This is a genomic window from Mesorhizobium sp. M7A.F.Ca.MR.176.00.0.0, assembly GCF_004023165.1.
Lineage (GTDB): Bacteria > Pseudomonadota > Alphaproteobacteria > Rhizobiales > Rhizobiaceae > Mesorhizobium.
This window is the reverse complement of the sequence record NZ_RZTC01000046.1, coordinates 2,776-49,898: the sequence shown is the minus strand read 5'-3', so window position 1 is coordinate 49,898 and position 47,123 is coordinate 2,776. Positions and strand designations below refer to the sequence as shown.

Here is a 47,123-nt window from a genome sequence, read left to right as displayed (position 1 = left end):
CTTTCGGCCTCGGCCAGCGCATTGCGGGCAGCGTCCAGCCGATGCTGGGCGTCACGACCGGCCTGGCGCGTGTTGCGCTCGGCCTCGCTTGCCAGGCGGAGCGCCTGTTCAGCCTCTCCCAGCGCATCCTCGACCTGGCGCAGGACGAGCGTCGCTTGTATCGCCTCGGCATCGAGCTCAGCCAGCCGGTTCTTCTGCGCCAGCCGTTGTGCTGCGGCGGTCGGCGCATCGGCGCTTGCGGTAAAGCCATCCCAGCGCCAGAGCGCGCCTTCACGGCTGACCAGCCGCTGGCCGGGAGCAAGCAGCGACTGCAACCGGCGGCCGTCGCCGGCGGCATCGACGATACCGATCTGCGCCAGGCGGCGGGCGAGCTGTGCCGGCGCGTGGACCACGCTGGCCAGGCTTTTAACGCCTTCCGGCAGAGCCGCGTCGCCGGGCTGGATCGCGCTTTCGCCCCAATGCACCGGCGCGCTGCGGTCAAGCGGCACGTCGAGGTCTTCGCCAAGGGCCGCACCCAGCGCCGTTTCGAAACCGCGATCGACGCTGATCTGCTCCAGCACGGCCGGGAAGAGATCGCCGCTGGCTGCATTCAGGATTTTGGCCAGCGTGCGCGCTTCGGTTTCGATCCGCGCCAGCTCGGCCCTGGCATCCTGAAGCGGTGGCCGGGCAGAACTTTCCGTGGCGCGGGCATCGATGACAGACTGCTCGGCCTCGGACACGGCAGCCTCGGCCTCCTCCAGCAGCGCCATGGCCTGTTCGACCAGCACCCGCTTCTCGGCCGGATCGGGCAGGCCAGCGACCTTGGAGAGTATCTCAGACAATTCCCGGTCGACATCGGCAAGCTGGCGCGCGAAGCGGTCGCGGCGTTCGGCGGTGTCGCGCAGCGTCCGTTCGATCTGGTTGCGCGAGGCGGCAGCCTCGGCCCGTTCGGCTGTCAGCGCGGCGAGCTTGGCTTCGCTTTGCGAAAGCGTCGACGCCGCCTGTTCGAACGCCGCACGGGTGGTGGCTTCGCGTTCGGCGGCGCCGGCATTTTCCGAATTGAGTGCTGCCTCTTCGGTGCGAAGGCGCTCGAGAATGTCCGCATTGTCGCGGACCATGCGCTCTTCACGCGCGATATCGCCGTCGAGCTGCTGTAGCCGGCGCTCGAGTTCGCTCTGGCGGGCGCGGATACGGCCGGCTTCCTCCTCGATCTGCGACTTGGCGATCGACAAGCGCTGGAAGGCAGCGGCGGCGGCGGCTTCCGCGTCGCGCAAATCCGGCAACCGGTGAGCGCCGATACCTTGCTCCCTGGCGGCGGCCATCTGGGCCGCGGCGCGGTCGCCGACAAGGGCTGTCGCAACCGCCAGCGCCGAACGCGCCTCGCCTTCCTGGGTCTTGGCCAGTGTCCAGCGCAGATGCAACAGCGTCGCTTCGGCCTTGCGAATATCGGCCGACAGGTTCTTGAAGCGGGAGGCCTGGCGCGCCTGGCGCTTCAGGCTTTCGATCTGGCTTTCCAGCTCGCCGACGACGTCGTCCAGTCGTTCGAGGTTCTGCTCGGCCGCCTTCAGCCGCAGTTCTGCCTCGTGGCGGCGGGTGTGCAGGCCGGAAATGCCTGCTGCCTCTTCGAGCAGCGCGCGGCGTGCCTGCGGCTTGGCCTGGATCAGTTCGCCGATGCGGCCCTGACCGACCATCGACGGCGAACGCGCGCCGGTCGACTGGTCGGCGAACAGAAGCTGCACGTCCTTGGCGCGGGCCTCCTTGCCGTTGATACGGTAAAGCGAGCCGGCCTCACGCTCGATGCGGCGCGACACCTGCAGTTCGTCGGCATCGTTGAACGCAGCGGGCGCCGAGCGGTCACTGTTGTCGAGGAAAAGCGTGACTTCGGCGGTGTTGCGTGCCGGGCGCGTGCCCGAGCCGGAAAAGATGACGTCGTCCATGCCGGACGCGCGCATGTTCTTGTAGGAGCTTTCGCCCATCACCCAGCGCAGCGCCTCGACAAGGTTCGACTTCCCGCAGCCGTTCGGCCCGACAATGCCGGTCAGTCCGCGTTCGATGACGAACTCGCCGGGCTCGACGAAGGACTTGAAACCGAGGAGGCGAAGGCGCGAAAACTTCATTCGCGCCGCCCACTAAGCGGATTACCGTGGTTTTGCGATGAGAATTCGCGGCACGACCGGAAGCCGCGCACGCCGAAGCGCCGCCGCCTCAGGGCTGACTGGACGTCAGAGCAGAGGGTCGATGATGGCCGACATTTCCTCAATCGACATCGCCCCCTTGTAGGTCTTACCGTTGATGAAGAAGGTCGGTGTCGAGTCGACCTTGAATTCATTGGCGCCACGCTTCTGGACCGATCTCACATCGTCCAGAAGTTTCTGGTCCGTCAAGCAGGCCTCGAAGGACTCCTGTGTAAAACCGGCGAGCTTCGAGATTTGCAGCAGTGCATCCTTGGTGTTCTGAACGCCAGCCCAGTTCGCCTGCTGCCTGAACAGGACGTCGACCATAGGGTAGTAGTTGTCCTTGGCGCAGCGCGCCAGCATAAAACCGGCTTCGGCACTCGGATCGAACGGGAATTCGCGCAGGATGTAGCGCGCCTTGCCCGTGTCGATGTACTTGGTCTTCAGGTCCGGAAAGGTGGTCTCGGCGAAATGCGCGCAGTGCGGGCAGGTCATCGAGGCGTATTCGACGATGGTGACCTTGGCGTCGTCCTTGCCAAGCTGTTTGTCGGGCAGCGCACCCGGCTTCATCAGTTCCGCCATGTCCACGGTGCCCTGGGCTTCCGGCGCGGTGGCGGCGGCCGGCGTGGCCGGCGTCGCGGGGGCGGCCGGGGCCGCAGGCTTCACATCCGCGGCCTTCGCCTCCTCGCCAGAGTCGCTGCAGGCGGCGAGCAGGGCCACCGCCGGAATGGCGGCCAGCGAAGACAGGACGTTTCTGCGAGACAAGCTTTGGCCAAACGGGGGACGGTTCATACGAATCACCTGACAAGGGTTGGATTTTGCAATGCAAAGACACGAAAAGGCGAGAGTTGGCGCGAATTAAGGCATCTCGATCCCCAATCCAATCGGGAAACCTGACAAGGGCGATCACGAATGCGAGATATTGACGACGAATCCATGACTTTCTTCAAGACGCCTATGATTTTCTCTCCCCGATAATGGTCGCGCCAAGTTTCTCCAGCGAGGCGCGCAGTTCATCATTGTCGACGAGGCCGACAGTTCCCGACAATTTCGTCTTCTCAGCCGCCGTCAGCGGCCTCAGGGCCGGTTTGCGCCTTCCTTTGTCGGTTGTCACCGGCTTCTGCAGGATCCTGATGCGATTGATGGCGGTGAAGCCGAGGAAGGCGTTGACCCGGTTGATGATCTCGCCCGTCTCGTGCTGCAGATGAAGTGCCGCCATGCCTTCGCAGGCAATGACCAGCACGGCCGGCTCGAACGGATCGTCCTCATGCATACGGCGCGGCCATTGGATTTTTTCGGGGCGCGAATGGCTGGCCAGCCGCGGGCCGGCGATCTCGTCCCATGACTGGACGAGGCCGATCGAAATGCCAGCCCGCTTGCGCAGCACCGGATCGAGGATCCTGGTCGCGAGATCGCTGACCGGGACGGGATTGCCGTAGGGCGTTCTGCCTGCCATGTACGTCCTCCAGCCAAGACCCCAGCAGATACCGGCCAGGCCGATACAGATCAATGGCACCAGCAGACCAGACCCGCAAGACCGTATCCTGGGATAGTGGCAAAGCCGCATCCGGGGATAGCAGCAGAGCTGCATCCGGGCATATCGCGTCCCGCCTGCTAGGCTGGTACGACGCGCATCACCGTGAATTGCCGTGGCGCATCACGCCTCGTGAGCATGCGCGCGGCGTGCGGCCTGATCCCTACCGTATCTGGCTCTCCGAGGTCATGCTGCAGCAGACCACCGTCGAAGCGGTGAAGGCCTATTTCCGGATTTTCGTCGAGAAATGGCCCGATGTCGGGGCGCTGGCCGCGGCGCCGGCGGAGGATGTGATGAAGGCCTGGGCCGGGCTCGGCTATTACTCCCGCGCCCGCAATCTCAAGGCCTGTGCCGATCTTGTGGCCGCGCGTGGCGGCCGGTTTCCCGACACGGAAACGGCTTTGAGAGAACTGCCAGGCATCGGCGCCTATACGTCGGCGGCCATCACGGCGATTGCCTTCGACCGTCCCGCCGCCGTTGTCGACGGCAATGTCGAACGCGTCATTTCCCGGCTGTTTTCGATCGCAACCCCGCTGAGCGAAGCCAAGCCCGAAATCCGTGCCCATGTCGATCGCATGGTGCCCGGGACAAGGCCTGGCGACTTCGCCCAGGCGATGATGGATCTCGGCGCCACCATCTGCACGCCACGCCGGCCGCGCTGCATGCTGTGCCCGCTGCGCGAAGACTGCAGCGCGGTCGTTTCAGGCGATCCCGAGCACTTCCCGGTGCGCCTGCCCAAGGCCGACAAGCCGCAGCGGCACGGCGCGGCCTTTGTCGCCGTGCGGGCCGACGGCGCCATCCTTCTGCGCAAACGGGCGGAGAAGGGTTTGCTCGGCGGCATGACCGAGGTGCCGACGACGGGTTGGACCGCGCGGATCGATGGGGCAACCACGGAAGCGGCCGCGCCGTTTCCCGCCGACTGGCGGCATGCGGGCCGCATTGCGCATGTCTTCACGCATTTCGCTCTCGAACTCGAAGTCTTTCACGCTCACATCAAAGGTGATGCGCCAGACGGGCATTTCTGGTCGCTCGCTCACGAGATTTCCGGCGAGGCGCTGCCGACTGTCATGAAAAAGGCAATCGAGGCTGCGATACCCGGCGCGACGAAAAAGCCGTCGCCACACAGTGCAAAGAGGCCCCATGACTGAAATACGCCACATCGTTTTCGACATCGGCAGAGTGCTGATCCACTACGATCCCAACATTCCGTTCAGCCGCCTCATTCCGGATGCCGAAGAGAGAAAGTGGTTTTTCGACAATGTCTGCACGCATGATTGGAACATCGAGCAGGATCGCGGCCGGACCTGGGAAGAGGCCGAGGCGCTGCTGATCGCGGACCATCCCGATCACGCGGAAAACATCCGCGGGTTCCGCCGCCACTGGCACGAGATGGTTCCACATGCCTATGACGACAGTGTCGCCATCATGGTCGGTCTGATCGAGAGCGGCCACGACGTGACCATGCTGACCAACTTCGCCAGCGACACGCTGGCCGAAGCCCGCGAGCGCTTCGATTTCCTCAATCGTCCACGCGGCGTCACCATCTCGGGCGAAATCGGCATGATCAAGCCGGATCGCGGCATCTACGATCACCACGTCGCCGCGTTCGACCTCGAACCGTCAGCCACACTGTTCATCGACGACAGCCAGAAGAATGTCGACGGCGCCAAGGCGGCCGGCTGGCAGTCGGTGCTGTTCACCGATGCAGAGACGCTTCAAGCAGACCTCGAACGTCTCGGAATCAAGGCTTGATTTGAATCACTTCGCGCGATCCGTTGAGCTTTGAATCAACGGCATTCGAAGCAATTGGCAGGGGTTCAGGCCCCTGCCCGCTCCATGCCGAGCCGCGCGATGCGGCGAAGCTCGTCGATCGGGGTCAGGCCACCGCTGCGCTCATAATGCCAGAAGGTCCAGCCGTTGCAGGCATCCAGCCCCTGCACTTCGGCGCCGATCTTGTGGATCGAACCGGCGCTGTCGCCGATCGCCACCGTACCGTCGGCGCGCACCTTGGCGGCCCAGCGCTTCTTGGCGTCGTAGAGCGTCGCACCCGGCATCATCAGGCCGGTGTCGATCAGGCTGACGAAAGCAACGCGCGGTTCGGCCCGCTTGCCGGTCAGCACGGTGAGATCGGCGCCATCCAGTGGCCGCACCGCGTCGATGCGCTCGTTGGCGGCGTCGATATAGGCCTGCTCGCGTTCGATGCCGACGAAATGGCGGCCGAGACGCTTGGCCACCGCGCCCGTGGTGCCTGAGCCGAAAAAGGGATCAAGCACGATGTCGCCAGGTTTGGTCGAGGCCATCATGATGCGGGCAAGCAGCGCTTCCGGCTTCTGCGTCGGATGCAGCTTGTCGCCATTGTCGTTCTTCAGCCGCTCGCCGCCGGTGCAGATCGGAAACAGCCAGTCGGAGCGCATCTGGATGTCGTCGTTGGACGCCTTCATCGCTTCGTAGTTGAAAGTGTACCCCTTGCCCTTCTGGTCGCGCGTAGCCCAGATCATCGTCTCATGCGCGTTCTGGAAGCGGCGGCCGCGGAAATTCGGCATCGGGTTGGTCTTGCGCCAGACGACGTCGTTGAGGATCCAGAAGCCGAGATCCTGCATCTTGGCGCCGACACGGAAGATGTTGTGATAGGAGCCGATGACCCAGATGGTGCCGTTGGGTTTCAGCACCCGGCGCGCCGCCAGCAGCCAGGCCCGCGTGAAAGCGTCATAGGCCTCGAAACTCTCGAACTGGTCCCATTCGTCATCGACGGCGTCGACCTTCGACTGGTCGGGGCGGTGCAGGTCGCCGTCGAGCTGCAGATTGTAGGGCGGATCGGCGAAGATGACGTCGATCGATTTTTCGGGCAGCCGGTCGAGCGCGGCGACGCAGTCGCCCTTGAGGATCGTGTCCAGCCATTCGGATTGCTGGGGGGCGTGGGATAGCTCGTCGAGAAGACGCACGGCAGACATTCTGACACCCAGGGCACGCGTTACTGTTTACTCCTGGTTATGGTTACCGATCAGCGTAAATATTCCGTGAAGGCCAAGGCACGGGTGGGGCGAATTTGCGAAGGCGGCCCTGTTGGTGTATGCCGCGCCGCCTGAGCCTTCCGAGGCCGCTTCGCCCTCCCATTGTCCGGATCACCATGCCCCAGCCAGACCTTGTCATCTTCGATTGCGACGGCGTGCTCGTCGATTCCGAGATCATCGCCGCCCGTGTCGACGCCGAGCTTTTGACCTTGGCAGGATACGAGATATCGGCTGAGGAGATTTCGGAGAGCTATGCCGGCCTGACCTTCAAGGACATCATGCTGCGGGTCGAGGAAAAGTCCCGCATCCCCTTCCAGGCCTCTCTGATCGACAGGGAGGAACAATTGGTCGACCGCAAACTGCGCAGCGACGTCCGCGCCATCGATGGCGCGCGCGAGGCCGTTGCCGCGGTAACCGTGCCGCGCTGCGTCTGCTCGAATTCACGCTCCGAGCGGATCGAATTCATGCTGGAGAAGGTGCATCTTTTGCCGTTTTTCGCCGACCGGATTTTTTCGGCGATGGAAACACCGACCGGGAAAACGAAACCGGCGCCGGACGTGTTCCTGTTCGCGGCGGAGAAACTCAACGCCAACCCGGCGAACACTTTCGTCATCGAGGATTCCGTGCACGGCGTCCACGGCGCAAGGGCGGCGGGCATGCGGGTGATCGGCTTCACCGGAGCCGCCCACAGCTATCCCGGCCATGCCGACGCGCTCACCGAGGCCGGCGCCGAAACGGTGATCCGCCGCTGGGCGGAGCTGAAAAGCGTGATCGCAGCGCTGTCGGAGTGGTCGGACGCCTGAGAAGCGTGCGCCGCGACGCACGCCTCATGCAACTGCCGAGACCTAGTTCGTCGCGGCAGCCCTCTTGCGGCGGGTCTTCTTCGGCTTGTCGGTCGTTGCCTGATGCGCGGTTTCGTCATAGCCGGCAAAGGCCTGATAGTCCTGCGCCGTCGGCTCGGGCACGACGACATTGGAATCGGTGAAGACGAACTGCGTGGCGACCGAAGGATCGGTGACCTGGACCTGATACTGGTGGAGCTGCGAGTAGAGGACCTCGGTGCCATGCATCACAGCGGTTCGGATCGGCATGGTGATGGTGCCTGGAGAAAACTTCGGTCCGGGGACAATCTTGCCGGCGACCGCGATCTTCATCGTCAACTGGCCGTTGGCACGGCTGCAGTCGCGTGTCACGTCGCTGACCGATGCCTGGTAGATGATGTTGGCCGATTCGTCGGGCGGAGTTGCAGCAGCGGCGTCAGCGTCGGCCTGGGCCGCGGCATCCTGCGCGGCGTCGCCGGTCTTCTTGATCCTGGGCTTGGGCTTCTGAGCTTCCTTGGAATAGGTATTGAAGAAAGCCGTGCCGTCGCGCACCGTCACCCGAGGGCAATAGGCCTGCAACTGGCTGGCCAGTATCTTGGGATCCTGGGGCGGCGGTGGCGCCGTCGGGTCCTCCTTCTTGCCTATGCCGAGGTTCAGGATGCCATTGTCGCCCGATTGGCAGCCGGCGGCGGCAAGCATAAAGCCGGTGAGCGCAAGACCCGCCAAAAAGCGACCACTGAATGTACGAAACGCCATGAAACTGCACTTCCCTCTCGCAAAGCTGGTGACGTATATCAACCGCGCGGCAAAAATGCGACTGAGCCAGCGCAGAAATTAACCACCTTGCGGTGGATGGAAAAGCCAAGCAGTAACGGAATTGTGACATGCACTATGTGAGTACCCGCGGGGAAGCCCCCGTTCTTGGATTTTCCGACGCCGTGCTGGCCGGGCTGGCGCGCGACGGCGGGCTCTACGTGCCGCGCGAGTGGCCACAGTTTTCCGCCGCCGAGATCCGCGCCATGCGCGGCCTTGCCTATCCCGACCTTGCGATCCGCGTGCTGTCGCCGTTCCTTGGCGACGAAATTCCGGCCCCTGTTTTCGAGCGGCTGGTGCGCGAAGCCTATGCCACCTTCCGCCACGAGGCCGTCTGCCCGCTGGTGCAGACAGGCCCCAACACCTTCATCCTGGAACTCTTCCACGGGCCGACGCTCGCCTTCAAGGACGTGGCAATGCAGCTTCTGGCCCGGCTGATGGACCATGTGCTTACCGAACGCGACCAGCACGCCACCATCGTCGGGGCGACCTCGGGCGATACCGGCGGGGCGGCCATCGATGCCTTTGCCGGTCGCAGCCGGACCGACATCTTCATCCTTTTCCCGCATGGCCGCGTCTCGCCGGTGCAGCAGCGGCAGATGACGACGTCGACGGCTGCAAACGTCCATGCGTTGGCGATCGAAGGCAATTTCGACGATTGCCAGGGCCTGCTCAAGGACATGTTCAACGATCACGGCTTTCGCGACCGGGTTGCGCTTTCGGGCGTCAATTCGATCAATTGGGCCCGCATCATGGCCCAGATCGTCTATTATTTCTCCTCGGCGCTGTCGCTCGGCGCACCGGACAGGCCGGTCTCCTTCACCGTGCCGACCGGCAATTTCGGCGATATCTTCGCCGGCTACGCCGCCAAGAAGATGGGACTGCCGATCGAGCGGCTGGTCATCGCCACCAATGACAACGACATTCTGGCGCGCACCTTTTCGACCGGCGAATACCGCACCAAGGGCGTCTTTGCGACCACGTCGCCGTCGATGGATATCCAGGTGTCGTCCAATTTCGAACGCCTGCTGTTCGAAGCCTCCGGCCGTGACGCGGCGACCGTGCGGCGCTACATGGACGGTCTGAAGCAGTCCGGCGCTTTCACCATCGAACCCCAGCAAATCGCCGGGATGCGGTCGGAATTCGACGCCGGCCGGGCTGATATGGACGAGGTCGCCGCCACCATCCGCTCGACGCTCGCGGCCAGCAACTATCTGCTCGATCCGCACACCGCGGCAGCTGTGCATGTCGCTGCGGGCAAGGCGTCAGGCGCCGTCCCGATGGTGGTGCTGGGTACCGCACACCCGGCAAAATTCCCGGCCGCCGTCGAAGCCGCCAGCGGCGTGTCGCCCGCACTGCCCGCGTGGCTAGGTGGGTTGATGACATCGGAGGAAAAATACACGGTACTTCCCTCCGACCTGAAAATGGTGGAAGATTATGTCGGCCGCCGCGCGCGGGCGGCGCGTTAAGGAGTACTAGCCATATGGGTGTTGAGGTAAGCCGTCTGTCGAACGGCCTGACAGTCGCCACCGAAACCCTTCAAAGCATCGAATCGGTTGCCCTTGGTGCCTGGGTCAAGTCGGGTGCCCGCAATGAACGTGAGGACGAGCATGGCATGGCCCATCTGCTCGAGCACATGGCGTTCAAGGGCACGAAAAGGCGGAGCGCCTTCGAAATCGCCTCGGAGATCGAGGACGTCGGCGGCGAGATCAACGCCGCCACCAGCGTCGAAACCACTTCCTACTATGCCAGGGTGCTCTCCGACGACGTGCCGCTGGCCGTCGACATTCTTGCCGACATCCTGCAGGAGTCCGAATTCGACCCGCAGGAACTCGAGCGCGAACAGCATGTGATCCTGCAGGAGATCGGCGCCGCGCACGACACCCCCGACGACATCGTCTTCGACCGCTTCACGGAAACCGCCTATCGCCATCAGACGATTGGGCGCTCCATTCTCGGCACGCCCGAAACGGTCAAATCCTTCACCTCCAAGCAACTCCACGACTTCATCGAGCGGCAATATGGCGCCGAGCGCATGGTGATTGTCGCCGCCGGCGACATCAAGCATGACAATTTCGTGCGCGAGGTCGAAAAGCAACTCGGCGGCTTCCGCAGCAAGGCCGACAGCACCATCCCGCAATATGCGCAATATGTCGGCGGCGATTTTCGCGAGGACCGCGACCTGATGGACGCGCAGATCGTGCTGGGGTTCGAAGGCCGGGCCTATCATGTGCGCGACTTCTATGCCTCGCAGGTGCTCTCGATGATCCTCGGCGGTGGCATGTCGTCGCGCCTGTTCCAGGAGGTCCGCGAGAAGCGCGGCCTGTGTTATTCGGTCTATGCCTTCCATTGGGGCTTTTCCGACACCGGCGTCTTCGGCGTCCATGCCGCGACCGGCCAGAGCGACATCGCCGAACTGGTGCCTGTCATCATCGACGAACTGCAGAAGGCCGGCGAGAAAATCCTGCAGGAAGAACTCGACCGGGCGCGCGCCCAATATCGCGCCGGACTGATCATGTCAGCCGAAAGCCCGGCCAGCCGCGCTTCGCAGATCGCACGGCAGTTGCTTCTGTTCGGCCGGCCGATCGCCAAGGAGGAACTGATGGAACGGCTGTCGGCGCTGACGATCGAGCGGCTGACCGACCTGTCGTCGCGATTGTTCTCGACCAAGCCGACGCTTACCGCTGTCGGGCCTGTGGGTACGCTGGCGCCATACGAGGCGATCCTCGAATCGCTCGCAGGCACGCAGACCACGGCCCGTAAGCTCGCCGTCTAAGCCCCTCGAAGCGTCGTGTTCGCGCTCCCTTTCTTTCGCCGCGACCTGCCGGCGCTGAAAGGCGACCGCGTCACGCTGCGCGTGCCGTTCACCAACGACTACCGCGAGTGGGCGGTGGTGCGCGGCGAAAGCCGCGCCTTCCTCGAACCCTGGGAGCCACGCTGGACTCCCGATGAACTCGACCGCAACGCATGGCGGCTGCGCATCAGCCGCTACCGCGAAGATTATGCGCAAGGAACCGCAATCGCCTTCTTCATCTTCGAGAAGAGCAGCGGCAAGCTTGCTGGCGGCATCACGCTCGGCAACATACGCCATGGCGTCTCGCAAAGCGGCCATGTCGGCTACTGGATCGGCGAGCGCTTCGGCGGCCGCGGCCTGATGACCGACGCGGTCAAGGTGGTGGCCCGCTTCGCCTTCGATACGCTGAGGTTGCACCGGATCGAAGCGGCCTGTATTCCCGACAATATCAGGTCGATCCGCGTGCTTGAAAAAGCCGGATTTCGGCGCGAAGGACTGCTGCGATCCTATCTCAGGATCAACGGCATCTGGCAGGACCACTACCTCTACGCCCGGATCGCGGACGATCCGCCGGGCGTTGGAACGAAGGACTGATTTTTGACGAATTTCCTGCGAAACGGGCCGCTGTTCGCCTTTGTCCTCGCGACACTCCTGACGCTGTGGGCGGCATCGTCGGCCTTCGCCGTGGAGCCGATCAAGATCGCCCGCGACGACGTCGCGCTCGACCTTTCCGGCGCCGTCGAGATCTACCGGAACCAGGGTGAGAATTTCCAGGTGTCGACCGCGCCGGGTCCGGACGGTATCGTGCGGCGCATCGAGGTCGAGGCCAATGATGCACGTTCGACCGGCGACTGGGCGGTGTTCGCGCTCGCCAACACCACCGACCAGCAACTCGACCGGCTGATCGTCGCACCGCATTTCCGCCTGGTAAACTCCGGCATCTTCTGGCCGGATCTCGGCTCGACCCGCATCGCCGCCATCACGCCCAGCGAAGGCTTCGCGCTCGACCGCCAGACCAGCCCCGATGCCGACGTTTTCCGGGTGACGCTGAACCCCGGCACGGTGATCACCTTCATCGCCGAACTGGCCTCGCCTAAGCTGCCGCAGGTCTACCTCTGGGATCCGGAATCCTACAAGGACTCGGTCAATTCCTACACGCTGTTTCGCGGCATCGTCATCGGTATCGCAGGCTTGCTGGCGCTGTTCCTCACCATTCTTTTCGTGGTCAAGGGGACCTCGATGTTCCCCGCGACCGCCGCCCTTGCCTGGGCGGTACTGGCCTATATCTGTGTCGATTTCGGCTTCCTCAACAAGGTCATCGAGATCTCGCCCGGCAATGAGCAGATGTGGCGGGCGGGAACGGAGGTGGCGCTGGCTGGAACCTTCGTGGTGTTCCTGTTCGCCTATCTCAACCTCAACCGATGGCACGGCCATTTCAGTTACGGCGCGCTGGTCTGGATTCTCGGACTGGTGCTGATCGCCGGGGTCGCGATCGTCGATCCGGCGGTTGCCGCCGGCATCGCCAGGCTGTCCTTCGCCGCAACCGCACTGACCGGGCTTGGCCTGATCATCTTCCTCGGCATACGCGGCTACGACCGTGCCATCATGCTGGTGCCCAGTTGGGTCATGGTGCTGTTGTGGCTATGCGGATCGTGGATGGCGATCACCGGCATGCTCGACAACGACATTGCCCAGCCGGCCCTGGGCGGCGGGCTGATCCTGATCATCCTTCTGATCGGCTTCACAGTGATGCAGCACGCCTTTGCCGGCGGCGCCCTGCACCAGGGCCTGTTCTCCGACCTTGAGCGGCAGGCGCTGGCGGTGGCCGGATCGGGCGACACGGTCTGGGACTGGGATGTGCTGCGCGACCGCGTCGTCACCAAGCCCGATGTCAGCATCCAGCTCGGCCTGGCACCGAACAGCCTTGGCGGCGCGGCCCGCAACTGGCTGCCGGTGCTGCATGCCGACGACCGCGACACGTTCCGCACGACGCTCGACGTGGTGCTCGAACACCGGCGCGGCCGGGTGTCGCAGAATTTCCGCCTGCGCGGCGCCGACGGCCACTATCACTGGTTTTCACTGCGCGCACGCCCGGTCATCGGCTCGGACGGCGAAGTCATCCGCTGCGTCGGCACCATGGTCGACGTGACCGAGCAGAAAAAGTCCGAGGAAAGGCTGCTGCACGACGCCGTGCACGACAATCTGACCGGCCTGCCAAACCGCGAACTTTTGATGAACCGGCTGGAAGCGATCATCTCGATCGCGCGCACCGAAGAGAAGGTGCGGCCGACCGTCTTCGTCATCGACATCGACCGTTTCAAACAGGTCAATGACGGGCTCGGCATCTCGGCCGGCGACACCATCCTCTTGACCATCGCGCGCCGCCTGCACCGGTTGCTCAAGCCGAAGGATTCGCTGTCGCGCTTTGCCGGCGATCAGTTCGCTTTGATGCTGCTGTCCGAACAGGACCCGGCCCGCATCGCTGCGGTCGCTGATGCAATCAAGCATGCCATCAACAACCCGATCACCTTTGCCAAGCGCGAGATCGTGCTGACCGCGTCGATCGGACTGATCACCTGGAATTCGCCGCAGATGTCGGCCGAGGACATGGTCAAGGATGCCGAGCTTGCCATGCACCAGGCCAAGCGCTTCGGCGGCGACAGGATCGAGCCGTTCCGTCCGGCTTTCCGCACTGTCGGCACCGACAGGCTGCAGTTCGAATCCGACCTGCGCCGCGCCATCGAACGGCGCGAATTCACGCTTGCCTACCAGCCGATCGTGCGCCTCGAGGACGGCAGCGTCGCCGGCTTCGAGGCGCTGCTGCGCTGGGACCACCCGCGCCGCGGCATGATCCCGCCGGCGGATTTCATCCCGGTCGCCGAAAGCTGCGGGCTTATCGTGCAGCTCGGCCTGTTTGCCATGCAGCAGGCGGCGGAAGATCTCGCCAGCTGGCAAAAACAGATCGGTGACGCGCCGCTGTCGGTCTCGGTCAATTTGTCCAGCCGCCAGCTGATCCGCCGCGACTTGGTCAGCGACGTCCGCTCGGTCATCGCGCGGGCCAATCTGAAGCCGCGCTGCTTCCGGCTGGAGCTCACCGAATCGCTTGTCATGGACAATCCCGAGCAGACCGCGCATGTGCTGACCAAGCTGAAGCAACTCGGCATCGGCCTGTCGCTGGACGATTTCGGCACCGGCTACTCCTCACTGGCCTACCTGACGCGTTTCCCCTTCGACACCATCAAGATCGACAAGAGCTTCGTCGACGACAACACGCCCAAGCGCGCGGTGCTGCTGAAGTCGATGGTCAACATGGCGCATGAGCTCGGTCTGTCCGTCGTCGCCGAAGGCATTTCGGACGAGAGCGATGCGCTGGAATTGCGTCAGATGGGCTGCGAATATGTGCAGAGCTTCATGTTCGGCGCCCCGATGCCGGGCGACCAGGTGCTGAAGACGCTAAAAGAGCAGTATCCGCTGACGCAAGCGTGAGAGCCCGTTTGGAAACTCTACTCTGGCGGCCATCTGACGGCGTTTTCTGCGCTTCCGGTGCACGGACCCGAATGTCCGCTGCGCTCCGGTTCTCGAAAACACCACCATATGACTCTCCAGAGCGAGTTTCGAAACGGGCTCCGCGATGAGGCTGATGGGGTTTAGGCGTGTCCGGCCGCCAGGCTGAGATGCGCAAGGTCGATACCGATCGAGGCGAGGATCCGGTCGTATTTGCGCTCGATATCGGTGTCGAACAGAAGCTCGGCATTGGCCGGACAGGTCAGCCAGCCATTTTCGGCGATCTCGGTCTCCAGCTGGCCGGCGCCCCAGCCGGAATAGCCGAGCGCCATCAGCGCATGACGAGGCCCGCGGCCGGACGATATGGCGCGCAATATGTCGACGGTCGCCGTCAGGCAGATGTCGTCGGAAACGGTCAGCGACGATTCCACCCGATAGTCTCCCGAATGCAGGACGAAGCCCCGGCTGCGATCCACGGGTCCGCCATTGCGCACGACGAAATCGCGGGCCTGCGCCGGCAATCGGATCGCCTCCTGCTCGTTCATGATGCCCAGTTGCACGAGCAGATCCGGAAACAGCATCTGCTGCGTCTGGTTGATGATCAGCCCCATGGCGCCTTCATCGGAATGTGCGCAGACATAGATGACCGAGCGCGTGAAACGGTCGTCCTTCATGCCGGGCATGGCAATCAGGAACTGATCGTCGAGAAAGCCGCGGCTGGCGACCGTCTTCTTGTGGCGCAACAAGTCCATGAAGGGAGCGTAACGCGTTTCCAAAGCGCCGAAAAGATGCGCCGTGCTGGATTCGACCAAAGCCTGTGGCGGCGGCTCGAACATTCTTCTCCCTCGAAGTCACGCAAATATGATACCGGCAAGGCCATGAAATCATTGCGCGGCCACGAACGGACGATCAAATCACCGCCATGCGAAGCTTGAAAATCCTGCTGCTCGGCGCCGCCATCGGATCGGCAACCGCTCTTCCCGCCGCCGCCTCCTCATCGGCGTGGTACAACAGCGAAGGCGGCAAGGTCCGGCTGGTGACATCAGGCAAAGCCGACGACACCGGCCGCATCCAGGGCGTTCTCGACATAGCGCTCAAGCCCGGCTGGAAGACATATTGGCGCGATCCGGGCGACGCGGGCGTGCCGCCGCAGCTCGACATTTCAGCCAGCACCAACATCGCCGACGCAGCGCTATCGTTTCCGGCGCCGCAGCGCCATGACGACGGCTATGGCAAATGGGCAGGCTACAACTATCCGGTTTCTCTGCCGGTGACATTCACGCTGGCGGCGCCGAACCAGCCGGCGTTGATCGATGCCGACATCTTTCTCGGCATCTGCGAAACGATCTGCATTCCGGTGCAGACGCGGCTGACCGTCGACCCCGCCTCCGATCCGGACAATGCCGAGGACGCAGCGCTGGTGAAGGCGAGTTTCGCGGCGCTACCAGCGCCCGCGAGGTCCGATTTCGGCATCAATGTGCTGCCGGGCGACCACGAGACGCTGATTGTCGAGGCGAGCTTTCCCGGCGATCCGGAGGCGGCGGATTTCTTCGTGGCCGGCGAGCGGGACTACATGTTCGGTACCCCTGCGCGCCGCGAAAAAGACGGCAAGCTGATTTTCACCGTGCCGATCCTCGATCGCCCCTCGACGACGCCGACCGATGGCGGGCTTCACTATACGCTGACGAGTTCGGCGGGCGCGGTCGAAGGGGTTCTGCCTTTCCCTTGATCCAGCCCACCCCAACGGTTGCAGGAAGCCGTTGGGTTCGCTAGGCAAAGACACGTCCTTCCCCATTTTCCCAAGCGAGGAATCCATGACCATTTCCGTTGGCGACAAGCTGCCTGACGTGACCTTCAAGACGATGACCGCCGATGGCGCCAAGCCGATCACCGGGGCCGAGATTTTCTCGGGCAAGAAGGTCGTGCTGTTTGGGGTTCCCGGCGCCTTCACCCCGACCTGCAGCAACAACCATTTGCCGGGTTATCTCGAAAACCACGATGCCATCCTGGCGCGCGGCGTCGACACCATCGCCGTCGTTTCGGTCAACGACGTCCATGTCATGGGCGCCTGGGCGCACTTCACCGGCGGTGAGGGCAAGATCATGTTCCTCGCCGACGGCAGTGGCGATTTCGCCAAGGCGGTAGGCCTCGACAATGACCTTTCCGCCAGCGGCATGGGGCTGCGTTCGAAGCGGTTTTCGATGATCGTCGACGACGGCAAGGTCACCGCGCTCAATGTCGAGACCAAGCCTGGTGTCGACGAGTCCGGCGCGGCTCATATTCTGGGACAGCTCTGAAGTTCAGCGCGGCGTCGGGTGTGGAACGACGATCGCGCTTGTAGCCCAGGGCTTGCGTTTGGGGGGATTCTAGCGATGTTTGACATGTTCTGGCGCGCTATCGCGATCGGCGTCGGCGCCACCGTCCTGATGGATCTCTGGGCCATCTTCCTGCACAAGGCGTTCGGCCAGCCACGGCCGAACTGGGGGCCGGTCGGTCGCTGGGTCTGGCATCTCCGCGACAAGGTCTTCCACGACGATATCGGCGATGCCACATCTTACGCGCATGAAAAGGCGCTGGGTTGGGCCTTTCACTATTTTGTCGGCATCGCCTACGGCATCATCCTGGTGGTGCTGGCCGGAGCGAGTTGGCTTGCCGCGCCGACATTCCTGCCGGCCTTCATCCTCGGCATCGTCACCGTCGGCGCCGGCTGGTTCCTGCTGGCACCCGGCATGGGCGCCGGCTGGGCGGCCTCGAAGCGGCCAAATCCGATGCAGATCCGGGCGCTGAACCTGGTGTCGCACACGGTGTTCGCACTTGGGCTTTGGGGCACGGCGCTGCTGATCCGATAAGGGTCTACAACTGCGCTGGCCAGTCGATCGGCAGCCAGCAGTAGATAACGCGGTGCGCGCCGATATCGTAGTAGTTGCCACCCCCGCCGGCTGATCCGCTTCTTCGTACCTGAGAGCCACGCCGCTCCGGAAATTCAATAGCTCTGGGTAGAGCGCCGCACTTTCGCGATTGCCGGTTGTTTGGCCGGCGCAGCAGGCTTTGCCGCTGCTGCAGGCTTGAACGAACCTTTCTTGAACGGCGCCATGCCTTCGCGCGCAAGCTCGTCGGCGCGCTCGTTCTCGACATGACCGTCATGGCCCTTGACCCAGTTCCAGGTGACCTTGTGGCGCTTGTTGGCCTCGTCGAGCGCCTGCCAGAGTTCACCGTTCTTCACCGGCTTCTTGTCGGCGGTCTTCCAGCCGTTCTTCTTCCAGCCGTGGATCCACTTGGAAATGCCGTCCATGACATATTTGCTGTCGGTGTGAAGGTCGACCGTGCACGGTTCCTTCAGCGCGTTCAGCGCCGAAATGGCGGCCAACAGTTCCATGCGGTTGTTGGTCGTCTCGGCTTCCCCGCCGGAAAGCTCCTTGGTGGTGCCGTTGAAGCGCAGGATCGCGCCCCAGCCGCCAGGGCCGGGATTGCCCGAACAGGCGCCGTCGGTGAAGATCTCAACCTGCTTGCTCATGATACCCCATATCAGGCCAATCCATATTCCGAAGGAGATTTGATCGCCCGGTGGAACCGCATCCTTCTGATGTATTCGGACGGATCGCGTTTCATCACCAGCCCGCCATCGGGAACGGTCAACCAGTCGTACAGCCGGGTCAGCATGAAGCGCAACGCCGAACCGCGCGCCAGCACCGGCAGCGCAGCTTGTTCCTGGTCGCTCAGGGGCCGGACGCTCTGGTAGCCGGCGAGCAGCGCCTTGCCCTTGGTGAGATTGAAGGAAAAATCCTTCTCGAAGCACCAGGCGTTGAGACAGGTGGCGACATCGTATGCGTAGAGGTCGTCGCAGGCGAAATAGAAATCGATCAGGCCGGACAGTTTTTCGCCGAGGAAGAAAACGTTGTCCGGGAAAAGATCGGCGTGGATGATGCCTTTGGGAAGGTCCTTCGGCCAGTTGCGCTCGAAATCGGCAAAGTCGGCATCGACCTCGGCCGCTAGGCCCGGCTCGACCTCGTCTGCGCGATCGCGCGCTGCATCCCAGAGCTTGCGCCAGCCGTCGATGGCCAGGGCATTCGGACGCGTCATCGAAAAATCGGCGCCGGCCAGATGCAATTGCGCCAATGCCTTGCCGACCTCGGCACAATGCGTTGCTGTGGGCCGCCGCAACGAAAGCCCTTCCAGGAAGGTGATGATGACCGCCGGCCGGCCGGCGAGCGTGCCGATGACGCTGCCGTCATGCGCGGTCACCGGCAGCGGGCAGGACACGCCCTTGTTGGCGAGATGGCCCATCAGCCCGAGGAAAAACGGCAAATCCGCCTTCTCGACGCGCTTCTCATAGAGCGTCAGGATGTAGGAGCCGCTGGAGGTGTGCAGCAGAAAGTTCGAGTTCTCGGTGCCTTCGGCGATGCCCTTGTAGGACAGGAGATCGCCGACCGGATAGTGCTTCAGGAATGCGCCGAGTTCGCCTTCCGCAACGTCGGTGTATACCGCCATGTGGCTTACGCGGCTCCATTGACGAAGGCCATGTCGGCCCGCGTCAGTTCGACATCGCGCAATACCCGCATGACCGGAAAATCCTCCGTTTCCGTGGCCGTGATGGCCAGGTCGATCGTGACATCGAAGCGTTGCCGGAACGCGTCGATGATCTCGTCGACGATGATTTCGGGCGCCGATGCGCCGGCCGACAGGCCAAGCGTCGAGATGTTGCCGATGTCATTCCACGGAATCTCGGCGGCGCGCTGCACGAGAAGCGACATGGTGGCGCCTGCACGCTCCGCGACTTCGACAAGTCGTCGCGAATTGGAGGAATTCGGCGCGCCGACGATCAGATAGAGATCGGCACCCGGCGCGGTGTCCTTGACTGCTTCCTGGCGGTTGGTGGTGGCATAGCAGATCGATTCCGCCGCTGGTGCCTGCAGCGCCGGAAAGCGATCCTGCAAGGCGCGGATGATGCCGGCGGTGTCCTCGACAGACAATGTGGTCTGGGTAACGAAGCCGAGCGCCTGCGGATCGGCGGGCGAGAGCTTTGCGGCATCGGCTTCGGTTTCGATCAGCGTCACCGCTCCGTCCGGCAGTTGGCCCATGGTGCCGATCACTTCGGGATGACCGGCGTGACCAATCAACAGCACATGGCGGCCGAGCCGCTGATGGCGCATCGCCTGCTTGTGGACCTTCGACACCAGCGGGCAGGTGGCATCGAGATAGAAGAGATTGCGCGCCTTCGCATCCGCCGGCACCGATTTCGGCACGCCATGCGCCGAGAACACGACGGGCGACTGCCGATGCTCGGCCGGTATCTCGGAGAGTTCCTCGATGAAGACGGCGCCAAGGCTTTGCAGCCCCTCGACGACGTAGCGGTTGTGCACGATCTCATGGCGGACATAGACCGGCGCGCCATATTTCTTCAGCGCCAGCACGACGATCTGGATGGCACGGTCGACACCGGCGCAGAAACCGCGCGGCTGGCAGAGCCGGATCGTCAGAGGTGGTTTAGTGGTTGTCTGAAGCATTAAATCCGGGCCGGTTGATCAAAGCCGAAATGAAGTGCGCACCCCTGCCCTGTCAAGGGCATCGGTTGAAAGGGGGCATCAGCCGCGTTCATTCGTCTTTCGCGGGACGGCGAAGCCGCAGGATGAGCACGGCTGCGAGCGCCGCGGCAAGCCCGTACCAAGTCATCGCATATTGGAGATGGCTGTTCGGGAGATCGATGATGGTGACGCCGCCAACCGGCAAGCCGCCTGGGTTTGGCGTCTTGTCTGCGTCGATGAAGATCGGCACCAGCGCGGCGCCCGCCGGCAGACCGGCGCTTGCAGCCATCACGTCGCGGTCCTTCCAGTAGAAGATGTTCTTCGCCACGTCGTTGTCGGGAAGCATCATCGACGGCTTGCCCGGCAGCGGGTTGCGGGCCAGCCCCGTGACCGTCACTCTGCCAGCCACCTGTCCCTTGGCGCGCTTGGCGGCATCCTTCAGATCGTAAGGCACGAAGCCCCGATTGATCAGGACGAAGCGGCCGTCGTCGAGCGCCAGCGGCGTGTAGACATTGAAGCCGGCATCACCTTCCCAGGTCGCGTAGAAATGGCGTTCGCCTTGATGCAGGAACGTGCCGGTGACGGTGACAGGCGTATAATCGACATCCCCGGTCGCGGCGAACTCTTTCTCGACCGCAACCAACGGCAACGGCGCCGAATGGGTGCGCTGGTCGATGGTCTGCAGAAGGCCTTCCTTCCAATACAGGCGCTGCATCTGCCAGGTGCCGAGCACCAGCAGGATCAGGAACAGCACAAGGCCAAGGCCGAGCAGCAATGCCGATCGCGGCCGCGAACGACCGTCAGTTCTAAGGGAAGCCTCGCTCATTCGCCGCGATCCAGCCGGCCCTCGGCCGCTTGGTTGCGGTATTGCAGCGTCAGCAGCACGCCCTTGATCAGCCGCAGCGCCGTCAAGCACAGCACAACAGCCAGCGGAATCCAGACCAGCAGATGCAGCCAGAGCGGCGGGCTGAGCGTGACTTCTACCCAGAGCGCCAGGCCGACGATGATAAAGCCGATGATCAGGATCACGAACACCGCCGGCCCGTCGCCGGCATCAGCGTAGGAATAATCGAGGCCGCAATTGACGCATCGCTTGCCGACGGTGAGGAAGCCGGAAAATAGCCGCCCCTCGCCGCAGCGCGGGCAACGGCCATGCAGGCCGGCCGAGATCGGATCGATCGGCGGCCAGATCGCCCTATCTTCACTCTTGGAAGAGTCGTCGCTCATTGCTTACCGCTCGATTTCAGATCGACCGGCAACCAGTTCATATTGCCACTCATTGCCTACCGCTCGATCTCGATCGGTGTGCCATCGGCCACCATCGCCCAGATTTCGTCCATATCGGAGTCCGTAACCGCAATGCAGCCGTCGGTCCAGTCGACCAATTGAAGCAGCCAGCCCCACCAGCCATAACCGTTTGGCTGGCCGTGGATCATGATCATGCCGCCCGCGTCGACATTGCGCGCCCTGGCGGCCGCCAGATCGTCGGTGTTGGGGTACGAAATATGGATCGATCTGTGCGCGATGCTGTTCGGGTTGCGCCAGTCGAGGACATAGTTCCCCTCGGGCGTGCGTTGATCGCCCTCCTGGTGCTTATGCCCGACAGGATCGCCGCCGAGTGCGATGCCGTAGCTGCGCAGGATCTTGCCGTCGCCGATGAGTTCCAGCCGGCGTTCGGCTTTGTGGACACGCACCAGATCCACCTTCTCGCCGGCAAAGGCCGGGAGTGCCGCGATCATCAATGCGCAAATGGCCCGGAAAATTGTCAGCCGCATTGGCTATCGATCAGCGATCATTGCGCCAAAAAGAAGAAGGCGGCCACATTGCCGCGGCCGCCCCTCCCCAAACGGAAATTCCTCAGGCCAGGATCAGTGGCCCTCGATCACCGCGCCGACCGATCCCCAGACGTAGATCGAGGCGAACAGGAACAGCCAGACCACGTCGACGAAGTGCCAGTACCAGGCGGCCGCCTCGAAGCCGAAATGTTGCTTGGGGGTGAAATCACCCTTCATCGCCCGGATCAGGCAGACCAACAGGAAGATGGTGCCGATGATGACGTGGAAACCGTGGAAGCCGGTCGCCATGAAGAAAGTGGCGCCATAGATGGAATCCTTGAAGGCGAACGGAGCATGCATGTACTCGTAGGCCTGCACCATGGTGAACAGCATGCCGAGGCCAACGGTCAGCACCAGGCCGTTGATCAGCCCCTTGCGATCGCCATGGATGAGCGAATGGTGCGCCCAGGTCACCGTGGTGCCGGACAGCAGCAGGATGACGGTGTTGTAGAGCGGCAAATGGAAGGGATCGAGAACTTCCATGCCCTTCGGCGGCCAGACACCGCCGGTAAACGCGGTGCGGGCATATTGCTGGACTTCGCTCGGAAACAGGCTGGCATCGAAATAGGCCCAGAACCAGGCAACGAAGAACATTACCTCCGAGGCGATGAACATGATCATGCCGTAGCGCAGATGCAGCGACACGACACGCGTGTGATGGCCCTCATGCGCTTCCTTGATCGTGTCCGACCACCAGGCGAACATGGTGTAGAGGATGATCACGAGACCGATGAAGAACAGCCATGGATTGGCGATGTTGAAGCCGAAGATCGGGAACGAGCCGCCCTTCAGGTATTCCATCAAGCAGACGCCGCCAAAGGCGGCGACAAGTGCGCCTACCGATCCCAGGAAAGGCCACGGGCTCGGGTCGACGAGATGATAGTCATGCTGTGGTTTTGCGTGCGCGTCTGCCATATCAACCCCCGAGATTTGCTTCGGTATTCGAAATTGTCTTGCTATTGCCCTTGGCCGGCTCCGAGGAGGCGACCGGCTTGGCCTTCTCGACCGGGAACATCGTATAGGACAGCGTGATCGTCTTCACGTCCTTCAGTTCCGGCACATTGACGATGTCGGGGTCCACGTAGAACAGGACCGGCATGTCCAGTGTCTCGCCGGGCTTCAGCGTCGTGTCGGTGAAGCAGAAGCACTCGACCTTGTTGAAATAGGGACCTGCCAGTTCAGGCTGCACGTTGAAGGTGGCGCGGCCGGTCACGGGACGATCGAACTTGTTGGTCGCCTGGTAGTGCGCCTGCACGGTCTCGCCGATCTTCATCGTCATCGAGCGCTGGACCGGCTGGAACTCCCACGGCACGCCAGCGATGTTGGCATCGAAGCGGACGGTGATCTCGCGGTCGAGCACGCGGCCGGCATACTGCTTCTCGGCACGTTGCGTCGTGCCGCCATAGCCGGTCGCCTGGCAAAACATCTTGTAGAGCGGCACCGCGGCATAGGCCATGCCGATCATGCCTGTGAAGAAGGCGAGGCAGACAGCCGCGACGATGACGTTGCCGTTCTTGCCAGCCGCTTTTTTAGAGGTCTCGACGCTCATCACATCGTGCCCAGATTGTGGCCGAACTTCACGATCGTCGCGATGTAGAAAATGACCACCAGCAGCGCCAGCGCCACACCGATGGCGATAGAACGGCTGCGCTGCGCCTTCTTCTGACGCTCGGTCAACGTGACGGTCTCGAGCTTTTCCTCGATCATGGTCATGCTCCACCCATGGCAAGCGCGCGTTCGACAACGCTGTCGGCCAGATAGGCAGCGAAGATGGCGAAGAGATAAAGCAGCGAATAGGCGAACAGGGCCTTGGCCGGTTTCATGACGCGGTCATCGTCGGCCATGCCAAGCACTTTCCACGCGTACCAGACAAAACCGACTCCCAGAAGCAGGGCGGCCACGCCATAGAACGGCGTGGTGTAGCCAAGCAGCCACGGCAGCACGCCGACCGGGGCCAGCACCAGCGCATAGGCGAAGATCTGGCGGCGGGTCGAAGCGTGGCCGGCGACGTTGGGCATCATCGGAATGCCGGCCTTGGCATAGTCCTCGGACTTGAACAGCGCCAGCGCCCAGAAATGCGGCGGCGTCCACAGGAAGATGATCAGGAACAAGACAATGCTTTCGAGGCTGACTGTCCCGGTCACCGCGGCCCAGCCGATCACGGGCGGAATGGCACCGGCGGCCCCGCCGATGACGATGTTCTGCGGCGTCCAGCGCTTCAGCCACATCGTGTAGACGACGGCGTAGAAAAAGATGGTGAAGGCGAGCAGCGTCGCCGCCAGCCAGTTGACCAGCACGCCGAGCGTCATCACAGACAGCACCGACAGCACCAGCCCGAAGGTCAGGGCTTCGTGCGGCTGGATGCGACCGGCGGGGACTGGGCGGTTGGCGGTCCTGGTCATCACGGCATCGATGTCGGCATCGTACCACATGTTGAGCGCGCCGGAGGCACCAGCACCTATTGCAATAGCCAGGATGGCGATCACCGCCAGCAGAGGGTTGATGGTCACGGGTGCGGCGACAAGGCCGACAAAGGCGGTGAACACCACCAGCGACATGACGCGCGGCTTCAGCAGCGCGAAGAAATCGCCCGCCGTCGCTTCCGACATGCGAAAGCCCGCTTCGTCAATCAATGGGTCGTCGACAAGGGCCATGCGTACTTAAGTCCATCATCCGTTGGCCAAAACCGCCGGCGGACCGGCGGTTTCGTATTCGAGCGGGCAGCCGCCTTACTTGATTTTCGGCAGCTGTTCCCACTGGTGGAAGGGCGGCGGCGAAGGCAGCTGCCATTCGAGCGTCGTTGCGCCCTCGCCCCATGGGTTGGCGCCGGCGATCCGCTTCTTCTGGAAGGCCTCGAACACACCATAGAGGAAGATCAGGACGCCGATGGCCGAGATATACGAGCCGATGGACGACACATAATTCCAGCCGGCGAACGCATCGGGGTAGTCGATGGTGCGGCGCGGCATGCCGGCGAGACCGAGGAAGTGCTGCGGGAAGAAGATCAGGTTCACGCCGACGAAGGTGACCCAGAAATGCGTGTTGGCGATGACGGGCGAATACATGTAGCCGGTCATCTTCGGGAACCAGTAGTACCAGCCGGCGAAGATGGCGAACACCGCGCCCAGTGACAGCACGTAGTGGAAGTGGGCAATGACGAAATAGGTGTCATGCAACGAGCGGTCGAGGCCGGCATTGGCCAGCTGGACGCCGGTGACGCCGCCGATGGTGAACAGGAAGATGAAGCCCAGCGCCCACAGCATCGGCGTCTTGAACGAAATCGACCCGCCCCACATCGTCGCGATCCAGGAGAAGATCTTCACGCCTGTCGGCACCGCGATGACCATGGTGGCGAAGACGAAATAGCGCTGCGTGTCGAGCGACAGGCCGGTCGTGTACATGTGGTGCGCCCACACGATGAAGCCGACGGCGCCGATCGCCACCATGGCATAGGCCATGCCGAGATAGCCGAACACCGGCTTCCTCGAGAAGGTCGAGATGACGTGACTGATGATGCCGAAGCCCGGCAGGATCAGGATGTACACTTCAGGGTGACCGAAGAACCAGAACAGGTGCTGGAACAGGATCGGGTCGCCGCCGCCGTCGGGCGCAAAGAAGGTGGTACCGAAATTGCGGTCGGTGAGCAGCATGGTGATGCCGCCGGCCAGGACCGGCAACGACAGCAGGAGCAGGAAGGCGGTGATCAGCACCGACCAGGCAAACAGCGGCATCTTGTGCAGCGTCATGCCAGGCGCGCGCATGTTGAAGATCGTGGTGATGAAGTTGATGGCGCCGAGGATCGACGACGCACCGGCAATGTGGATCGACAGGATCGCCAGATCCATGGCCGGCCCGGGCTGGCCCGAGGTCGAAAGCGGCGGATAGAGCGTCCAGCCGCCACCGACGCCAAAGGCGCCCGGCGCGCTCGGCACGAACATCGAGGTGAGAAGCAGGATGAAGGCCGGCGGCAGCAGCCAGAAGGAGATGTTGTTCATGCGCGGGAACGCCATGTCGGGCGCGCCGATCATGATCGGAACCATCCAGTTGGCGAAGCCGCCGATCAGCGCCGGCATGACCATGAAGAAGATCATGATCAGGGCGTGCGCGGTGGCGAAGGCATTGTACATGCTCTTGCCGCCGTCGATCGCGGCGTCACCGTTCATGCCGTAGACCATCTGCGCCAGACCGCTGAAGATCTGGATGCCAGGCTCCTGCAACTCCATGCGGATGGCGACAGACAAGGCACCGCCGATGATGCCGGCCATGATCGCGAAGATCAGGTAGAGCGTGCCGATGTCCTTGTGGTTGGTCGAATAAACCCAGCGGACCCAGCCGTGATAAGGCTTGTGGTCGTGCCCGTCGTGAGCTGCAGCGTCTGCCATGTTCCGCTCCGTTCCCTAAATCTTGCTAACCCGCGGCATCAGTTGCCGGCGGCCGCTACCTTGTTCTGGCCGTCGACCTCGGCCATCAGCGTCTTGTTGGCGCCGGGCAGATCGGTCTTGGCTGCCGCCAGCCAGGTCTTGAACTGCGCATCGGAGACGACGCGGATGGCGATCGGCATGAAGGCATGGTCCTTGCCGCAGAGCTGCGAGCACTGGCCGTAAAAAATACCTTCCTTCTCCGCCTTGAACCAGGTCTCGTTGGTGCGGCCCGGAATGGCATCGATCTTGATGCCGAACGACGGCATGGCAAAGGAGTGGATCACGTCGGTCGCGGTGACGAGCACGCGGGTCATGGTGTTGACCGGCACCACCAGTTCATTGTCGACCGCGAGCAGGCGCGGATAAACCTTGCGGTCCTCCTTGCCGGCGGCGGCGCGGTCGGTGTCCTGAAGGATCGCGGAATTGAAGGAGAGCGTGTTTTCGGTCTGGTACTCGTAGTCCCAGTTCCACTGGTTACCGGTCGCCTTGACGGTCAGCTTCGCTTCTTCCGGCGGCGTGTATTGCGCGGTCAGCAGCTGGAACGAGGGAATTGCCAAGCAAAGCAGGATGACAACCGGACCGACAGTCCAGATCACCTCAATCAGCGTGTTGTGGCTGGTCTTGGACGGAACCGGGTTCGCGCTCGCACGGAATCTGACGATGCAATAAGCGAGGAGAAGCAGCACCAGGATGGTGATCGGAACGATGAACCACATCGTGTAGTTCCCGAACCACTCGATCTGCCGCATCATGTCAGTCGCCGGCGCCTGGAAGGTTGTCTCCCAGTTCTTGGGCTGGTCGGCATGGGCGGATGCGCCGGCGAAAAACGTGACAGCGGCACAAGCACTTAGAAACTTGGCACTTGCTGGAACCTTGGCGTTTGCCAGGAAATTTCTCATCGCCCTCATCGTCTCCCAGTTCCTCGCTGCGGTACCCACGAGAATAACGAACAATGCCGGGACGGGAATCCCGACAGTTTCAAGGTGGTTCAAACCATACTCTTTTTCCCTCCGCAAGAAAGGAGCGGACGAAACCGTGCGGCATTTTTGCGCGCAAGCCCGGATATGCCTTTGGAGGCAGCCGCGGCAGCACCGAATCGCCTACAGTGAGCCCGCAGCAGCATTCCCGCGGGCCGCAGGTGCCGAACGTCGCAATTCGGGCGAAATTGGCAGGGAAAAGCGCCCAATTGGCTTTTTCGGGGCAGACCTGGTGCGGTCTCGTCCTTTACTTGGCTTTGGCGCGGCTTAAAGTGCCGTGATTCGCAATGGAGCCGTCATGAATTACTGGCTTTCGAGAAACTCTCGGTTTTCGAGAAACTGGGCGAAGGTCATCTTTTTCGCCGCCCTGTCTGGCATCGGCTTGTCCGCGATCGTGTCCGGCACGGCGAACGCCGCGCAGCCGAGCGGCACCGTGCGCTCGACACATGGCGCATGGTCGATCATCTGCGACACGCCGGCCGGTGCCACCTCGGAACAATGCGTGATGATGCAGAACGTCGTCGCCGAGGACCGTCCGGAGATGGGACTGTCGGTCGTGGTGCTGCGCACCGCCGACAACAAGGCGGAGATCCTGCGCGTGCTGGCGCCGCTCGGCGTGCTTTTGCCCAACGGGCTCGGCCTCAATGTCGACGGCAAGGACATCGGCCGCGCCTATTTCGTGCGCTGCTTTCAGGACGGCTGCTATGCCGAGGTGATCCTCGAGAAGCCGCTTCTCGACACGCTGAAGACCGGCACGTCGGCCACCTTCATCGTTTTCCAGACCCCGGAAGAAGGTATCGGCATCCCGGTCGACCTCAAGGGCTTTGCCGACGGCTTCGCCGCCCTCCCCTGAAAGCCCGGCGACATCACCGGCTTCAACCAGAAGTGACTTCGACGGGCTGCTGGCAAACCGCTTTTGTCGTTACAATGCGGCAGAGCGATTGTCTCGGCGTGCCTTCGCGCCTACATCGTGGCAAAGACCCATTCCTCCTGTGAACGGATGCGCCATGAACAGCCTGATCGGCCAATTCGACATTTCAGACGATCGCATCAATCAGATCGTCGCCGAGACCATCAACGGCGCCGATGACGGTGAGTTGTTCCTCGAATACAGCGAGAGCGAAGCGCTGATGTTCGACAATGGCCGCCTGAAGACCGCCAACTTCAACACCGACCAGGGGTTTGGCCTGCGTGCGGTTGCCGGCGAAGCCAGCGGCTATGCGCATTCCAGCGACCTCTCCGAAGCCTCGCTGCTGCGCGCGGCCGATGCCGTTTCAACCGTCAAGGGCGGTTATTCCGGCACGCTTGCCGCCGCACCGGCCCGCACCAACCGCCATCTCTATGGCGAAGAGAACCCGATCCCCTCGCCCTCCTTCGAGGCCAAGGCAAAGCTCTTGCAGGAAATCGACGCCTGGCTGCGCGCCGAGGATCCGCGCGTGCGGCAGGTTTCGGCATCGCTCGCCGCATCCTGGCAGCATGTCGAGATCGTGCGCGCCGATGGCCAAATGGTGCGCGATATCCGCCCGCTGGTCCGCATCAACGTCTCCGTTGTGGTCGGCGATGGCGACCGCCAGGAGAGCGGCTCCTACGGCATGGGTGGCCGCAAGGCGTTTGGCGAATTCCTGGTCGAGGACAGCTGGAAGCACGCCGCCAAGGAGGCGCTCAGGCAAGCTCTGGTCAATCTCGAGGCCATACCGGCCCCGGCCGGCACTTTCGACATCGTCTTGTCCAGCGGCTGGCCGGGCGTCATGTTGCACGAGGCCGTCGGCCATGGGTTGGAAGGCGATTTCAACCGCAAGAAGACCTCGGCCTTCGCCGGCCTGCTTGGCCAGCAGGTCGCCGCCAAGGGGGTCACCGTCGTCGACGACGGCACGATGCCCGAACGGCGCGGCTCGCTGACCGTCGACGATGAAGGCACACCTTCGGCCCGCAATGTGCTGATCGAGGATGGCAAGCTGGTCGGCTACATGCAGGATCGCCAGAATGCCCGGCTGATGGGCATGAAGGCGACCGGCAACGGCCGCCGCGAAGGCTATGCCCACCAGCCGATGCCGCGCATGACCAACACCTATATGACATCTGGCGACATGGAGCCGGACGAAATCATCGCCTCGGTCAAGAACGGCATCTATGCCGTCTCCTTCGGCGGCGGTCAGGTCGATATCACCTCGGGCAAATTCGTGTTCGGCTGCACCGAGGCCTACATGATCGAGAACGGCAAGGTGACGCAGCCGATCAAGGGCGCGATGCTGATCGGCAACGGTCCGGACGCCATGCACCGCGTCTCGATGATCGGCAACGACATGAAGCTCGACACCGGCATCGGCATGTGCGGCAAGGCCGGACAGGGCGTGCCCGTCGGCGTCGGCCAGCCGCATCTGCGCATGAACCAGATGACGGTGGGCGGCACGCGGGTTTGATAAGAACAGTCGACGAGCTTACTCGCCCATCTGAATTGCCCTAAAGCCAGGATGCCGGCGATTTCGGCAGACGACGGTCGGGGTCGACGACCTCTAGGCGCGGCGCGCCATCCTCGTTCCAGCGCCAGAGCGCAACGCAGGTGCCGCCGGGCGACATGAAGGACGGATAGATCACGCCGTTCACCCCATCGGCAAGCAGGCGATCCCGCAGCTTGTGGGTCTCGGGCACAAGGCCCTGATCCAGCATGTCTCGCCATTCGCATTGGTGAATACCCGCCGTCATGGCCAATTCGCTCAGCATTGCGGCATCGGTCAGATCGGCCAAGCGCGCGCCCGAGAGCTCTAGTTGGGCAATTAACGCCGGATGCTGGACGAAGCCCTGATTGTACTCCGCCCAGGCGGTGGACAATTCGCGCGCCGCATAGATCGTTGAAGCGCCAATCGGATTCCAGCGACCGCCGAAGTGGGCAGCGCCCTCGCCCGAAAGCGGCAGATGCGCCCAACGCGGTACGAAGGCCCGCCACAAGGTCAGGCTGATCTCAGGCATACACGCCGGAGCGGACGGCCTCCAGGTAGGCCAGCACCTTGTCCGTCTTGCCCTCGCGAACCAGGTCGTAGGCGGTCTTTCCCGCCCAGCCGGGGATCGGCTGGTGCTTAAACCAGATCGCCGCACGTTGCTCGCCGCCGGCCATTTCACCGGCCATCGACAGGATGCGGACGATCGGGCTGAGGGCGGCGTCGACCTTGCGCGCGCCGGCCTTGGCGGCAAGTGTGTTGCGCGCGACCCCGATCAGGCCGGCCAATTCGGTCAGGTTGACACCAAGCTGTTCCGCGACACGCCTTGCCGAAAGGTAAGGCGACCGTTCCTCGCCAAAGCGTGACGCCGGAACTTCGAGGGCTGCGGAATTCATGACGATTACCTAGCATAGTTTGATGCGTACGGTATCAAAATAGGCCCAATTCACGCGCAACTCAAGCACAAGCGACCTACCGCCTCCGCTTCGGCTTCTCCAGCAACGCAACGGCCTCAACATGCGGCGACCACAGGAACTGGTCGATCGGCGTCACGCTTTTCAGGATGTAGCCGCCGTCGATGAGGATGCGCAAATCTCGCGCGAGCGTCACCGGATTGCAGGACACCGCGGCGACGTACGGCACATCCGAACGGGCGATCTGCTTCGACTGATCCTCGGCGCCAGCGCGCGGCGGGTCGAACACCACACCATCGAAGGCATTCAATTCCTTGAACGTCAACGGCCGCCGGAACAGGTCGCGGCGTTCACCCGTCACCCGCTTCAAGCCAGTGGCGAAACGCGATCCACGGTCGAGGGCCGAAAGGGCTGCCGCATCGCCCTCCACCGCATGGACTTCCGACTTCGCGGCCAGACGCAGAGCAAAGCTGCCGCAGCCGGCGAAAAGATCCGCCACCTTCTTGGCACGCTTCAGATGCCCACCGACGATATCGGCCATCGCCTGTTCGGCGGCCTCGGTTGCCTGCAGGAACGCGCCCGGGGGCAAGGCGACAGCGACGCTACCGAACATGACAACCGGCTTTTTCGGCTCGATGATGATTTCGTCATCGATGGACAGCCTGGCAAAGCCCTGCGCCATGACGAAATTGGCCGCGATACGGCGCTGGTGCTCCCCGAGCTTGCCGGATTCGTGAACCGCGACATCGAGCCCCGAACCGGTCACGGTGACCGCCAGCCGGAACGATTTGGTGGTTGCGCAGACCAATTCGGCGAGCGCCTTCAACCGATCGAGCGAAGCGACGATCTCCGGCAGCGAGATCGGGCATTCCGATATGGCGATGATCTCCGGCGACAGATGGCGATGGAAGCCGAGCAGCATGCCTGTATCGGTGCGCCGGGCGGCCAGCACGACACGGCGGCGCGTCTGCGGCGCGCAGGCGACCAGTTCGCCGATCTCGCAATCGATGCCTTTGCCCTTCAGGATGTGCGCCACTTTTTCGCGTTTCCACTGGCGATAGGCTCCGGCTTCGAAATGCTGGAGCGCGCAACCACCGCATTCGGTGAAATGGCGGCAGGCGGGGTCGATGCGCAGCGGCGATGCTTCCAGCACCGCCATCAGCATGGCGCGATCCCTTTCGCGCGCGGCGGTGACCGTTTCACCGGGCAGTGTGAAGGGAATGAACAGATCGCCTGTCTCGGTCTCGGCGACACCGTCGCCCTGAGCGCCAAGTTTCCTGATGCTGAAGCGCGCGCTCATCGGTCCTTGATCCCACCGAGCAGGAATTCGCGATTGCCGTCGCCGCCCTCGATCGGCGACAAATGCAGCCCCAGCGAGCGCCAGCCTGGCACGGAGTCCAGCCAATCCTGCAGCAGGCCGGCGACACGGGAGGCGTCGTAGGGATCTTTCAACAGACCACCCTTGCCGATCGCATCACGGCCCGCCTCGAATTGCGGCTTGACCAGAAACATGGCCTTGGCGCCAGCCTTCGCCAGATCAAGCGCCGGCGGCAGCGCCAGTTTCAGCGAGATGAAGCTGACGTCGGACACGATGAAATCCGGAATACGCCCGCTGAGATCGGCAACGGCGAGATCGCGGGCGTTCAGTCCTTCGATCACCGTCACACGCGGGTCGCCGCCGATATCAGGATGCATCTGGCCATGACCGACATCGACCGCGGTGACATGGGCCACGCCGCGCTCGAGCAACACCTGGGTGAAGCCGCCGGTCGAGGCGCCGATGTCGAGCGCTTCAGAGCCGGCAGGGTCGAGGCCGAAATGATCGAGCCCACCGATCAGCTTGAGTGCCGCGCGCGACACATAGCCTTGCGCCGGATCATCGATGGCAACAAGGCATTGCGGCAAAACGCTCTGGCCGGGCTTGCGCGCAATGACGCCGTCGACGGTCACCGTGCCACGCTCGACCGCGTCGCGGGCACGTGAGCGGCTGGCAAACAGCCCGCGCTGGACGAGCAGGTCGTCGAGCCGCTGGCGTGCGCTGGCTGGCAGAGGGGAATTCATTGGCCTTCATGGCGAAAGCCGATGACGATGGCAAGAGCACCGGCCGGAAGCATCTCGTCTCACGTTCCCATCATCACGCCCAGCACATTGGACTGCGGCGATGGTGAGGCGTTCCGTCACGCCGACCACCCTATGAATAATGAGGTCTCGTCGCCTGCCGATAAGTGCCTAAAATCTAGAAAGCCTCATGATTTCTTAACCAATTTTCATCGCATTTGCTTGAGGACTTCAATGTTATGGACCGCGACGACCGGAAAAGCCGGATGAAGAGGCGGCAACCTTGGAAATGGCCAGCGATATCGTCTACAAGGTTCTTGACCGGATTTCCGGCGCCGGCCTGCTGGCGACCGGACTTCTGTTGTTGACTGCTTTGGTCAGCGCCCTGGTCGCCTACTGGCGCACGGTCGAGAAAAAGAGCTGGAAAGAGTTTTCCGAGTTCGCAGTCCCGCATGAGGTCATCACGCACCCTTCGGCGAAAGCCGACCTTTTGTTCTGGGTGACGCGGAAGGCGCTGATGCCATTCCTCATGCTGCCCGCCGGCGTCGTCTTCGTCAGCGCCGTCGGCTATGCGACGAACTGGTTGCTCTCCACGCTGCTGGCGATCCAGCCGCCCCTGATCGAAGGACCGGCAGGGCCGGTGACGGTGACGATCTTCACCATCACCATGCTGCTTGCCTACGACATTTCGTACTATCTCTATCACGTCGCCCAGCACCGCTACCCGGTGCTGTGGGAACTGCACAAGGTTCACCATTCGGCCGAGGTGATGGTCGGCATCACCAAGGATCGCGTCCACCCGCTCGACGAATTGATGAACCGGGCCTGGGACGGCGTCATTCCCGGCATCTGCTTCGGCATCTGGTCGCTGGTGTCGCTGAACCTCGTCGAGCTGACGGTCTTCGGCGTCAACGTCTACATCATACGCAACATCCTGATGATGGATTTCGTCAGGCACACGCATTTCAAGATCTCGTTTGGACCGTTGAACAATCTGATCCTGTGCCCGCACTGGCATCAGCTGCACCACAGCACCGACCCGCGCCACTACGACAAGAACTTCGGGCTGCTCTTCTCGTTCTGGGATCGGCTCTTCGGAACCCTGTGCGTTCCGAGACCCGACGAGGACTTCAAGTTCGGTTTGATCGAACGCAACGTGCGCGACTACCAGTCGCTCGCAGGCCTCTATGTCCTGCCGCTGAAGCGGATGTGGCGGCAGATCGCCAGACATTTCCGCACCGACAAGCCCGAGCCACAGCAATCGCCGCAAAGGGGGAAGCCATGAACGGACCCGCCGTGTTCCGGATGCCGCGAACGCACCGGATCGAAATTGCGACCTCGCCAGCGCGACTGGCAGAAATCGCGCCCGCCTGGGCAGCGCTCTGGCAACGCGCCGGCGGCCTCGTTTTCCAGCATCCCGACTGGATCTCGGCCTGGTGGCACACCACACCGCATCAGGACCGTCGCGGTCTCAGGATCGGCCTGGTCTGGAGCGGCGAGCGTCTCGAGGCCGTCATTGCGCTCGCGACCTTCTGGCGCTCGGGCATCCGTATGCTGGAATGGGCGGCGAAAGATCACTGCGACTATGGCGATGTCCTGGTTGCTCCCGATGCCGAGCCACAGATCCTGCCGCAACTCTGGCAACATATCCTCGACGATGGCGGCTTCGATCTTGCCTACCTCAATCGTCTGTTGCCCGATGCCCGATTCCGGACCCTGCTTGGTCCCGCCGCCCCAGGCCAGAGCAATATCTTGCAGCCAAGCCACCGCAGCGAGGTCAGCTATCGAGTTTCCGGCGCCGGGCAACGCGGCGCACAATGGTTTGAAAGCCAGTCGAAGAAAACTCGGCAAAACTATCGCCGTGGCTACAAATTCATGGAGGAAGGCGGCGCGCTGCGTTTCCGCCTGATGGATGCGCACGAAGCCCGCGAGCCGGTGCTGGAGCGCGTCGCCGCGCTGAAGCGGTTGTGGCTTGCAAAACACGGCCGCGTTTCGGACCTCTTCGACGAAGGCTCCCCCGCGCTGGCGGCACTCATATCCGTTCTGGCCAAGCTTGGATTGCTGCGCATCTTCGTGCTCGAACGCGAAGACGAGATCATCGCCATCTCGATCAATTTCGAGCAGCATGGAAAGATGATGGCTTTCGTCACCACCTATGATCCGGCCTTCGAACGGGCCTCGCCGGGGATGGCCTTGATGATGGATTACATCCAGTGGTCGTTTGACCGAGGCTTGACCACGATCGATTTTCTCTGCGGCGGCGAGGATTTCAAGCGCCGCTTTGCGACGCATTCGGTGACCTTGTCGTCGGTGGTGGGTGGACGAAACCTGCGCGGACGCCTAGCCGCCCTGGCAGACCGCGCCCGCCACGCGGCGCAATCCTGGCGCCCCGAGAAATCGGCGCAGCAAGCGGAGCTGGTTGCGGCGGAGTAGCATTGCCGACGCTTTTTAGATCGCCTGCACAGCGGCAAGCGCGAAACGATCGGGCAATCCCGATAGGCTTGTTGGTCTTCAGCTCAGAATACGGTTCGCGAAACCGGGCGCTCGACGGCTGGAGACAAGCCATCCTCACGGCCGCCCGAAGCTTGCTCGCGTGCAGGCTCGATGGCACCCGCAGGCGCGGGAACAGGGGCCGGCAGAACCACCAATTGCGGCACCTGCTTGAAGGAAAAGCCGCCGCGGATGCCGCCCATCTTGCCGGCGATGATGCCCATCGCCGCCTTTTCGAGGCTGCGGTCATAGCGCGTTTCGGGTGTGGCCGGCGCGATGATAACGGCGCAAAGTGCTGCGCCGCACAGAAGCGTTTTCATTGTTGTTGTCTCCCTGCCTGATCAGGATTTAGCAGGGCGCCATTGAAAAACGGCCAAGAGACACGGTAAGCAAAGCGCCAAATGGCAGCGTAAACAATGCCTTAAGATCGCTTGCCGGCAAACTGATTCAAGTCTTTGAGACTTTGATTCAGGCGCGCTGGATCAGGCGCGCTGGGCGTGGACTGTGTGCCCGAGTGCCACGAATACGGTGCGCACGATGCCGGCGGCATCGAGCCCGGCATCGGCATACATCTTTTCCGGCTTGGCGTGGTCGGTGAACGCGTCGGGCAGCACCAGCGGGCGCACCTTCAGGCCGCTTTCCAGCAGCCCTTCATGGGCGAGGAACTGCAGCACGTGGCTGGCGAAGCCGCCAACGGCGCCCTCCTCCACCGTCACCAGAACCTCATGCGAACGGGCCAGCCGTCGGACCAGATCCTGGTCGAGCGGCTTGGCGAAACGGGCGTCGGCGACCGTGGTGGACAGGCCGGCAGCCCCTAGCTCCTCCGCGGCGATCAGGCAATCCTGCAGCCGCGTGCCGAAGGACAGCAATGCAACCTTGGTGCCCTCCTTGACGATGCGGCCCTTGCCGATTTCGAGAACCGAGCCGCGCTCCGGCATGTCGACGCCGACGCCATTGCCGCGCGGATAGCGGAAGGCGATCGGACCCTCATCATAGCTCGCCGCGGTGCGCACCATGTGGCGCAGCTCCGCCTCGTCGGCCGCCGCCATGACGACGAAACCCGGCAGTGTCGCCAGGAAGGTGGTGTCGAAAGCGCCGCAATGGGTCGCGCCATCGGCGCCGACGAAGCCGGCGCGGTCGATGGGAAACCGCACCGGCAATTTCTGAATGGCGACGTCGTGGACGACCTGGTCGTATGCGCGCTGCAGGAAGGTCGAATAGATCGCCGCGAATGGCTTGTAACCTTCGGTGGCAAGGCCGGCGGCAAAGGTCACCGCGTGCTGTTCGGCAATGCCGACATCGAAGATCCGCGATGGAAACGCTTCGCCGAACAAATCGAGGCCGGTGCCGCTCGGCATGGCGGCGGTGATGGCGACGATGCGGTCGTCCTCACGGCCCTCCTGAACCAGGCTTTCGGCGAACACCTTGGTGTAGGCAGGCGCGTTGGCCGGCGCCTTGGCCTGCGCGCCGGTAATGACGTCGAACTTGTTGACGCCGTGATATTTGTCGGCGGCGGCTTCGGCCGGCGCATAGCCCTTGCCCTTCTGGGTGACGACATGGATGAGCACCGGGCCTTCGCCATTGTCGCGGACATTTTTCAGGACCGGGATCAGATGCTCCAGATTGTGGCCGTCTATCGGGCCGATGTGATAGAAGCCGAGTTCCTCGAACAGCGTGCCGCCGGTGACGTACCCGCGTGCATGCTCGACCGCCCTTGTGATCGCACGATCCGCGCGCTTGCCGAGATAGGACGTCAGTTTCTTGCCGAAATCGCGCAGGCCGATATAGGCCTTGCCGGAGGCCAGCCGCGCCAGATAGGCGCTCATCGCGCCGGTCGGCGGCGCGATCGACATGTCGTTGTCGTTGAGAATGACGATCAGCCGTGCATCGAGCGCACCGGCATTGTTCATCGCCTCATAGGCCATGCCGGCAGACATGGCGCCGTCGCCGATGACGGCAATGACGTTGTTGCGGCCGCCGGAGAGATCGCGGGCGGCGGCCATTCCGAGGCCGGCCGATATCGATGTCGAGGAGTGGGCGGCGCCGAAGGGATCGTACTCGCTCTCGGCGCGGCGGGTGAAGCCGGACAGGCCGCCTTCCTGGCGCAGCGTGCGGATACGGTCGCGGCGGCCGGTCAGGATCTTGTGCGGATAGGCCTGGTGGCCGACATCCCAGATCAGCCGGTCGTCCGGGGTGTTGAAGACATAGTGCAGCGCCACTGTCAGCTCGACCACGCCAAGCCCGGCGCCCAGATGACCACCCGTGCGGGACACGGCGTCGACCAGCTCGGCGCGAAGCTCGGACGCCAATTGTGGCAGTTCGCTTTCGGCAAGCGTGCGCAGGTCGGCCGGGATGCGGACCTTGTCGAGAAGCGGCGTATGCGGCGTTGCGTTCACGGTGCTCGGGCTTTCGGTTGATGGGCGAATAGGCCGCCGGCCGGCGAAAGTAAATGCGTGTCAGTGACGCGGATCAGGCCCTAGTCTTTTGTCTATGCATTTCGTTCTGCCACTTTGGGTGACAGGCATCAGCTTTCCGGCAGCGGGATGAATTCTTCCTCGTCTCCTGGAACGATGTCGAAGCGGCCCGTCTTCCATTCTTGCTTGGCCTGTTCGATGCGTTCCTTCGACGATGAGACGAAATTCCACCAGATGTAACGCTTCGAACCGAGCGAGGCGCCGCCAAACAGCATGAAATGTGCACCGGTCTGCGACGATACGACGATCTCGTCACCGGGACGGAACACCAGCAGCCGTTCCGCCGGAAAGACGTCACCTGATATCGAGACCTCGCCTTCCAGCGTGTAGATAGCTCGTTCTTCCGCATCGGCCGGGATGTTCACGCTGGCGCCGGGCGCCAGGCGCAGGTCGGCGTAGAGCGTCTCCGAGTCAGCCCTGACCGGCGACCGCAACCCCTGGAAATCGCCGATGATGAGGCGCCCGTTGACGCCTTCGGCATCGATCTCGGGAAGCCTGAGCGCTCCTGTGTTCTCGAAAACCGGTGCCACCTCTTCCTTGTCGTCCGGCAGCGCCAGCCATGTCTGCAGGCCGGATACCGACATCGGCGCGCCACGCAGTTCCTCCGGCGTACGCTCCGAATGGACGATGCCGCGGCCGGCGGTCATCAAATTCACGTCGCCGGGCTGAATGACCATTTCGGTGCCGAGTGAATCGCGGTGCCGGATCTTGCCGTCGAACAGATAGGTGACCGTCGACAGGCCGATATGCGGATGCGGACGGACGTCCAGCGCCTGGCCGGCGCGCAGGATCGCGGGACCCATGCGGTCGAAGAAGATGAACGGCCCGACCAGCCGCCTTTTTGCCGTCGGCAGAGCACGGCGCACCTGAAAACCGCCGATGTCCTTGGCGTTCGGGATGACCATCAATTCGATCTGGTCGCTGGCTAAGGCATCGCCCACCTCAGGGTCTTTCCCGGGGAAGAAGCTCATGGACTCTCCTTGTCGGTGGTCGAAGGCCGCCTGGCCGCATCAGGCAAAGCGGATCGCCGCCTTTGCCCGCAGCTTGGCCGCCACCTCTTCGCGATTACGCGGATGCTGATGGGTTTCCAGGGAATCGAGCAGTTCGCGCGCCGAGGCCGCGATGGCTTCGACGGCATGGTCGAAGGCGTGCTGGTTCTGCTTCGAGGGTCGCGTCGTTCCGCTCAGCTTGCGGACGAACTGAAGGGCCGCGTCGCGCACCTCGTCATTGGTTGCCGGCGGATCAAAATTGAACAGGGTCTTGATGTTTCTGCACATCGCTTCCGTATCTCCTCTTGTCCTTGAGCTGTTTCAATCGGGACGAGTTATATCCTCGATCATGATCATGTCCAAAAACCGGTGAGGCGAGCCTATGTTCGGACCGGGCCTCAATCCGCGTCGAGCGGCTCCGTTCCGACCGGCTTGCCGTCGCGCGACAGCCTGATCTTCTCGACCTTGTCCTCGGCGGCCTTCAGCAGCCGGTCGCAATGCGCCTTCAGCGCCTCGCCACGTTCATAGATCCTGATCGACTGGTCGAGCGGCACGTCGCCACGCTCCAGATCATCGACGATCTTCTCCAGCGCATCGAGTGCCTGCTCGAAGCTCATCGCCTTGACGTCTTCGTTGGTCTCATCGGCCATCATTCATCCTTTCATCAGTCGCCCGACATGGGCGGCGACCGAAAATGCCAATCCCTGCAGATCGTAGCCGCCCTCGAGCAGGCTGACGAGCCGGTTGCCGCTGTGGCGTGCCGCGCGCTGCATCAGCTGGCCGGTCGCCCAGTCGAAATCATCCTCGGTCAGATTGATCTCGGCCAGCGGATCGCGGTGGTGCGCGTCGAACCCCGCCGAAATGATAATCAGGTCGGGCGCGAAATTGTCGAGCGCGGGCAGGACGCGCGACAGGAAGGCATCGCGAAACACCTCGCTGCCAGTCTGCGGCGCCAGCGGCGCGTTGACGATGTTGCCGGCGCCCGTTTCGTTCTTCGCTCCGGTGCCGGGATAAAGCGGCATCTGGTGTGTCGAGCAATAGAGCACCGACGGATCGTCCCAGAAAATGTCCTGCGTGCCATTGCCGTGATGCACGTCCCAGTCGACGATGGCAACGCGCTCGACACCGTGTTTCTTCTGCGCATAGCGCGCCGCGATCGCCGCCGTGTTGAACAGGCAGAAGCCCATGGCGGTGCTCTTTTCGGCATGATGGCCGGGCGGCCGGGCGGCGACGAAGACGTTGTCGGCGCGGCCCGAAAAGACGTCATCGACGGCGGCGTTGGCGGCGCCGATCGCGGTGATCGCCGCTTGCCAGCTCTTCGGACTGGCAGTGGTGTCGGCATCGATGCGGGCAATCCCCTCGTCGGGAATGGCGGCGCGCACGCGGGCGACGAAATCGGCGGGATGCGCGTAGAGGATGGTGGCCTCGTCGCCTTCCGGCGCCTGGATACGATCGAGCCCGGCAAAGGCTTCCTCATCGAGCACGCGCTCGATGGCACGCAAGCGGTCGGGCCGCTCGGGATGTCCGGGCGGCGTGAGATGCTCGAGGAAGATCGGATGGGTGTAGAGACGGGTGGTCATGCTCCCTATCTAGTGCCCCGGCGCCGCTATGGCCATGCATTGCTGCTTGATCGCTGGGGAAAATCGACTGCGTCCATTCGCGTCGCCGCAGGCATTGGCCTCGCCGGCGCTTCGGCGTAAGGTCCCTGGTACTGCCTGGTGCCCGCCGGAAGCGGGAGAATCGGGAACACGGTTGAATTCCGTGGCGTGCCCAACGCTGTGAGGGGGACCGCGCCGGTAAATGCCACTGTCGATGACGGGAAGGCACCGGACGCGGGTTGATCCCAAGCCAGAAGACCGGCCTGGCAGGCATTGTCATCCGCATGGTCAGGCGGACGACATCAGAGCGACGTGCGTCTACTTGGACGCACAAACTACGCTCTGACAGTTTTGAATCTGCAATCGCAAGGGGACAAGCGATGCCGGAACACATGACCGCTGCCATTGACGATGGATTTGACCAGGATGCGCGCGATGCGGTCTATCGCGCCATGTTCACGCGGCGCGACGTGCGCAGCCATTTCCTGCCCACCGCGATCGATGACGACGTGCTGGCGCGGCTGCTGCTTGCTGCCCATCACGCGCCATCGGTCGGCTTCATGCAGCCATGGAATTTCATCGTCATTCGTGACATCGAGCGACGGGCGGAGGTGCGCGACCTGTTCCTGGCCGCGCGCGAACAGGAGCTGCCGGCGATCGAGGCGGAAAAACAGGCGCTGTACCGCAAGCTCAAGCTGGAAGGCATCTGCGAAAGCGCGCTCAACATCTGCATCACCTGCGATAGGCAGCGCTCGAAGGGTTCGCCGCTGGGACGCTGGCACAATCCGGAGATGGATCTCTACAGCACCGTCTGCGCGGTGCAGAATTTCTGGCTGGCCGCGCGTGCCGAGGGCGTCGGTGTAGGCTGGGTCAGCATCATCGAAGCGCAGGCGCTAAAGCGGCTGTTGGCCATTCCGGACCACGTAACGCCGATCGCCTATCTCTGCGTCGGCCGTGTTTCCGAGTTCGCTCCCAAACCGGACCTTGAAACGCATGGCTGGGGACGGCGGCTGCCGCTGCCGGAGTTGATCATGAGCGAGACCTTTTCCGGGCAAGGCGAGACACAGCTCAAATCCGCCGTGGCGCGCCTCAACACCGTTTCTGCCTCACCAGACATCACCCGCCCGGCCGATCAGGGTGTGGCGCCGGCCGTAGCCCAGCGCGAACCGCCGAAGGAGGCGAGCGCCTTGTCCTTGAGCTCCCTGAACTTCGACGACGCCTCGGCCAGCCGGGCGTCCCAGGCCGGATCCGGCACCTGGCCCGCGATGGTCTTGAAATAGACCTGCATCAGGCAGGCGATGGCGAAGGGTTCAATGAACGCCGCCTTGAATGCCCAGGCGAAGACGATGGCGAGCACAAAAGCCCAGCCGGCGAGCTGGCCAGGCATCAGGAACAGAATCGCGCCGGCAGGCGCCAGCATCATCAGAAAGATGATGAACGACACGCCCCACATGATGACCGCCAGCCAGACGGCGTTCTTGACCATGACCTTGCCGTTCTGGGCATAGAGCACGACGCCCTGGCGCGCCGTCTCGAAGGGCGAGGCTGAATTGATGCGGATGTTGTAGCCGAGGATGATCTCGTCGACATAGGTCAGCGACAGGCGGATCACCGTGTTGATGAAGGAGACCAAGCCGCTCAGGCCCGGTATCGGCAGGAAGGCGGCGATGCCGCCGAGCAGTCCGGTGATGGCGCGGATGGCGCCCTTGACGAGTTGGTCGACGACGAAAAGGATGTTGGCCTCGGCGAAACGCTGGGTCACGATATCCCTGGCATAGGCGATCTGGTCCTGACCGCCGGGAATGTCGCGGCCGTCGATCAGATGAACCATGACGGCGATGTGGCCGGCCTTGACGACATAGAGGATGTATTCGCGGATCCAGTAGACCGCGATCGAGACGATGCCAAACCCGACCACGCCGCCCCACAGGGCAAAGGACATGGGCCCGTCGGGATCGGTGGAGATATGGCCGACGCCATAGCCGACCGAGGCACCGGTGCCGGTCGCCATGATGTAGGCCAGCGTGATGCCGAAATAGACGATCATGCGAAAGACGATGAACGGCCAGGTCCGCATCATGATGGACACCGACCGGCCGATCTCAAAATCCCACATGTGCCCCGAATCTCCGCCTCAGAGATGGTGGAAGAGGATGGACTCAACCCGGCGATTGTCAATTGCCGGCCCCTGACGAAGGGCGACGAATTCGGGCTGACGGTTTTCTTTCGTAGCCTTTCGCCGGCGCGTTGGCTGACGGAGCATCAAACGAAAAACCCGCCTGTGCGGCGGGTCACTGGCGCGAATCGGCACCATGGACGAATATGTACCTTAGCTGAGGGCACGAAGTCAAGAAAAAATTCCTATCGGGAACAGATGCCGGCACGAAAGCTCCGGTGGGAACTTCAATTCGACTCCGGATCCGGCTTCCTGAGCAGGCCTTCGAGCAGTTGCTTGAACGCCGTCACCACCTTCTTCGACGTCGCTTCGGGGTCGTTCGAATTGGCGATCCGTTGCGCCGCCTGGCTGCTCGCTCCGATGATCAGTCGCGAGGCGGTCTCGGGGTCGAGGCTGGAGACAACGACCTCCTCCTCCTGCAGCGCGGTCAGATGGTCGGTCATTGAAGCGATGCACGCACTGGCATTCGGCCATTGCGCTGGATCCCCCAGCACGGCCGGGCCATCGCGGAACATGATGCGCTGGATTTCCGGCTCCAGCGCCATCTCGATATAGGTCGAGCACTCGTCCACGAAATGTTGCCAGCGGGTCGGTGCTCTCGACGCGACCTCATTGATGCGCGCCGCCATCTCGCCGTCAATCTGGGCTATGACCGCCTGCAGCAGCCCCTTCTTGTCGCCGAAATGATGATAGAGCGCGCCGCGCGTCAGCCCGGCCGAAGCGGTGAAATCATCCATCGAGGCTTCTGCATAGCCTGTTGTGCCGAAGGCATGACGGGCCGCCGCGATAAGCTTTGCGCGCGTCTCGGCGATCATCTCCTTGCGGGGTCTGTGCATGGCTTCTGGCCCTATTCACATACGCAACGTATGCCAATTGACATACGCGGCGTATGCTCTATTTAATAATCATACGCTCCGTATGTAATTGCCCAATCGTCCTTTGTCGAGGAACCAACCGATGCAAAATCCCTACGCGGAAATCTTTCGTGCCCCCGGCGCCAAGGGCTTTGCGGCCGCCGGCTTCATGGCGCGCCTGCCGATCGCCATGGCGCCCATCGGCATCGTGGCGATGCTGTCGCAGACGCGTGGCGAATACTGGCTGGCCGGAGCCGTCTCGGCGACATACGCGCTGGCCAACGCCTTCGTCGCGCCGCAGGTATCGAGACTGGTGGACCGCCTGGGCCAGACACGGATCGTGGTGCCCACCACCATCATCGCGGTGCTGGCTTTCGCCGTCCTCATAGCGGCGGCCAACCAGGACTGGCCGGTTTGGACGCTGTTCGTATCGGCACTGCTGGCCGCCGCCATGCCAAGCATACCTGCGATGGTGCGCGCGCGCTGGACGGAGATTTTCCGGGGGCGGCCGCAGATGAACACCGCATTCGCCTTCGAGTCGGTGGCCGATGAACTGGTCTATATCGCCGGGGCATCGCTATCGGTCGGCCTGAGTGCCGCCCTATTCCCGGAAGCCGGCGTTCTGGTGAGCACATTATTTCTCGCATTCGGATCAGCGGCCTTCATCCTGCAACGCTCGACCGAGCCCCAGGTGCGGCCGGTCGACCATAACTCAAGCGGCTCGGCGATCCGCCTGCGGCCGGTTCAGATCATCACCCTCGCCCTGATCTTCATCGGCGCAACCTTCGCGACGACGGAAGTGACCACCGTGGCGATCACCAAGGAGCTTGGCCAACCCGGCGCCGCCAGCCTTGTCATCGGCGTTTATGCGCTGGGATCGTTCGTGCTCGGCATCATCGTCGGCGCGCTCAGCCTGAAGGCGCCGCTGCAACGCCAGCTCGCCATCGCAGTCGCCCTCGTCGCGCTCGGCACGCTGTTGCCGCTCGCCGCCGACACCGTGCCGCTGCTGGCGCTGACCGTGTTCATCAGCGGTGTGGCGATCTCGCCGACCTTCATCACCGCGTTCGGCCTGATCGAGCGGCATGTGCCGGAAGCGATGCTGACCGAAGGCATCACCTGGGTCATGACCGGCATCGGCATCGGCATGGCGCTGGGCTCGTTCGCCGCCGGCGCGATGGTGGATGCGTTCGGCGCCCAGAGCGGGTTCTGGGTGTCGGTGGCTTCAGGCACGATCGCACTGGCCACGGTGCTGCTTGGCCAACGCAGCCTTGCCACCCGCGAATGCGACCTGGATGGGTGCGAGGCTGCCGCCGTTCCGGCCGAGTGACCGCCAGGATATGTTGAGATTCAGGTCAGGCCGAGTCGAAAATGATGGATTTCGAGAACCGGAGCGCAGCGGACTTTCCGGTCCGTGAGCACCGGAAGCGCAGAAAGCCGTCATTTGCAGGCCGGCCTAACCTGAATATCGATATATCCTAGAGGATCTCGGTCTTGGCGATATGGATGCCAAAACCTTCGAGGCCGACATAGTGGCGTTCGCGCGAGGCGATCAGGTTGATCGAGGAGATGCCGAGATCCTTGAGGATCTGCGCGCCGAGCCCGATCTCGCGCCACTCGTTTTCGCGGCGGCGGGCCTCGTCGTGATCCTCGCGGTCGCCGCTTGCCGGTCGTTTGCGCTCCTGATGCGCAACGCCGACGGAGCCTTCTCTGAGATAGACGATGACGCCGCGCCTGCGCTCGCCCATTGCCTTCATGATGGCGTCGAGCCGGTGGCTGGTGCCGAACACATCGGTCACCACATCCTCCGAATGCAGGCGCACCGGGACCTCCTCGCCGTCACGAATGTCGCCGAAGACGATGGCGACGTGGTGCATGGAGTCCCACGGCAGCGTGTAGGTGAAGACCTGTGCCTTGCCGCCGAGCGTGTCGATTTCCGAGCAAGCGACGCGTTCGACCAGAGTTTCCTTACGTTGCCGGTAGGCGATGAGGTCGGCAACCGAAACCTGCTTCAGCCCATGCTCCTCGGCGAAAGCCTGCACCTGCGGGCCGCGCTTGACGGTGCCGTCATCATTGACCAGCTCGGAAATGACGCCGACCGGCGGCAGGCCGGCGAGCTTGCACAGATCGACCGCTGCTTCGGTATGGCCGGAGCGCATCAGCACGCCGCCTTCGCGCGCGATCAGCGGGAAGATATGGCCGGGGCGGACGAAATCCGAGCCGCCGACATTGCCGTTGGCAAGATTTCGAACGGTCAAAGTGCGATCTTCGGCCGAGATGCCCGTCGTGGTGCCATGCTTGAAATCGACGCTGACGGTGAAAGCGGTGGTATGGGCGGAATCGTTGTCGGCGACCATCGGCGCAAGGTTCAGCCGCTTGGCTTCTTCGCGCGGCATCGGCGTGCAGACGATGCCGGAGGTGTGGCGCACGATGAACGCCATCTTTTCGGGCGTGCAGTGGACGGCGGCGACGATCAGGTCGCCTTCGTTCTCGCGCCCGTCATCATCCATGACGACGACGATCTCGCCGCGTTCGAAAGCACGCAGGGCTTCGACGATCTTCTTCTGGTCGTAAGGCATAAGTGCTCGCTTCGCTCGCAGGGGAATAAGGGAGTAGGGCAGTACGGGAGTAGGGAAAAGCAAAAAGATTTGGCCGGCCGCGCTAAGAACGCAACATATTCCCTTATTCCCCTATTCCCTCCCCGTCTGTCCCCGATGCCGCAGATAGTGGTCGGCGATCGCACAGGCAACCATTGCTTCGCCGATCGGCACGGCGCGGATGCCGACGCATGGGTCGTGGCGACCCTTGGTCATGATCTCGACGTCCTTGCCGTCCTTGTCGATCGACTTTCGCGGCGTCAGGATCGAGGAGGTCGGCTTCACGGCGAAACGAGCGACGATCGCCTGGCCGGTCGAGATGCCGCCGAGGATGCCGCCGGCATTGTTGGACAGGAACACCGGCTTGCCGTCATTGCCGATGCGCATCTCGTCGGCATTCTGCTCGCCGGTGATGCGGGCGGCCTCGAAGCCGTTGCCGATCTCGACGCCCTTGACCGCGTTGATCGACATCAGGCCGGAGGCGATGTCCTGATCGAGCTTGGCATAGATCGGCGCGCCGAGGCCTGGCGGAACGCCGTCGGCGACGATTTCGATCACCGCACCGACCGAGGAGCCCGCCTTGCGGATGCCGTCGAGATACTGGGTGAAGACGGGTACGGAGGCCGGATCGGGGGTGAAGAACGGATTTTCGGCATCGCCGATGAAATTCCAGTTCCAGTTGGCGCGGTCTATGGATTTTTCGCCCATCGACACCAGCGCGCCGCGCACCACAACGCCCGGAACCACCTTGCGCGCCAAGGCACCGGCCGCCACCCTGGCTGCCGTCTCGCGGGCCGAGGAGCGGCCGCCGCCGCGGTAATCGCGCACGCCGTATTTGACGTCATAGGTGTAGTCGGCATGGCCCGGCCGGTACTGGCGGGCGATCTCGCCATAATCCTTTGAACGCTGGTCGACATTCTCGATCAGCATCGACACCGGCGTGCCGGTGGTGATCATCGTCTCGCCGTCCTCGTCGAAGATGAAGCCGGACAGCACCTTCACTTCATCCGGTTCGCGACGCTGCGTCACGAAACGTGATTGCCCCGGCCGGCGCTTGTCGAGGTCGGCCTGGATGTCGGCTCGAGTGAAGCGGATGCCGGGCGGGCAGCCGTCGACCACGCAGCCGAGCGACGGGCCATGGCTTTCGCCCCAGGTG

At 63.0% G+C, this 47,123-nt stretch carries 47 protein-coding genes, 1 pseudogene and 1 riboswitch; of the genes and pseudogenes, 16 read left to right on the top strand and 32 right to left on the bottom strand.

All coding sequences use genetic code 11. The annotated features are described in order from the left end of the window. The 3 genes from EOB59_RS17210 to EOB59_RS17200 all read right to left on the bottom strand — a co-directional run. Positions 1-2,096: chromosome segregation SMC family protein (locus EOB59_RS17210; RefSeq protein WP_164895673.1), on the bottom strand; the 2,096-nt coding region annotated here is incomplete at its 3' end. 105 nt (positions 2,097-2,201) lie between these two features. Next, on the bottom strand, positions 2,202-2,945 hold the full coding sequence (locus EOB59_RS17205) for a DsbA family protein (protein ID WP_127268828.1): 744 nt from the start codon (positions 2,943-2,945) through the stop codon (positions 2,202-2,204). 163 nt (positions 2,946-3,108) lie between these two features. Beyond that, on the bottom strand, positions 3,109-3,609 hold the full coding sequence (locus EOB59_RS17200; RefSeq protein WP_127268827.1) for a DUF721 domain-containing protein: 501 nt from the start codon (positions 3,607-3,609) through the stop codon (positions 3,109-3,111). A 53-nt stretch (positions 3,610-3,662) separates the two neighbouring features. Here EOB59_RS17200 and mutY point away from each other — a divergent pair, with 53 nt between their 5' ends. Continuing rightward, entirely contained in the window at positions 3,663-4,835 is a 1,173-nt protein-coding gene (mutY, locus tag EOB59_RS17195; RefSeq protein WP_128288855.1) for an A/G-specific adenine glycosylase, read from the top strand. Further along, on the top strand, positions 4,828-5,439 hold the full coding sequence (locus EOB59_RS17190; protein WP_127395640.1) for an HAD family phosphatase: 612 nt from the start codon (positions 4,828-4,830) through the stop codon (positions 5,437-5,439). The genes mutY and EOB59_RS17190 overlap by 8 nt, the downstream gene beginning before the upstream one ends. 65 nt (positions 5,440-5,504) lie before the next feature. Here EOB59_RS17190 and EOB59_RS17185 read toward each other — a convergent pair whose 3' ends face one another. Beyond that, positions 5,505-6,638, bottom strand: a complete 1,134-nt coding sequence (locus EOB59_RS17185) for a site-specific DNA-methyltransferase (protein WP_127268824.1) — start codon at positions 6,636-6,638, stop codon at positions 5,505-5,507. A gap of 176 nt (positions 6,639-6,814) precedes the next feature. Between EOB59_RS17185 and EOB59_RS17180 the strand changes: the two genes are divergently transcribed. Beyond that, on the top strand, positions 6,815-7,501 hold the full coding sequence (locus EOB59_RS17180) for an HAD family phosphatase (protein WP_127268823.1): 687 nt from the start codon (positions 6,815-6,817) through the stop codon (positions 7,499-7,501). 42 nt (positions 7,502-7,543) lie between these two features. On the opposite strand, the gene EOB59_RS17175 is transcribed toward EOB59_RS17180, so the two are convergent. Further along, complete coding sequence (locus EOB59_RS17175) at positions 7,544-8,275, bottom strand: hypothetical protein (protein WP_128288854.1); 732 nt, start codon at positions 8,273-8,275, stop codon at positions 7,544-7,546. A 128-nt stretch (positions 8,276-8,403) separates the two neighbouring features. On the opposite strand from EOB59_RS17175, the gene thrC reads away from it, so the two are divergent. Genes thrC through EOB59_RS17155 form a run of 4 tightly spaced genes read left to right on the top strand, consistent with a single transcriptional unit; the run spans position 8,404 to position 14,612 of the window. Next, positions 8,404-9,801 (top strand): threonine synthase, encoded by a 1,398-nt coding sequence (thrC, locus tag EOB59_RS17170; protein ID WP_127395642.1) that lies wholly within the window; start codon positions 8,404-8,406, stop codon positions 9,799-9,801. Between the two features lie 14 nt (positions 9,802-9,815). Further along, entirely contained in the window at positions 9,816-11,108 is a 1,293-nt protein-coding gene (locus EOB59_RS17165) for a pitrilysin family protein (RefSeq protein WP_127320877.1), read from the top strand. A 15-nt stretch (positions 11,109-11,123) separates the two neighbouring features. After that, the gene (locus EOB59_RS17160) at positions 11,124-11,720 is read left to right on the top strand and encodes a GNAT family protein (protein WP_127268573.1); all 597 of its coding nucleotides are present in this window, start codon (positions 11,124-11,126) and stop codon (positions 11,718-11,720) included. A 3-nt stretch (positions 11,721-11,723) separates the two neighbouring features. Next, positions 11,724-14,612: an EAL domain-containing protein gene (locus tag EOB59_RS17155; protein WP_127810997.1), complete on the top strand. Its 2,889-nt coding sequence runs from the start codon at positions 11,724-11,726 to the stop codon at positions 14,610-14,612. Positions 14,613-14,773: 161 nt separating this feature from the next. Here the strand turns inward: EOB59_RS17155 and EOB59_RS17150 are convergent, their stop codons facing one another. Beyond that, complete coding sequence (locus tag EOB59_RS17150) at positions 14,774-15,382, bottom strand: YqgE/AlgH family protein (protein WP_023808594.1); 609 nt, start codon at positions 15,380-15,382, stop codon at positions 14,774-14,776. 170 nt (positions 15,383-15,552) lie between these two features. On the opposite strand from EOB59_RS17150, the gene EOB59_RS17145 reads away from it, so the two are divergent. From EOB59_RS17145 to EOB59_RS17135, 3 genes are all read left to right on the top strand, one after another. After that, the gene (locus EOB59_RS17145; protein ID WP_127398995.1) at positions 15,553-16,359 is read left to right on the top strand and encodes a protein-disulfide reductase DsbD domain-containing protein; all 807 of its coding nucleotides are present in this window, start codon (positions 15,553-15,555) and stop codon (positions 16,357-16,359) included. 85 nt (positions 16,360-16,444) lie between these two features. Further along, positions 16,445-16,927: a peroxiredoxin gene (locus tag EOB59_RS17140; RefSeq protein WP_127398996.1), complete on the top strand. Its 483-nt coding sequence runs from the start codon at positions 16,445-16,447 to the stop codon at positions 16,925-16,927. 75 nt (positions 16,928-17,002) lie between these two features. After that, entirely contained in the window at positions 17,003-17,479 is a 477-nt protein-coding gene (locus EOB59_RS17135; RefSeq protein ID WP_128288853.1) for a DUF2938 domain-containing protein, read from the top strand. Between the two features lie 134 nt (positions 17,480-17,613). Here the strand turns inward: EOB59_RS17135 and rnhA are convergent, their stop codons facing one another. The 12 genes from rnhA to coxB all read right to left on the bottom strand — a co-directional run bounded on the left by rnhA (position 17,614) and on the right by coxB (position 27,424). Beyond that, positions 17,614-18,144 (bottom strand): ribonuclease HI, encoded by a 531-nt coding sequence (gene rnhA / locus EOB59_RS17130; protein ID WP_128288852.1) that lies wholly within the window; start codon positions 18,142-18,144, stop codon positions 17,614-17,616. An 11-nt stretch (positions 18,145-18,155) separates the two neighbouring features. Further along, on the bottom strand, positions 18,156-19,118 hold the full coding sequence (locus tag EOB59_RS17125) for a homoserine kinase (protein WP_128288851.1): 963 nt from the start codon (positions 19,116-19,118) through the stop codon (positions 18,156-18,158). A 5-nt stretch (positions 19,119-19,123) separates the two neighbouring features. Beyond that, positions 19,124-20,134: a 4-hydroxy-3-methylbut-2-enyl diphosphate reductase gene (gene ispH / locus EOB59_RS17120; RefSeq protein WP_023808604.1), complete on the bottom strand. Its 1,011-nt coding sequence runs from the start codon at positions 20,132-20,134 to the stop codon at positions 19,124-19,126. Positions 20,135-20,222: 88 nt separating this feature from the next. Beyond that, entirely contained in the window at positions 20,223-20,978 is a 756-nt protein-coding gene (locus tag EOB59_RS17115) for an SURF1 family protein (RefSeq protein WP_164761698.1), read from the bottom strand. After that, entirely contained in the window at positions 20,975-21,379 is a 405-nt protein-coding gene (locus tag EOB59_RS17110) for a DUF983 domain-containing protein (protein ID WP_127395867.1), read from the bottom strand. Before EOB59_RS17110 ends, EOB59_RS17115 begins: the two co-directional genes overlap by 4 nt. A gap of 56 nt (positions 21,380-21,435) precedes the next feature. Beyond that, positions 21,436-21,927: a L,D-transpeptidase family protein gene (locus tag EOB59_RS17105; protein WP_127320373.1), complete on the bottom strand. Its 492-nt coding sequence runs from the start codon at positions 21,925-21,927 to the stop codon at positions 21,436-21,438. A gap of 93 nt (positions 21,928-22,020) precedes the next feature. Continuing rightward, positions 22,021-22,902, bottom strand: coding sequence for a cytochrome c oxidase subunit 3 (locus EOB59_RS17100; protein WP_127270321.1), 882 nt, complete (start codon positions 22,900-22,902; stop codon positions 22,021-22,023). 1 nt (position 22,903) lies between these two features. Then, positions 22,904-23,536, bottom strand: coding sequence for a cytochrome c oxidase assembly protein (locus EOB59_RS17095; RefSeq protein ID WP_127395869.1), 633 nt, complete (start codon positions 23,534-23,536; stop codon positions 22,904-22,906). After that, positions 23,536-23,694, bottom strand: a complete 159-nt coding sequence (locus tag EOB59_RS17090; RefSeq protein WP_013532777.1) for a hypothetical protein — start codon at positions 23,692-23,694, stop codon at positions 23,536-23,538. The genes EOB59_RS17095 and EOB59_RS17090 overlap by 1 nt, the downstream gene beginning before the upstream one ends. A 2-nt stretch (positions 23,695-23,696) precedes the next feature. Next, positions 23,697-24,641 (bottom strand): heme o synthase, encoded by a 945-nt coding sequence (locus EOB59_RS17085; protein WP_127320379.1) that lies wholly within the window; start codon positions 24,639-24,641, stop codon positions 23,697-23,699. Between the two features lie 75 nt (positions 24,642-24,716). Continuing rightward, positions 24,717-26,369: a cytochrome c oxidase subunit I gene (gene ctaD / locus EOB59_RS17080; protein ID WP_023808611.1), complete on the bottom strand. Its 1,653-nt coding sequence runs from the start codon at positions 26,367-26,369 to the stop codon at positions 24,717-24,719. Between the two features lie 38 nt (positions 26,370-26,407). Continuing rightward, entirely contained in the window at positions 26,408-27,424 is a 1,017-nt protein-coding gene (gene coxB / locus EOB59_RS17075) for a cytochrome c oxidase subunit II (protein WP_164873885.1), read from the bottom strand. 259 nt (positions 27,425-27,683) lie between these two features. Here coxB and EOB59_RS17070 point away from each other — a divergent pair, with 259 nt between their 5' ends. Both EOB59_RS17070 and tldD read left to right on the top strand, forming a co-directional pair. After that, a complete protein-coding gene (locus EOB59_RS17070) occupies positions 27,684-28,238 on the top strand; it encodes an invasion associated locus B family protein (RefSeq protein ID WP_013532781.1) in 555 nt (184 codons plus the stop codon). A 154-nt stretch (positions 28,239-28,392) separates the two neighbouring features. Then, positions 28,393-29,805 carry a metalloprotease TldD gene (gene tldD, locus EOB59_RS17065; protein WP_128288850.1) on the top strand — a complete coding sequence of 471 codons (1,413 nt, stop codon included), beginning with the start codon at positions 28,393-28,395 and terminating at the stop codon, positions 29,803-29,805. Positions 29,806-29,845: 40 nt separating this feature from the next. On the opposite strand, the gene EOB59_RS17060 is transcribed toward tldD, so the two are convergent. From EOB59_RS17060 to EOB59_RS17045, 4 genes are all read right to left on the bottom strand, one after another. Then, entirely contained in the window at positions 29,846-30,352 is a 507-nt protein-coding gene (locus tag EOB59_RS17060) for an RES domain-containing protein (protein ID WP_127270325.1), read from the bottom strand. Next, positions 30,345-30,716, bottom strand: coding sequence for an antitoxin Xre/MbcA/ParS toxin-binding domain-containing protein (locus EOB59_RS17055; protein WP_127270326.1), 372 nt, complete (start codon positions 30,714-30,716; stop codon positions 30,345-30,347). The genes EOB59_RS17060 and EOB59_RS17055 overlap by 8 nt, the downstream gene beginning before the upstream one ends. 76 nt (positions 30,717-30,792) lie before the next feature. Continuing rightward, positions 30,793-32,034 carry a class I SAM-dependent RNA methyltransferase gene (locus EOB59_RS17050; protein WP_127811003.1) on the bottom strand — a complete coding sequence of 414 codons (1,242 nt, stop codon included), beginning with the start codon at positions 32,032-32,034 and terminating at the stop codon, positions 30,793-30,795. Further along, positions 32,031-32,795 carry a TlyA family RNA methyltransferase gene (locus tag EOB59_RS17045; protein WP_128288849.1) on the bottom strand — a complete coding sequence of 255 codons (765 nt, stop codon included), beginning with the start codon at positions 32,793-32,795 and terminating at the stop codon, positions 32,031-32,033. The genes EOB59_RS17050 and EOB59_RS17045 overlap by 4 nt, the downstream gene beginning before the upstream one ends. A gap of 286 nt (positions 32,796-33,081) precedes the next feature. Here EOB59_RS17045 and EOB59_RS17040 point away from each other — a divergent pair, with 286 nt between their 5' ends. Together EOB59_RS17040 and EOB59_RS17035 are read left to right on the top strand one after the other, a co-directional pair. Beyond that, on the top strand, positions 33,082-34,077 hold the full coding sequence (locus tag EOB59_RS17040; RefSeq protein ID WP_164895674.1) for a sterol desaturase family protein: 996 nt from the start codon (positions 33,082-33,084) through the stop codon (positions 34,075-34,077). Next, positions 34,074-35,225 carry a GNAT family N-acetyltransferase gene (locus tag EOB59_RS17035; RefSeq protein WP_128288847.1) on the top strand — a complete coding sequence of 384 codons (1,152 nt, stop codon included), beginning with the start codon at positions 34,074-34,076 and terminating at the stop codon, positions 35,223-35,225. Before EOB59_RS17040 ends, EOB59_RS17035 begins: the two co-directional genes overlap by 4 nt. 83 nt (positions 35,226-35,308) lie before the next feature. On the opposite strand, the gene EOB59_RS17030 is transcribed toward EOB59_RS17035, so the two are convergent. From EOB59_RS17030 to EOB59_RS17005, 6 genes are all read right to left on the bottom strand, one after another. Beyond that, entirely contained in the window at positions 35,309-35,602 is a 294-nt protein-coding gene (locus EOB59_RS17030; RefSeq protein WP_128288846.1) for a hypothetical protein, read from the bottom strand. 162 nt (positions 35,603-35,764) lie between these two features. Continuing rightward, positions 35,765-37,678 (bottom strand): 1-deoxy-D-xylulose-5-phosphate synthase, encoded by a 1,914-nt coding sequence (dxs, locus tag EOB59_RS17025; protein ID WP_128288845.1) that lies wholly within the window; start codon positions 37,676-37,678, stop codon positions 35,765-35,767. Between the two features lie 128 nt (positions 37,679-37,806). Further along, positions 37,807-38,727, bottom strand: coding sequence for a pirin family protein (locus tag EOB59_RS17020; RefSeq protein WP_128288844.1), 921 nt, complete (start codon positions 38,725-38,727; stop codon positions 37,807-37,809). Between the two features lie 39 nt (positions 38,728-38,766). Continuing rightward, entirely contained in the window at positions 38,767-39,033 is a 267-nt protein-coding gene (locus EOB59_RS17015) for a DUF2277 domain-containing protein (protein WP_027035955.1), read from the bottom strand. A gap of 110 nt (positions 39,034-39,143) precedes the next feature. After that, on the bottom strand, positions 39,144-39,395 hold the full coding sequence (locus EOB59_RS17010; protein WP_023808624.1) for an exodeoxyribonuclease VII small subunit: 252 nt from the start codon (positions 39,393-39,395) through the stop codon (positions 39,144-39,146). A 3-nt stretch (positions 39,396-39,398) separates the two neighbouring features. Continuing rightward, positions 39,399-40,325, bottom strand: a complete 927-nt coding sequence (locus tag EOB59_RS17005) for a histone deacetylase family protein (RefSeq protein WP_127398621.1) — start codon at positions 40,323-40,325, stop codon at positions 39,399-39,401. A 119-nt stretch (positions 40,326-40,444) separates the two neighbouring features. Next, positions 40,445-40,625: riboswitch (cobalamin riboswitch) on the top strand. A gap of 2 nt (positions 40,626-40,627) precedes the next feature. Between EOB59_RS17005 and bluB the strand changes: the two are divergent. Next, positions 40,628-41,353, top strand: a pseudogene (gene bluB, locus EOB59_RS36415) (5,6-dimethylbenzimidazole synthase); the annotation flags it as partial. A 122-nt stretch (positions 41,354-41,475) separates the two neighbouring features. Here bluB and EOB59_RS16995 read toward each other — a convergent pair. Together EOB59_RS16995 and EOB59_RS16990 are read right to left on the bottom strand one after the other, a co-directional pair. After that, a complete protein-coding gene (locus EOB59_RS16995; protein WP_245486666.1) occupies positions 41,476-42,459 on the bottom strand; it encodes a hypothetical protein in 984 nt (327 codons plus the stop codon). 287 nt (positions 42,460-42,746) lie between these two features. Continuing rightward, a complete protein-coding gene (locus EOB59_RS16990; RefSeq protein ID WP_128288842.1) occupies positions 42,747-43,355 on the bottom strand; it encodes a TetR/AcrR family transcriptional regulator in 609 nt (202 codons plus the stop codon). A 121-nt stretch (positions 43,356-43,476) separates the two neighbouring features. Here EOB59_RS16990 and EOB59_RS16985 point away from each other — a divergent pair, with 121 nt between their 5' ends. Then, positions 43,477-44,700, top strand: a complete 1,224-nt coding sequence (locus EOB59_RS16985; protein WP_128288841.1) for an MFS transporter — start codon at positions 43,477-43,479, stop codon at positions 44,698-44,700. Positions 44,701-44,848: 148 nt separating this feature from the next. On the opposite strand, the gene ribB is transcribed toward EOB59_RS16985, so the two are convergent. Both ribB and aroC read right to left on the bottom strand, forming a co-directional pair. Then, complete coding sequence (gene ribB / locus EOB59_RS16980) at positions 44,849-45,949, bottom strand: 3,4-dihydroxy-2-butanone-4-phosphate synthase (RefSeq protein ID WP_128288840.1); 1,101 nt, start codon at positions 45,947-45,949, stop codon at positions 44,849-44,851. Between the two features lie 111 nt (positions 45,950-46,060). Then, the coding region (aroC, locus tag EOB59_RS16975; RefSeq protein ID WP_245486665.1) for a chorismate synthase at positions 46,061-47,123 on the bottom strand (1,063 nt) is incomplete at its 5' end.

Coding starts and splice junctions, on each gene's coding strand:
- EOB59_RS17205 (WP_127268828.1), bottom strand. CDS start 2,945: ATGAACCGTCCCCCGTTTGGCCAAAGCTTGTCTCGCAGAAACGTCCTG.
- EOB59_RS17200 (WP_127268827.1), bottom strand. CDS start 3,609: ATGGCAGGCAGAACGCCCTACGGCAATCCCGTCCCGGTCAGCGATCTC.
- mutY (WP_128288855.1), top strand. CDS start 3,663: ATGGCACCAGCAGACCAGACCCGCAAGACCGTATCCTGGGATAGTGGC.
- EOB59_RS17190 (WP_127395640.1), top strand. CDS start 4,828: ATGACTGAAATACGCCACATCGTTTTCGACATCGGCAGAGTGCTGATC.
- EOB59_RS17185 (WP_127268824.1), bottom strand. CDS start 6,638: ATGTCTGCCGTGCGTCTTCTCGACGAGCTATCCCACGCCCCCCAGCAA.
- EOB59_RS17180 (WP_127268823.1), top strand. CDS start 6,815: ATGCCCCAGCCAGACCTTGTCATCTTCGATTGCGACGGCGTGCTCGTC.
- EOB59_RS17175 (WP_128288854.1), bottom strand. CDS start 8,275: ATGGCGTTTCGTACATTCAGTGGTCGCTTTTTGGCGGGTCTTGCGCTC.
- thrC (WP_127395642.1), top strand. CDS start 8,404: ATGCACTATGTGAGTACCCGCGGGGAAGCCCCCGTTCTTGGATTTTCC.
- EOB59_RS17165 (WP_127320877.1), top strand. CDS start 9,816: ATGGGTGTTGAGGTAAGCCGTCTGTCGAACGGCCTGACAGTCGCCACC.
- EOB59_RS17150 (WP_023808594.1), bottom strand. CDS start 15,382: ATGGACTTGTTGCGCCACAAGAAGACGGTCGCCAGCCGCGGCTTTCTC.
- EOB59_RS17145 (WP_127398995.1), top strand. CDS start 15,553: ATGCGAAGCTTGAAAATCCTGCTGCTCGGCGCCGCCATCGGATCGGCA.
- EOB59_RS17140 (WP_127398996.1), top strand. CDS start 16,445: ATGACCATTTCCGTTGGCGACAAGCTGCCTGACGTGACCTTCAAGACG.
- EOB59_RS17135 (WP_128288853.1), top strand. CDS start 17,003: ATGTTTGACATGTTCTGGCGCGCTATCGCGATCGGCGTCGGCGCCACC.
- rnhA (WP_128288852.1), bottom strand. CDS start 18,144: ATGAGCAAGCAGGTTGAGATCTTCACCGACGGCGCCTGTTCGGGCAAT.
- EOB59_RS17125 (WP_128288851.1), bottom strand. CDS start 19,118: ATGGCGGTATACACCGACGTTGCGGAAGGCGAACTCGGCGCATTCCTG.
- ispH (WP_023808604.1), bottom strand. CDS start 20,134: ATGCTTCAGACAACCACTAAACCACCTCTGACGATCCGGCTCTGCCAG.
- EOB59_RS17115 (WP_164761698.1), bottom strand. CDS start 20,978: ATGAGCGAGGCTTCCCTTAGAACTGACGGTCGTTCGCGGCCGCGATCG.
- EOB59_RS17110 (WP_127395867.1), bottom strand. CDS start 21,379: ATGAGCGACGACTCTTCCAAGAGTGAAGATAGGGCGATCTGGCCGCCG.
- EOB59_RS17105 (WP_127320373.1), bottom strand. CDS start 21,927: ATGCGGCTGACAATTTTCCGGGCCATTTGCGCATTGATGATCGCGGCA.
- EOB59_RS17100 (WP_127270321.1), bottom strand. CDS start 22,902: ATGGCAGACGCGCACGCAAAACCACAGCATGACTATCATCTCGTCGAC.
- EOB59_RS17095 (WP_127395869.1), bottom strand. CDS start 23,536: ATGAGCGTCGAGACCTCTAAAAAAGCGGCTGGCAAGAACGGCAACGTC.
- EOB59_RS17090 (WP_013532777.1), bottom strand. CDS start 23,694: ATGATCGAGGAAAAGCTCGAGACCGTCACGTTGACCGAGCGTCAGAAG.
- EOB59_RS17085 (WP_127320379.1), bottom strand. CDS start 24,641: ATGGCCCTTGTCGACGACCCATTGATTGACGAAGCGGGCTTTCGCATG.
- ctaD (WP_023808611.1), bottom strand. CDS start 26,369: ATGGCAGACGCTGCAGCTCACGACGGGCACGACCACAAGCCTTATCAC.
- EOB59_RS17070 (WP_013532781.1), top strand. CDS start 27,684: ATGAATTACTGGCTTTCGAGAAACTCTCGGTTTTCGAGAAACTGGGCG.
- tldD (WP_128288850.1), top strand. CDS start 28,393: ATGAACAGCCTGATCGGCCAATTCGACATTTCAGACGATCGCATCAAT.
- EOB59_RS17060 (WP_127270325.1), bottom strand. CDS start 30,352: ATGCCTGAGATCAGCCTGACCTTGTGGCGGGCCTTCGTACCGCGTTGG.
- EOB59_RS17055 (WP_127270326.1), bottom strand. CDS start 30,716: ATGAATTCCGCAGCCCTCGAAGTTCCGGCGTCACGCTTTGGCGAGGAA.
- EOB59_RS17050 (WP_127811003.1), bottom strand. CDS start 32,034: ATGAGCGCGCGCTTCAGCATCAGGAAACTTGGCGCTCAGGGCGACGGT.
- EOB59_RS17045 (WP_128288849.1), bottom strand. CDS start 32,795: ATGAATTCCCCTCTGCCAGCCAGCGCACGCCAGCGGCTCGACGACCTG.
- EOB59_RS17040 (WP_164895674.1), top strand. CDS start 33,082: ATGGCCAGCGATATCGTCTACAAGGTTCTTGACCGGATTTCCGGCGCC.
- EOB59_RS17035 (WP_128288847.1), top strand. CDS start 34,074: ATGAACGGACCCGCCGTGTTCCGGATGCCGCGAACGCACCGGATCGAA.
- EOB59_RS17030 (WP_128288846.1), bottom strand. CDS start 35,602: ATGAAAACGCTTCTGTGCGGCGCAGCACTTTGCGCCGTTATCATCGCG.
- EOB59_RS17020 (WP_128288844.1), bottom strand. CDS start 38,727: ATGAGCTTCTTCCCCGGGAAAGACCCTGAGGTGGGCGATGCCTTAGCC.
- EOB59_RS17015 (WP_027035955.1), bottom strand. CDS start 39,033: ATGTGCAGAAACATCAAGACCCTGTTCAATTTTGATCCGCCGGCAACC.
- EOB59_RS17010 (WP_023808624.1), bottom strand. CDS start 39,395: ATGGCCGATGAGACCAACGAAGACGTCAAGGCGATGAGCTTCGAGCAG.
- EOB59_RS17005 (WP_127398621.1), bottom strand. CDS start 40,325: ATGACCACCCGTCTCTACACCCATCCGATCTTCCTCGAGCATCTCACG.
- EOB59_RS16995 (WP_245486666.1), bottom strand. CDS start 42,459: ATGTGGGATTTTGAGATCGGCCGGTCGGTGTCCATCATGATGCGGACC.
- EOB59_RS16990 (WP_128288842.1), bottom strand. CDS start 43,355: ATGCACAGACCCCGCAAGGAGATGATCGCCGAGACGCGCGCAAAGCTT.
- EOB59_RS16985 (WP_128288841.1), top strand. CDS start 43,477: ATGCAAAATCCCTACGCGGAAATCTTTCGTGCCCCCGGCGCCAAGGGC.
- ribB (WP_128288840.1), bottom strand. CDS start 45,949: ATGCCTTACGACCAGAAGAAGATCGTCGAAGCCCTGCGTGCTTTCGAA.